The following is a 56,714-nucleotide window of genomic DNA, read 5'->3' as shown; positions in this document are numbered from 1 at the left end:
GCACCCTGATCGACTGACGCCCGAGCCGTTCGTCCGGCGGGGCCGGCTGTCCCAAGGACCGGCATGCCTCGTGATTCCGTTGAACCTGACGAAGGCCAGCACCGGTGGTTGGTGCCGGCCGCGGATGCACCATCTGCGCCACCTTTCCCCCAAACCCGGCGAAGACGAGGCGCCACACGCCCGCCTACCGAGATCTTGGAAGGAAACGGCCCCCAGAGGCGGGTTCAACCGGTGGTTGCAACACCCTTCGGATGATCTTCGTTGGGGTGGTTGTGGCGTCGAGGTTGAGCCCGCTGGAGCGGGAGCAGATTGGGTTGGGTCGGGCGGCTGGTGAGTCGTTGCGGTCGATCGCGCGTCGGTTGGGGCGGGCGGTGTCGACTGTCTCGCGGGAGGTGGGCCGGTTCGAGCGTTACGGGCAGCGGTATCAGCCGTCGATGGCGCAGTGGGCGTCGTTTCTGCGGCATAACCGCGCCAAGCGTGTGCCGCGGCTAGCTGTTGACGGGCTGTTGCGTCAGACGGTGCTGGATATGCTGCGTCGACGTCGTTCGCCGCAGCAGATCGCCGCTCGGCTGCGGCTGGAGTACCCGCTGCGGCCGGAGATGCATGTGTCGCACGAGACGATCTATCAGGCGATCTACCTGCAGGCGCGGGGGAATCTGCGTGCCGAGTTGTCCCGTCAGGTGGCCCTGCGGTCTGGGCGGGCGGCGCGTCGGCGCCGGCCGGTGGCCGCGGCGGCGGTTCGCTCCGTGCGGCCGTGGCTCGGGTTGAACATCAGCGCCCGACCCGCTGAGGTCGCCGATCGGGCGGTGCCCGGGCATTGGGAGGGCGACCTGCTCGAGGGAGTACGTCGGGGTGGACGCGGTGGTTCCGCGATCGCGACCCTGGTGGAACGTGCTACCCGGTTCGTGATCCTGGTCGGGCTGCCCGAGGGCAAGGTGTCCGAACACGTCGTGTCTCAGCTGGCTGCGGCGATGACCTGGCTACCGCAGCGGTTGCGGGCCTCGTTGACCTGGGACCAGGGCACAGAGATGGCCCGGCACCGCGACTTCACCATCGCCACCGACTGCCCGGTCTACTTCTGCGACCCACACAGCCCCTGGCAACGCGGCAGCAACGAGAACACCAACGGCTTACTACGCCAGTACTTCCCCAAAGGCCAGTTCGACTTCACCACCATCGACCAAACCGGCCTCAACGCCATCGCCGACGAACTCAACGACCGCCCCCGCATGACCCTGGGCTGGGCCACCCCCGGTGAGAAGATGACCCAGCTACTAGGTGTTGCAACCACCGATTGAGTCCGCCAGAGGGGCCTCGCACTTCCAAGATCTCCCACGGAAGCGGTCACCCGCACGGATGGGCAGCCAGGTCGGGGAGGTGGCGGCGCCGGGAGGACGCTCGACACCGCCACCTGGCGGCTGTCGTACCCGCCCGGTAGGAAGGTCGGCGGGGGTGGTGCGGGTGACGACGGCGACGGGGCGGGCCGGGGCGGGTGTGCCACGGGTGCCGGCGGTGGCGGTGTTCGTGCACTACCTGGTGAACTACCGGCGCACCTGGCGGGCGGGCGTCTTCTCGTCCTTCCTGCTGCCGGTGCTCACGGTGGTCGGTTTCGGCTTCGGCGTCGGGGCCTACGTCGACCAGGGCGTCGACGGGGTGCCCTACCTGCCGTGGCTGGTGCCCGGCCTGATCGCCTCGACCGTTCTCCAGGTCGCCGTCGCCGAGTCGACCTGGCCGGTGCACAGCAACTTCAAGTGGGTCCGCACCTACCACGCCCAGGTCGCCGCGCCCCTGCGCACCGGTGACATCGTGGCCGGTCACCTGGGCTTCGTGTTGTTCCGGGCGGTCACCAGCGCGCTGGCGTTCCTGCTGGTGGCCGCCGTGTTCGGCGCGCTGCGGTCACCCTGGGCGGTGACGGTGGCGCTGATCGTCCCGCTGCTCGGCCTGGCGGTGGCCGCGCCGGTCTTCGCGTTCAGCGCGTGGGTGCCCAGCGACAGCTACCTCGCGTTGCTGTTCCGGTTCGCGGTGATTCCGATGACGCTCTTCTCCGGGGTGTTCTTCCCGGTCGAGTCGATGCCGGCCGGGCTGCGGCCGATCGCCTGGGCCACGCCGCTCTGGCACGGCGTGGACCTGTGCCGGGCCGCCACCCTGGGCGTCGCGCCACAGTGGTCGGTCGCCGGTCACCTGCTCTACCTCGCCGCCTGGGCCGGCGCCGGCTGGTGGCTGGCGCTGCGGGCGTTCCGTCGTCAACTCGTCGTCTAGGAAGGGGTGTCGTGGTCGGTCTCGTCCTGCCCCGGCTGGCCGGCGTCACCGGAGCCCGCCGCTCCGCCGCGATCGCCGAGCGCAATCTCACCGCGCTGCGCAGCGCCTACTGGCTGGTGCTGGTCTCCGGCTTCCTGGAGCCGGTGCTCTACCTGCTGTCGATCGGCATCGGGGTGGGCGCGCTGGTCGGCGACCTGACGCTGCCCGGCGGTGCGGTGGTGTCCTACGCGGCGTTCGTCGCGCCGGCCATGCTCGCCTCGTCGGCGATGAGCGGCGCGCTGTCCGAGACCACCTTCAACTTCTTCGGCAAGATGAAATACATGAAGCTGTACGACGGGGTCATCGCGACCCCGGTGCAGCCGTTCGAGATCGCCCTCGGCGAGCTGGGCTGGGCGATGGCGCGGGGTGGCCTCTACTCGGCCGCGTTCCTGCTGATCATGGTGGCGCTCGACCTGACCACCGCGTCGCGCGCGGTCGTCGCGTTCCCGGCGGCGGTGCTGGTGGGGTTCGCGTTCGGCGCGCTCGGCATGACGGTCGCCACGCTGCTGCGCAGTTGGCAGGATTTCGACCTGATGGGCTCGGCCCAGTTCACCCTCTTCCTCTTCTCCGGCACGTTCGTGCCCGCCGAGGCCTACCCGGCGGCGCTGCGCTGGCTGGTCGAGTTGACCCCGCTCTACCGGTCGGTGCACCTGATCCGTGGTGTGTGCGTGGGGGAGTCCGGCTGGTCCTGGGCGCTCGACGTGGCCTACCTGGTGGCGCTGACCACGGGGATGCTGGCGTTGGCCTCCCGGCGAATGGGCAGGTTGCTCTACAAGTAGCGGGTTATCCGGCCCGGCCGCGGGGCAAGTCGTGCAGGACGACACGACGACGAGGGAGGTGCGATGGCCACCGACGAGTCTCCCGCCCGCGAGGATCGCGAGCGCACCGGGCCGGTGGGGCCGGACGACGGTCCGGACAGCCCGACCGACCTGCCGGGCCCGGGTTGGGTGGCGACGCTCAAGCGGACCGTCCGGGAGTTCCAGGACGACAGCCTGACCGACTGGGCCGCCGCGCTGACCTACTACGGGGTGCTCTCGATCTTCCCGGGCGTGCTGGTGCTGATCTCGGTGCTCGGCCTGCTCGGCGAGCGGGCGACCCAGGGCGTGCAGGACACGGTCAACCAGGTGGTGCCGGAGCAGAACATCCGCGAGATCATCGAGAGCGCCATCAAGCAGGCCGGCGACTCCGGCGGGCTGGCGAGCGTCGCGGCGGTGATCGGTCTGGTCGCCGCGTTCTGGTCGGCCTCCGGCTACGTGGCCGCGTTCATGCGCGCCTCGAACAGCATCTACGACGTGCCGGAGGGGCGGCCGATCTGGAAGACGCTGCCGATCCGCCTCGGCGTGACCGCGGTGATCGGCGTCATGCTGCTGGCCAGCGCCGTGATCGTGGTGTTCACCGGCGGGCTGGCCGAGCAGGCGGGCGACGCGATCGGGCTGGGCTCGACCGCCGTGACGGTGTGGAACATCGTCAAGTGGCCGGTGCTGCTGGTGCTGGTCAGCCTGATGTTCGCGATCCTCTACTGGGCGTCGCCGAACGCCAAGCACGGCGGGTTCCGCTGGGTCAGCCCCGGCGGTGTGCTCGCGGTGGTGCTCTGGCTGGTGGTGTCCGGCCTCTTCGCGCTCTACGTGAGCAACTTCGGCTCGTACAACGAGACGTACGGCGCGGTGGCCGGCGTGATCATCTTTCTGGTCTGGCTCTGGCTGAGCAACATCGCCATCCTGCTCGGCGCGGAGTTCGACGCCGAGCTGGAGCGCAGCCGCGCCATCGCGGCCGGGCACCCAGCCGACGAGGAGCCCTACGTCGAGCTGCGCGACGATCGCAAGCTGCGGAAGAAGCGCAACGCCCCGACCCCTCGCTGACCACCCTCGTGTCGCCCCGCCCGGAGGACCGGGCGGGGCGACGCGTTTTCATGATCCGGAACACGCTTTTGTTCGTATGGACAAAAGTTTCCATCGGTTGTGCCGAAGCTATGGACACGTGACCCGGAAGGCTCCTACTGTGTCGGACACAACACATCGCCGTCGCGTCGATGTGAACGACTCCGATGCGGAGGTGACTGCCGGTGCGGACGGTCGATCCCCTGCACGTGCGGCTCCTGCGGCTGCTCCGGGACGAGGGCGCGGTCTCCCGCGCCGAGCTCGGCGACCGCCTCCAGATGCCCCGCCCGCGCCTGCTCGCCGAGCTGGAACGCCTGGTCGCCCTCGGCTACGTGGCCGAGGCCGGGCTGGCCGCCTCCCGGGGCGGGCGCCGCTCCACCCTGGTCGAGCTGAGCCCGCGCCTGCGCTTCGCCTCGGTCGACCTGGGCGCCAGCTCGATCGACGTCGAGGTGGTCAACGGGCGGCTGGAGCCGGTGACCGCGTACACCGAACCCGCCGACATCCGCTCCGGGCCCAAGGTGACCCTGCACCGGGTCAACGAGCTGCTGCACAAGGCCCGGGTGGACGGCGCGTACGAGCGGCTGGACGCGATCGGCATCGGCGTGCCCGGCCCGGTGAGCTTCCGCGACGGGGTGCCGGTGTCCCCGCCGATCATGCCCGGTTGGGACCGCTTCCCGGTCCGTGAGCTGCTGACCCGTGAGCACGGCTGCCCGGCGGTGGTCGACAACGACGTCAACATCATGGCGATCGGCGAGCGGCACGGCGGTGTCGCCCACTCGGTCGACGACTTCCTCTTCATCAAGATCGGCACCGGCATCGGCTGCGGCATCTACCTGCACGGCGAGGTCTACCGGGGCACCGACGGGTGCGCCGGCGACATCGGCCACATCCAGGTCGACCCGAACGGCCCGATGTGCTCCTGCGGCAACGTCGGCTGCCTCGAAGCGGTGTTCAGCGGCGCGGCGCTGGCCCGGGAGGCGACCGCCGCGGCCCGCGCCGAGGTCTCGCCGGCCCTGGTCGAACGGCTCGCCGCCCGAGGCGTGGTGACCGCGCTCGACGTGGCACAGGGCGCGGTCGAGGGAGACGTCACCTGCATCCAGCTCATCCGCGACGGGGGCCGGCGGGTCGGCAGCGTGCTGGCCGGCCTGGTCAGCTTCACCAACCCGTCGATGATCGTGATCGGTGGCGGGCTGGCCCAGCTCGGCCACATCCTGCTCGCCGAGATCCGCAGCGTGGTCTACCGCCGCTCGCTGCCGCTGGCCACCGGCAACCTGCCGGTCGTCCTCTCCGAGCTGGGCCCGCGCGCCGGCGTCGCCGGCGCGGCCGTGCTCGCCAGCGACGTCGCGTTCGGGGAAGCCGCATGAGCGAACGCACCGAGCGCAGCGAGGGCGTGCCCAGCCAGCCCCGCATGAACATCGAGGAGGTCGAGGTGAGCACGAAGGAGCCGCTGGTCGAGGTGCCCGCCGACGCCGTCGCGGGCGAGGTGGTGCTGCGTCTCACCGACGTGGTCAAGACGTTCCCCGGCGTACGCGCGCTGGACGGCGTGCAGCTGGAGGTGCGCGCCGGCGAGGTGCACTGCCTGCTCGGGCAGAACGGCGCCGGCAAGTCCACCCTGATCAAGGTGCTGGCCGGGGTGCACCGGCCGGACTCCGGCGAGGTGGTGTGGCGGGGCGAGCCGGCGGCGTTCGCCAACCCGCAGGCCGCGATGCGCGCCGGCATCGCCACGATCTACCAGGAACTCGACCTGGTCGACGACCTGTCGGTGGCGGAGAACGCGTTCCTCGGCCACGAGCCGCGCCGGTTCGGCTTCGTCCGGCGTGGGCTGATGGCCCGGCGTACCCGGCAGATCCTGGCCCGGCTCGGCCACCCGGAGATCCCGCCCGGCCGGTTGGTGCGGCACCTGCCGGCGGCCGGCAAGCAGATCGTCAGCATGGCCCGGGCGCTGTCCCACGAGGCCCGACTGATCATCATGGACGAGCCGAGCGCGGTGCTGGCCCACGACGAGGTGGGCAACCTGTTCCGGATCATCCGGGAACTCACCGCACAGGGCATCGCGGTCATCTACATCTCCCACCGAATGGAGGAGATCCGCGAGATCGGCGACCGGGTCACCGTACTCAAGGACGGCCGGACCACGGCGGCGAGCCTGCCGGCCCGCGAGACCCCGACCGGCGACCTGGTCGCGCGGATGACCGGGCGGACCATCGAGTACGTCTTCCCGCAGCGCCCGGCCGCCGACGGCGCCGGCGCGGAGCTGCTCCGGGTGGACGGGCTGACCCGGCACGGCGAGTTCGCCGACGTGTCGCTCGGTGTCCGCGCCGGGGAGATCGTCGGGATCGCCGGGCTGGTCGGCTCGGGCCGCTCGGAGCTGCTGGAGACCATCTTCGGCGCCCGTCGGGCGCAGGCCGGGACGGTCCGGGTCGGCGGCCGGGCGCTGCGCCCCGGCAGCGTGGGCGCGGCGGTGCGGGCCGGCATGGGGATGGCGCCCGAGGAGCGCAAGAGCCAGGCGCTGCTGCTCGGCGAACCGATCTACCGCAACGTCACGCTGGCCACCTTCGGCCGGTACGCCCGTCTCGGCTTCACCGACGCCGCGCGGGAGCGGGCCGAGGCGGACCGGGTCGCCGCATCGCTGGAGCTGCGGCCCCGGGACGTACGGCGACCGGTACGCACCCTCTCCGGCGGCAACCAGCAGAAGGTCGTGGTCGGCCGGTGGCTGCTCGGGGAGACCCGGCTGCTGCTGCTCGACGAGCCGACCCGGGGCGTGGACGTCGGCGCCCGGGCCGAGCTCTACCAGGTCATCCGGGACCTGGCCGCCCGGGGCGTCGGGGTGCTGCTGGTCTCCAGCGAGGTGCCCGAGGTGCTCGGCCTGGCCGACCGGGTGCTGGTCATGCGGGAGGGCCGGGTGGTCCGCGAGGCCCCGGCCGGCGAACTCGACGAGAACACCGTGCTCGACCTCGTCATGGCGGGGTCCCTCATGGAAGGCGCACCGGCATGAGTGACGTCACTGATACCGCGCTGCCCGCGCAGTCGCCGCCGGTGGACCGGGCGGAGACCGCCAAGGCCGACGCGGCGTCCCGCCTGTCCTGGTGGCGTGGCGACGGCGGGGAGGGCGCGAAGCGCAACCTCGGCCTGCTCGCCACCCTGGTGGTGCTTGTCGTCATCGGCATCCTGACCCGCCCCGACCTCTACGGCGACCCGAACTGGGTGTGGGGCAACACGCTCACCATCCTCAAGCTCGCCTCGGTGGTCGGCGTGGTCACCGTCGGCATGACCTTCGTGATCATCGGCGGTGGCATCGACCTGTCGGTCGGCGCGATCGTGGCGCTGGCCGGGGTCTGGTGCACCACGGTGGCGACCCAGAGCTACGGCGCCGGCGGCATGATCTTCAGCGCGCTGACCGTCGGGTTGGCCGTCGGCGTGGTCAACGGGCTGCTCATCTCGTACGGGCGGCTGGTGCCGTTCATCGCCACGCTGGCCATGCTGGTGGCCGCGCGAGGGCTGGCCGCGGAGATCTCCGACAAGCAGACCCAGGTCTCCACCAGCTCGTTCATCAACGGCATCGCCACCACGAAGATCCTCGGCATCCCGCTGCTGGTCTACATCCTGGTCGCGGTGGTCGCGGCCGGCTGGGTGCTGTTGAACCGGACCACGTTCGGCCGCCGCACGGTGGCGGTCGGCGGCAACCCGGAGGCGGCCCGGCTCGCCGGCATCAACGTCCGCCGGCACACAGTGCTCCTCTACGCGCTCTCCGGCCTCTGCTGCGGCATCGCCGCGGTCATGCTGACCGCGCAGGCCACCTCCGCCCAGGCGGCGATGGCGAACCTCTACGAGCTGGACGCGATCGCCGCCGCGATCATCGGCGGCACGCTGCTCAGCGGCGGGCGGGGCACCATCATCGGTTCCCTGCTCGGGGTGATCATCTTCTCCACGATCACGAACCTCTTCGCCATCAACAACCTGTCCGCCGAGGCCCAGAACATGGTCAAGGGCGGCATCATCGTCGCCGCCGTCCTGGTCCAGCAGGTGCAGTTCCGCAGCCTGACCCAGTTCCTCGCCCGCAACCGGGCCACCACCACCTGATCCCACCGCGTACGCCGGCCGCCGTCGACCCGACGGTGGTCCGACCCACCGCACCCGAAAACACCCCACCACCTCATCCAGGAGGTCGTCATGAGAACACCGCGCCACGACCTGTCCCGCCGCCGGCTGCTCTTCGGCGGAGCCGCGGTCTCTGCCGGAGTGCTGCTCGCCGGCTGCACCAGCAACGAGCAGACCCCGACGGAGGCGCAGACGAAGGCCGCCGCGACCGGTGGCAACACCGAGCCGGGCAAGAAGGTGACCATCGGCTTCTCCGCCCCGGCCGCCGACCACGGCTGGATCGCCGCCATCACCAACAACGCCAAGGCGCAGGCCGGGGCGTACTCGGACGTGGAGCTGAAGTCGGTGGAGGCCGGCGCGGACGCGGCGGCCCAGCGGGCCGCGCTGTCCACGCTGATCTCCCAGAAGCCGGACGTGATCGTGCTGCTGCCGCACGACGGCAAGGAGCTCAACGCGTTCGGCCTGGAGGCGATGAAGGCCGGCATACCGGTGGTCAACCTGGACCGGGCCTTCCCCGACGCGCGGGCCTACCGCCTCCAGATCAAGGGCGACAACTACGGCATGGGGGTGGCCGCCGCCACCTACATCGCCGAGCAGCTCAAGGCCAAGGGCGTGAGCAACCCGGTGATCGGCGAGATCCCCGGCATCGAGTCGCTGGAGCTGACCCAGGAACGCTCCAAGGGCTTCGCCGACACGCTCGCCTCCTACGGGCTGAAGGTCGCCAACCGGCGGCCGGCCGAGTTCACCGTGGACTCCGGCCAGCAGGCCGCCACCGGCCTGTTCCAGGCGCTGCCGAAGATCGACGCGGTCTGGAACCACGACGACGACCAGGGCATCGGCGTGCTCGCCGCGGTCAACCAGGCCAACCGCAAGGAGTTCTTCATGGTCGGCGGCGCCGGCTCGAAGAAGGCCATGGAGGACATCACCGCCGACAACACCGTGCTCAAGGCCACCGTCACCTACAGCCCGTCGATGGCCTCCTCGGCCATCTCCCTGGCCCGGTTGATCGGGCAGGGCAAGGGCATGTCCGACCTGGTCGAACTCCAGGTACCGAAGGAGATCGTGCTCTCCTCCGAGACGATCACCAAGGAGAACGCGGGCGACTACCTGAAGCTCGGGTTCTGACACACGGGGGGAGACCCACCTTGTCCACTCACGACAGGATCCTGCGGGTCGGCATGGTCGGCTACGCGTTCATGGGCGCCGCGCACTCACAGGCGTGGCGCACCGTGAACCGGGTGTTCGACCTGCCGGCGCGGGTGCGGATGTCGCTCGTCTGCGGCCGGGACGAACCGAAGGTGGCCGAGGCCGCCGACCGGCTCGGCTGGGACGGCTACACCACTGACTGGCGACGACTCGTCGAGTCCGACGAGATCGACGTGGTCGACATCTGCACGCCGGGGGACAGCCACGGCGAGATCGCGCTGGCCGCGTTGGCCGCGGGCAAGCACGTGCTGTGCGAGAAGCCGCTGGCAAACACCGTCGCCGAGGCCCGGGAGATGACGGCCGCCGCCGAGCGGGCCCGGGAGTCCGGGGTACGCGCCATGTGCGGCTTCAACTACCGGCGGGTGCCCGCGGTCGCCCTGATGCGGCAGCTGGTCGCCGACGGTCGGCTCGGCGAGATCCGGCACGTCCGGGCGGTCTACCTCCAGGACTGGATCGTCGACCCGCAGTTCCCGCTGGTCTGGCGGTTGCAGAAGGACAGGGCGGGCTCCGGTGCGCTCGGCGACATCGGCGCGCACATCATCGACCTGACCCAGTACGTGACCGGCCAGCTCATCACCGGGGTCAGCGCGCTCACCGAGACGTTCGTCCGCCAGCGGCCCCTGGTCGCCGGGTCGAGCGGTCTGGCCGCGCGGGCCGACGGCAACGGCAGCGCGACGGGCGAGGTCACGGTGGACGACGCGGCGGTCTTCGTGGCCCGGCTCGACGGTGGCGCGCTCGCCACCTACGAGGCCACCCGGTTCGCCACCGGCCGCAAGAACGCCCTGCGGGTCGAGATCAACGGCTCGCGCGGCAGCGTCGTGTTCGACCTGGAACGCCTCAACGAGCTGGAGTTCCTGGACGCCACCCGGCCCGCCGCCGAGCAGGGCTTCAGCCGGATCCTGGTGACCGAGGCGGACCACCCGTACCTGTCGGCGTGGTGGCCGCCGGGCCACATCATCGGCTACGAGCACTCCTTCACCCACCAGATGCGGGACTTCGTCGAGGCGGTCGCCACCGGCGTCGACCCGGCGCCGTCGTTCGCCGACGCGTTGCAGGTCCAGCTCGTGCTCGACGCCGTCACCCGCTCGGCCGAGCGGGCCGCGTGGACGGAGGTGACACCCGCCCTGGCCGAGGTGTGACGCCGGGCCCCCGCTCACCCCAGCCGGGAGAGGCGAGGGCCGGCCGGACACCTCCCGCGCGGCGCGGCAGCGCCGCCGACAGCCTTCCGGCGCCGGCCGGCGAGGGCCCGCCGCGGTTGCGCCCCGCGGCGGGGACGAGGCCGGCTCCGGGGAGCGTGCCGCCGGAAGCCTTCCGCGCGGCACGACCAGCACGGCCCTCCGGTGCGGCCGGACCGGGATTCCCCGGCCGCACCGGTGGACCGGCACCGACCTGGGGAGGTAGCGCGATGCGTACAGGTGTCTGGCTGGTCGGAGCACGCGGCTCGGTCGCGACCACCAGCGTGGTCGGGGCACTCGCCCTGCGGGCCGGGCTGACCGCGCCGACCGGCTGCGTCACCGAACTTCCCGCGCTGCGCGGACCCGCGCTGCCGGGCTTCACCGACCTCGTCTTCGGCGGCCACGACGTGGTCGCCACCCCGCTCACCAAACGCGCCGAGGCGCTCGCCGCCGCCGGGGTGCTGCCCGCCCGGCTGGCCGACGCCGTGGCGCCGGAGCTGGCTGCCGTGGAGGCGGCGCTGCGCCCCGCGCCGACCGACGGTGGCCCGGGCGACCGGATCGCCGCCGTGGTCCGCGACCTCACCGACTTCCGCCGCCGCCACGGGCTGGAGCGGGTGGTGGTGGTCAACGTCGCCGCCACCGAGCCGGCGCCCGCCCCGCACCCGGCCCACCGCGACCCGGCCGCGCTGCGCGCCGCGCTGGCCGGTCCGGTCGACGTGCTGCCGGCCAGCTCCCGCTACGCGTACGCGGCGTTCACCGCCGGCTGCCCGTACGTCGACTTCACCCCGTCCACCGGCGCCCGGCTGCCGGCCCTGGTCGCGCTGGCCGACGAGCGCGGGCTGCCGTACGCCGGGCACGACGGCAAGACCGGCGAGACGCTGCTGAAGTCGGTGCTGGCGCCGATGTTCGCGATGCGGCACCTGGCCGTGCGCTCCTGGTCCGGGACGAACCTGCTCGGCGGCGGCGACGGCGCCACGCTCGCCGAACCCGCCGCCAACGCCGCGAAGGTGGTCAGCAAGCAACGGGTCCTCGCCGAGACGCTCGGCTACCTGCCGCAGGGCAGCACCCGGATCGACTACGTCGAGGAGCTGGGCGACTTCAAGACGGCCTGGGACCTGGTCACGTTCGCCGGTTTCCTGGGCACCGGGATGCGGATGGAGTTCACCTGGCACGGCTGCGACTCGGCGTTGGCCGCCCCGCTGGTGCTCGACCTGGCCCGGCTCACCGCCGCCGCGCACGCGGCCGGCCGCCGGGGCGCGCTGGCCGAGCTGGCGTTCTTCTTCAAGGATCCGCTCGGCGCCACCGGGCACGCGCTCGGCGCGCAGTGGGCGGTGCTGTGCGACTTCGTCGCCGGCCTGCACGCCGGGGTGACCCGGTGACCCGGCTGGCCGACCTGGCCGAGCTGGTCCGGGCGCCGGCCGCGCTCTCGGTGCCCGGGGACGTGGTGGCCGGCGCCGCGGCGGCCGATGCGCTCGACCGGCGTACGCCCGCGCTGGCCGGCGCGTCGGTGCTGCTCTACTGGGCCGGGATGGCCGCCAACGACTGGGCGGACCGGCGGCTGGACGCGGTCGAGCGCCCGGAGCGGCCGATCCCGTCCGGCCGGGTCCGCCCGGCCGTCGCGTTGGGCGTCGCGGCCGGCCTCACCGCCGCCGGCCTCACCGTCGCCACCGCCGCCGGGGGCCGCCGGGCGGCGGCCGTCGCTTTCCCGCTCGCGGCCACCATCTGGGGGTACGACCTGCGGGCCAAGGACACCGCCGCCGGCCCGGCGGTGATGGCCGCCTGTCGGGGCCTGGACGTGCTGCTCGGCGCGACGGGTGGCCGGACGGCGCGGGCGTTGCCGGCCGCGCTGACCGTCGCCGCGCACACCTGGACCGTCACCGCGCTGTCCCGCCGCGAGGTGACCGGGATGGCGGACCGGCGGTTGCCGGGCCTCACGCTGGCCGGCACCGCGTTGATCGCGCTCGCCGCCCCGGGCCGGCCGACCGTGTTAAGCGGGGGCCCCTCCTCTACCGGAGGCGTTAAGAGGGGGCCCTGCCTTCGGGTGCCGGCCGTGCTCGCCGCCGGTTACGCCGTCCGGTACGGCCGGGCGCAGGCCCGGGTGCTCGCCGACCCGGCGCCGGCCCGGGTGCGGGCCGCCGTCGGCGCCGGCATCACCGGGCTGCCCGCGTTGCAGGGCGCGCTGACCGCCCGGGCCGGCGCGCGGCTGCTCGGCCTCGCCGTCGCCGGGGCCGCCCCACTCGGTCGCCGGCTGGCCCGACTCGTCTCCCCGACATGACCGCCGCGCCGGCGGCACCGACCGCCGCGACTCCGCCCGGGCCGGGCCGGCTGCGCTTCGGATACGGCACCAACGGCTTCGCCAACCACCGCCTCGGTGACGCGCTCGCGGTCCTCGCCGACCTCGGGTACGAGGGCGTCGCGCTCACCCTGGACCACGACCACCTGGACCCGTTCGCCCCCGGGCTGGCCCGCCGGGTGGCCGCCGTGCACCGCCGGCTCGACGCCCTGGGGTTGGCCGTGGTGGTCGAGACCGGGGCCCGCTACCTGCTCGACCCCCGGCACAAGCACGCTCCGACGCTGCTGCACGACGACCCCGCCCGCCGGGTGGAGTTCCTCCACCGGGCGGTCCGGGTCGGCGCGGACCTGGGCGCCGAGGCGGTCTCCTTCTGGGCCGGCGTACGCCCGCCGCGGGTGCCGCCGCCCGTCGCCCGGGACCGCCTGGTCGCCGGCTGCGCCACCGTCTGCGCCGAGGCGGAGGCGGCCGGCGTGCCGCTGGGCTTCGAACCCGAGCCGGGCATGCTGGTCGCGGACATCGCCGGCTGGTGGTGGCTGCGCGACGCGCTCGGCGCGCCGCCCGGCTTCGGCATCACCCTCGACATCGGACACTGTCGCTGCCTGGAGCCGCGACCGGTGCCCGAGTGCGTGACGGCGGTCGCCGACCACCTGGTCAACGTGCAGATCGACGACATGCGCCGGGGCGTGCACGAGCACCTGGAGTTCGGCGCCGGGGAGATCGACTTCCCGCCGGTGCTGCGCGCTCTGACCGACGCCGGCTACCCCGGCCTGGTGGCGGTGGAACTGCCCCGCCACTCGCACGCCGCCCCGACCGTCGCCGCCCGCTCGCTGGACTTCCTGCGCGCCGCCGCCCGGCGCGGCGAGGGGCGGTGACCGACCACCTTCCAGCACCCGGCAGAGGGGAGACGGCATGACACCCGACCGACTGCGCGCCGCGCTGCGGGGCGTATCCGATCCGCAGTGGCTGGACGCGGCGCTGCGCCGCGTCGCGACCGAACCCGCCACGATCCCGCGCTTCTTCGCCGCCGCCGCCCGGCGGTGCGGGCGCGGGCCGGTGCCCGACCCGCCCGGCTGGACCGTCGACGAGGCGGCCCGGGCGCTGCTGCTCACCGCGCTGCCGGCCGGCCACGCCGCCGCGGCCGAGGCGCTCTACCGGCGCGGCGACGCCGCCGAGCGGCGCGGGGTGCTGCGCGCGCTGCCGCTGCTGCCGATCGGGGCGGAGTGCGTGCCGCTGCTGCACGACGCGATCCGCACCAACGACACCCGGCTGGTCGCCGCCGCGCTCGGCCCCTACGCCCGGCACCTGGAGCAGCCGGCCTGGCGGCAGGCGGTGCTGAAGTGCGTGTTCGCCGGGGTGCCGCTGGCCGTGGTCGACGACCTGACCGGCCGGGCCGACGGCGAGCTGGCCCAGATGCTGGCCGCGTTCGCCGCCGAGCGGCACGCCGCCGGCCGGACCATGCCCGACGACGCCACCGAGCTGCTGCGTCGGCTGACCATCACCACCACGGAGGCGTGACATGCGCATCTTCGACCCGCACATCCACATGACGTCGCGGACCACCGACGACTACGAGCGGATGGCCGCCGCCGGCGTGCGCGCGGTGGTCGAGCCGGCGTTCTGGCTGGGTCAGCCGCGCACCAGCGTGGACAGCTTCGTCGACTACTTCGACTCGCTGATCGGTTGGGAGCCGTTCCGGGCCGGGCAGTTCGGCGTCCGGCACCACGCCACCGTGGCGTTGAACCCGAAGGAGGCCAACGACCCGCGCTGCCGCCCGGTGCTCGACGTGCTGCCGCGCTACCTGGACAAGGACGGCGTGGTCGCGGTCGGCGAGATCGGCTACGACGCGATGACCCCGGCCGAGGACGCCGCGCTGGCCGGTCAGCTCGCGCTGGCCGTCGGGCACGACCTGCCCGCGCTGGTGCACACCCCGCACCGGGACAAGGCGCGCGGCGTCGAGCGCACCCTCGCCGTGGTCGCCGAGTCGGGCATCGACCCCGGGCGGGTGCTGATCGACCACCTCAACGAGGTCACCGTGAAGCTGGTCCGGGACACCGGCTGCTGGCTGGGCTTCTCCATCTACCCGGAGACCAAGATGTCGCCGCCCCGGATGGTCGAGCTGCTGCGGACGTACGGGACCGAACGGATGCTGGTCAACTCGGCCGCCGACTGGGGGCGCTCCGACCCGCTGCTCACCCGGGCCACCGGGGAGGCGATGCTGGCCGCCGGGTTCGACGACGACGACGTCGACCGGGTGCTGTGGCGCAACCCGGTGGAGTTCTACGGCCAGTCCGGGCGGCTCGACCTCGCCGACCTGGACGCCCCGGCGCCCACCTTCGCCGGCAACTCGATCCTGCGCGGGGGCGAGTGATGCGGCTGCGGCACCCGGACGGCACCACCGTCCACCTCGGCTACTGCACCAACGTCCACCCCGCCGAGGACCTGCCGGGCGTCCTCGCCCAGCTCGACACGTACGCGCTCGCGGTGCGCCGGACGCTCGACACCGACCTGCTCGGGCTGGGGCTCTGGCTGGCCGCGCCGGTGGCCGCCGCGCTCGCCGCCGACCCGCCGGCCCGCCGCCGGCTGCGCCACGAGCTGACCGTACGCGGGCTGGAGGTGGTCACGCTCAACGGCTTCCCGTACGCGGCGTTCCAGGCGCCGGTGGTCAAGGGCGCGGTCTACCACCCGGACTGGACCACGCCGCAGCGGCTGGCGTACACCCTGGACCTGGCCCGGGTCCTCGCGGACCTGCTGCCCGACGACGCGGCCCGGGGCTCGGTCTCGACGCTGCCGCTGGCCTGGCGCACCCCGTGGGACGCGGGGCGGGCGGACACCGCCCGCCGTCGGCTGGACGCGCTCGCCGCCGGGCTGGCCGCCGTGCAGCGGGACACCGGCCGGGTGGTCCGGGTCGGCTTCGAACCGGAACCGGGCTGTCTGGTGGAGTCCACGGGACAGGCACGCGCGGTATTGTCAGCCATGGATACCGACCGGCTCGGGATCTGTCTGGACCTGGCGCACCTCGCATGCGCCTGGGAGGAGCCGGTCGACGCGTTGGCCCGGCTGCGCGACGCCGGGCTGCCGGTGGTCAAGGTGCAGGTCTCCGCCGCCGTCGAGGCGGCCGACCCGGCCGGTTCCACCGACGCGCTGCGCCGCTTCGTCGAGCCGAGGTTCCTGCACCAGACCCGGGCGGCGGGCTGCGCCGGCGCCACCGACCCGGCCGACCCGGCGTACGCCGCCGACGACCTCGACGCGGCGCTCGACGCGCGGCTGCCCGGGGCGTGGCGGGTGCACTACCACGTGCCGCTGCACGCCCCACCCGAGCCGCCGCTGCGCTCCACCGTGCCGGTGCTGCGGTCCGCCCTGGCCGCGCTCCTCGCCGGTCCGGCCGCCGGCTGCGACCACCTCGACGTCGAGACGTACACGTGGGGGGTGCTGCCGGAGGCGCGGCGGCCGCGCGGCGACGCGGAGCTGGCCGCCGGCATCGCCGCCGAGCTGGCCTTCGCCCGCGACGAACTGGTCGCGCTCGGGCTGTCCACGGTGGCCGGGGTTCCCTCATGAGCCGCCGGCTGGTGGTGCTCGACGTGGTCGGGCTGACGCCGCGGCTGCTGGCCCACATGCCGCGGCTGCGCGCGGTGGCCGAGGCCGGCTTCGTGGCCGAGCTGGGCACCGTGCTGCCGGCGGTGACCTGCTCGGCGCAGGCCACGTTCCTCACCGGGGAGCTGCCCGCCGGGCACGGCGTGGTGGGCAACGGCTGGTACTTCCGCGACCTCGGCGAGGTGCTGCTCTGGCGGCAGCACCACGCGCTGGTCGGCGGCGAGAAGGTGTGGCAGGCGGCCCGCCGGGTGGAGCCGGGCTACCGGGTCGCCAACGTCTGCTGGTGGTACGCGATGGGCGCGGACGTGGACTGGACGGTCACGCCGCGCCCGGTCTACCACGCCGACGGGCGCAAGGAGCCGGACTGCTGGACCGACCCGCCCGAGCTGCGGGACACGCTGACCGACGCGCTCGGCACGTTCCCGCTGTTCAGCTACTGGGGGCCGGGCGCCGGGCTGCCGTCGTCGGCCTGGATCAGCCGGGCCGCCCGGCGGATCCTCGCCGACCACGCCCCCGACCTGACCCTGGTCTACCTGCCGCACCTCGACTACGACCTGCAACGGTTCGGGCCCGTCGACCCGCGGGCCGCCGCCGCGGCGACGGAGCTGGACGCGGTGCTCGGCCCGCTGCTGGACGCGGCCCGGGAGCGGGACGCGACGGTCGTCGCGCTCTCCGAGTACGGGATCACCGACGTCTCCCGCCCGGTGGACGTCAACCGGATGCTGCGGGCCGAGGGCCTGCTGCGGGTGTACACCCAGGCCGGGATGGAATACCTGGACCCGTGGACGTCGCGGGCCTTCGCGGTGGCCGACCACCAGGTGGCGCACGTCTACGTGCGGGATCCGGCGGACGTGCCGGCGGTGGCGAAGCGCTGCGCCGCGCTGCCGGGTGTCGCCGAGGTGCTGGACGCGGCCGGGCAGGCCGGTTACGGGCTGGACCACCCGCGCTCCGGCGAGCTGGTGCTGGTGGCCGAGCCGGACGCCTGGTTCACGTACTACTACTGGTTGGACGACGCGCGGGCGCCCGACTTCGCCCGGCTGGTCGAGATCCACCGCAAGCCCGGCTACGACCCGGCCGAGCTGTTCTTCGACCCGGCCGCGCCGGCCGCCGCGAGACGGCGGGCGGCGGTGGCGTTGGCCCGCAAGAAGCTCGGCCTGCGCTACCTGATGAGCGTGGTGGGGCTGGACGCCGGGGCGCGGGCGGTGCGCGGCTCGCACGGCCGGCTGCCCGCCGACCCGGCGGACGCTCCGGTGCTGCTCTGCTCCGACCCGGCCGCGACCCGGACCCGGGTCGCGGCGACCGACGTCAAGGCGTTGCTGCTCCAGCTCGCCGGACTGGCCCGGGAGGCGCCGTGACCGTCACCGTCGTACCGACCGACCCGGCCCTGCTGCGGGGCCGCTTCGACGCCGCGCTCGCCGCGTTCCTGGACGCGCGCGGGCCGGGTCGGCCGGACGACGGCACGGGGGCCGTCCACGCCGAGGTCCGCCGATTCGTGCTGGCCGGCGGCAAGCGGCTGCGGCCGTTGTTCTGCTACTGGGGCTGGCGGGGCTTCGGCGGCCCGGACGGCCGGCCGATCGTGGTCGCCGCGGCGGCGCTGGAGCTGTTCCACGCGTTCGCGCTGATCCACGACGACATCCTGGACCGCAGCGACCGTCGCCGGGGCGAGCCGACGGTGCACCGGCACTTCGCCGACCTGCACGCCCGCTCCGGGTGGCGGGGCGACCCGGCGGCGTACGGCCGGCGGGCGGCGCTGCTCTGCGGTGACCTCTGCGCGACCTGGTCGGCCCAGATGTTCCACGGCTGCGGGCTGCCGGCCGAGCGGCTGCGTCGGGGTCACGCCCTGCTGGCCCGGATGCGGACCGAGGTGATCGCGGGGGAGTACCTGGACGTGACCGCGGCGGCCGGGGACGGCTCGGTGGCGAGCGCGCTGGCGGTGGTGCGGCTGAAGACGGCCCGCTACACCGTCACCCGGCCGGTGCAGGTCGGCGCCGCGCTGGCCGGGGCGGGCCCGGGAGAGGTGGCCGCGCTGGCCGGCTTCGGCGATCCGCTCGGCGACGCGTTCCAGCTTCGCGACGACCTGCTCGGCGTGTTCGGCGACCCGGCGGTGACCGGCAAGTCCGACCTGGACGACCTGCGGGAGGGCAAGCCCACGGTGCTGATGGCGCTGGCCCGGGCGACGGCCGGCCCGGCCGACGCGGCCCGGCTGGACGCGCTGGTCGGCGACCCGGAGCTGGACCCGGCCGGGGCCGCCGAGGTGCGCGCCGTCGTGGAGGCGTGCGGGGCGCGCGACGCGGTGGAGCGGATGATCCGGGTCCGGGCGGACGAGGCGCTGGCCGCGCTGGACGGGTTGGCGCTGGACGAGCCGGCGCGGCGGGCGCTGACCGCGCTCGCGTACCGGGCCGTGGACCGTCGTCAGTGACGCCAACTTTTGACGCGTTCCGACAAAAGTGTTTCCGGAACAAGCAGAAGCTATGGACAGGCCAATCGAAAGCCCTTAATGTCGTGCGCAGCACAGAGCTGTTTCGACGAGGTGAACGCCCGCACCGCCCCGCCTCGTCGAGGTGACCACCGGCCCCCGCCGGAGGTCACGGCCCGCCGTAACCGCACCCCGGTGGGCCGGCGCAGCACCCCCCCCACCCGGCATCCGGCGCGACGCGCGCCCGGTCCTGGCTGCGCGCGTCAGGAAGGGACAGCACAGCATGTCCAGCCACCCGCACCACCCTCCAGCCCGACGACGACTCGCCGCCGGCTCGGCGCTGCTGCTCGCGGCGGCCGCCGGCGCGGTCACCCTGGCCGCGGCGCCCGTCCCGGCGTCCGCCCACCCCATCCCGGCGAGCGACTTCCAGCAGGTCGAACTCGCCCGCGGCGTCGCCGAGACCGGCGAGCCGATGTCCCTCGCGGTGCTGCCCGACCGGTCGGTGCTGCACACCGCCCGCAACGGCACGCTGCGCCGCACCGACGCGGCCGGCGCCACCACGGTCATCGGCACCCTGCCCGTGTACACCCACGACGAGGAGGGGTTGCAGGGCGTCGGCGTCGACCCCGGCTTCACCACCAACCGGCACATCTACCTCTACTACGCGCCGCCGCTGTCCACCCCCGCCGGGGACGCGCCGGCCACCGGCACCGACTTCTCCGCCTGGCAGGGCGTCAACCGGCTGTCCCGGTTCACGCTCAACGCCGACTTCACGCTCAACCAGGCCAGCAAGGTCGACGTGCTCGACGTGCCGGCCGACCGGGGCCTGTGCTGCCACGTCGGCGGCGACATCGACTTCGACGCCGCCGGCAACCTCTACCTGTCCACCGGCGACGACACCAACCCGTTCGACTCCGCCGGCTACGCCCCGATCGACGAGCGCACCAACCGCAACCCCGGGTACGACGCGCAGCGCAGCGCCGGCAACACCAACGACCTGCGCGGCAAGATCCTGCGGATCAAGGTGAACGCCAACGGCACCTACTCGATCCCGAGCGGCAACCTCTTCGCGCCCGGCACCGCGAAGACCCGCCCGGAGATCTACGCCATGGGCTTCCGCAACCCGTTCCGGATGAGCGTCGACAAGGCCACCGGCATCGTCTACGTCGGCGACTACGGGCCGGACGCCGGCACCACCTCGGCCCGCGGCCCGTCCGGGCAGGTCGAGTTCGATCGGGTCACCGGGCCGGGCAACTACGGCTGGCCGTACTGCACCGGCACCAACACCGCCGCCGAGACGTACGCCGAGTGGGACTTCGCCGCCGGCACCGCCGGGGCCAAGTTCACCTGCACCGGTGGCCCGACGAACAACTCGTTCCGCAACACCGGCCTGACCACGCTCCCGGCCGCGAAGTCGGCGTGGATCCGCTACGGCGGCGACGCCGGCACCCCGAGCGAGTTCGGCGGCGGCTCCGAGTCGCCGATGGGCGGCCCGGTCTACCGCTACGACGCGGCCAACCCGTCCACCACCAAGTTCCCGCAGTCCTTCGACGGGCAGTTCTTCGCCACCGAGTTCGGTCGGGGCTGGATCAAGCCGATCCACCTCAACGCCGACGGCTCACCCGGCACCATCGACGCGTTCCCATGGACCGGCAAGCAGGTGATGGACTCCGCGTTCGGCCCGGACGGCGCCTACTACGTGCTCGACTACGGCACCGGCTACTTCAACGGCGACGCCAACTCGGCGCTGTACCGCTTCGACTACCTGGGCGGGGCCAACCGCGCCCCGGTGGCCCGGGCCGCCGCCGACAAGACCTCCGGCGCCGCGCCGCTGACCGTGGCGTTCTCCTCGGCCGGCTCGTCCGACCCGGAGGGCGGCGCGCTGACGTACGCCTGGACGTTCGGTGACGGCGGCACCTCCACCGCGGCCAACCCGTCGCACACCTACACCGCGAACGGGCGCTACACCGCCACGCTGACCGTCCGCGACCCGCAGGGCGCCACCGGTACCGCCAGCGTGACGATCACCGTGGGCAACACCGCGCCGACGGTGGTCATCGAGACGCCCGGCAACGGCAGGCTCTTCTCCTTCGGCGACACGGTGCCGTTCCGGATCACCGTCACCGACCCGGAGGACGCCACCATCGACTGCACCAAGGTCAAGATGACCTACGTGCTCGGCCACGACCAGCACGGCCACCAGATCACCTCGGCGACCGGCTGCACCGGCTCGATCGCGATCCCGGTCGACGGCGAGCACGACGACGCGGCGAACATCTTCGCCATCTTCGACGCCGAGTACACCGACTCCGGCGGCCTCGCCACCCACACCCAGCACACGCTCCAGCCCCGGCACCGGCAGGCGGAGCACTTCAAGACCTCGTCCGGGATCAACACGTTCGACAAGGGCACCGCCGAGGGCGGCAAGACCGTCGGCGACATCCACAACGGGGACTGGATCGCGTTCCAGCCGTACCTGCTCGCCGACGCCACCGGGTTCACCGCTCGGGTCTCCTCGGCCGGCGCGGGCGGCACGCTCCAGGTGCGGGCCGGCTCGGCCACCGGTACCGTGCTCGGCTCGGCCAGCGTCCCGGTCACCGGCGCCTGGGACTCGTTCACCACCGTCACCGGCACGATCAGCAACCCGCCGGCCGGCACCACCACGCTCTATCTCACGTTCGCCGGCGGCTCCGGGGCGCTCTACGACCTGGACGCGTTCACGCTCGCCACCTCGGCCGTCCGCACCGGCCCGGTGACGGGCCTGGCCGGCAAGTGCCTCGACGTGCGCAACGCCGCCACCGCCGACGGCACCCAGATCCAGCTCTACACCTGCAACGGCACCGCCGCGCAGTCGTGGACGGTGACGCCGAACTCGACGGTCAGGGCGTACGGCAAGTGCCTGGACGTGTCCGGTGGTGGCAGTGCGGACGGCACGAAGATCCAGTTGTGGACGTGCAACGGCACGGGCGCGCAGAACTGGTCGGCGCAGGCCGACGGGACGGTGCGTAACCCGCAGTCGGGCAAGTGCCTGGACGTGTCCGGCAACAACTCGGCCGACAGCACGCCGGTGCACCTGTGGACCTGCACCGCTGCCGCCAACCAGCGCTGGACCCTACCCTGAGGAATGGACGGAGAACGCCGATGAGACTCCTCCGCACCGCGCTGGGGGCGGTGACCGCCGTGCTCGCCACCATCGCCTGCACGACCCCCGCCACCCCGGCGAGCGCCGCCGACGCCCCCTACGACGTGCTGGTCTTCTCGAAGACCGCAGGCTTCCGGCACGACTCCATCGCGGTCGGCACACAGACCGTCCGCGACCTCGGCGCGGCGAACAACTTCACCGTCACCGCGACCGAGGACGCCACCCAGTTCACCACCGCCAACCTGGCCCGCTTCGAGGCGGTGATCTTCCTCAACACCACCGGGGACGTACTCAACGCGACCCAGCAGGCCGCGTTCGAGGCGTACATCTCCGCCGGCGGCGGGTACGTCGGCGTGCACTCCGCCGCCGACACCGAGTACGACTGGCCGTTCTACGGCAACCTGGTCGGCGCCTGGTTCGCGTCCCACCCGGCGATCCAGCCGGCCACCGTCAAGGTGGAGGACCGGGCGCACGCCGCCACCGCGCACCTGCCGCAGCAGTGGAACCGCACCGACGAGTGGTACAACTACCGCACCAACGCCCGGTCCAGCGCGCACGTGCTGGCCAGCCTCGACGAGTCCTCGTACTCCGGTGGCTCGATGGGCGGCGACCACCCGCACGCCTGGTGCAAGACGTACAGCGGCGGGCGGTCCTTCTACACCGGCGGCGGGCACACCCAGGCGTCCTACGCCGAGCCGGCGTTCCGGGCCCACCTGCTCGGCGGCATCCGCTACGCCGCCGGGCGCACGAAGGCCGACTGCCGGCCGGAGACCGGCTACACCGCGCTCTACAACGGCGGCACCACCGGCTGGTCCCAGGCCGGCCCGGGCAGCTTCACCAACGCCGACGCCACGCTCACCTCGGTCGGCGGCATGGGGCTCTACTGGTACAGCGCGAAGCAGTTCACCAACTACTCGCTCAAGCTGGACTGGCGGGTGGCCGGGGACGACAACTCCGGCGTCTTCGTCGGCTTCCCGCCGTCGAGCGACCCGAACTCGGCGGTGAACAACGGCTACGAGGTGCAGATCGACCCCACCGACGCCGCCGACCGGACCACCGGCGCGATCTACGGGTTCAAGTCCGCCGACCTGGCGGCCCGGGACGCGGCGCTCAACCCGGCGGGGGAGTGGAACACCTACGAGATCCTGGTCGAGTCCGAGCGGCTCCAGGTCTTCCTCAACGGCGTCCGGATCAACGACTTCACCAACACCGACCCGGTCCGGTCGCTCGCCGGGCACGTCGGCATCCAGAACCACGGCACCGGCGACGACGTGTCGTTCCGCAACATCCGGATCAAGGAGCTGGGCGGCACCCCGCCGCCGACCGGCTCCACCACCGTGCAGGCCGAGTCGTTCAGCGCGGCCAGCGGCGTCAGCGCGTTCACCAAGGCCGGCGCCAACGGCGGGCAGACCCTCGGGTACGTCGACCCGGGCGACTGGGCCGCGTACCAGGGGGTGGACCTGACCGGCGTGACGTCGCTGCGGGCCCGGGTGGTCTCCGGCGGTCCGGGCGGCACCATCCAGATGCGCACCGGCTCGCCCACCGGCCCGGTCCTCGGCCAGGTGGCGGTGCCGAACACCGGCGGCTGGACCACCTTCGCCGACGTCTCCACGGCGTTGAGCGGGGTGCCGTCGGGCACGCAGACGGTCTACCTGACGTTCACCGGCAGCGGGTCCGGGCTGTTCGACGTGGACGACTTCACGCTGGTCCGCTCGACCGGCACCGGCGGCGTCGGCCCGGTGAAGGGCCTGGCCGGCAAGTGCCTGGACGTGCGGGGAGCGGCCAGCGCGGACGGCACCCAGATCCAGCTCTACACGTGCAACTCCTCGGCGGCGCAGTCGTGGACGGTGACGCCGAACGGGCCGGTGAAGGCGCTCGGCAAGTGCCTGGACGTCTCCGGTGGCGGCAGCGCGGACGGCACGAAGATCCAGTTGTGGACGTGCAACGGCACGGGCGCGCAGAACTGGTCGGCGCAGGCCGACGGGACGGTGCGTAACCCGCAGTCGGGCAAGTGCCTGGACGTGTCCGGCAACAACTCGGCCGACAGCACGCCGGTGCACCTGTGGACCTGCACGGGCGCGGCGAACCAGCGCTGGACCCTGCCCTGAGGTAGGTCATAGAGTGGAGGCGGCGACCGCGAGGTGGCCGGTGACCCGGCGGGAGGCGCAACCCGCGGGTTCGCAGACGCGCACGCGTCCACCGGTGCCCTCGGGCCGCCGCCTCCGGTCCCCTCGCCCCGGTCCGCAACGGAATCCCCCATGACGACAGGGGAGAAGGACAATGGCGCGACCCATCACGCTCTTCACCGGCCAGTGGGCCGATCTTCCGTTCGACGAGGTCTGCCGGCTCGCCTCCGAGTGGGGCTACGACGGCCTGGAGATCGCCTGCTGGGGCGACCACTTCGAGGTCGACAAGGCGCTCGCCGACGACTCGTACGTCGAGCGCAAGCGGGCCACGCTGGCCAAGCACAACCTCCAGGTCTTCACCATCTCCAACCACCTGGTCGGGCAGGCCGTCTGCGACCACCCGATCGACGAGCGGCACCAGGACATCCTGCCGGCCCGGATCTGGGGCGACGGCGAGCCGGAGGGCGTGCGCCGCCGGGCCGCCGAGGAGATGAAGGACACCGCGCGGGCGGCGGCGAAGCTCGGCGTGCGGACCGTCGTGGGCTTCACCGGTTCGTCGATCTGGCACACCCTGGCCATGTTCCCGCCGGTGCCGCCGGCCATGATCGAGCGCGGCTACCAGGACTTCGCCGACCGGTGGAACCCGATCCTGGACGTCTTCGACGAGGTGGGGGTGCGGTTCGCGCACGAGGTGCACCCCAGCGAGATCGCCTACGACTACTGGACCACCAGGCGCGCGCTGGAGGCGATCGGCCACCGGCCGGCGTTCGGCCTGAACTGGGACCCGTCGCACTTCGTCTGGCAGGAGCTGGACCCGGTGAACTTCATCTTCGACTTCGCCGACCGGATCTACCACGTGGACTGCAAGGACGCGAAGGTCCGCACCGGGGACGGCCGGCGCGGCCGGCTCTCCTCCCACCTGCCCTGGGCCGACCTGCGGCGCGGCTGGGACTTCGTCTCCACCGGGCACGGCGACGTGCCGTGGGAGGACTGCTTCCGGGCGTTGAACGCGATCGGCTACGACGGCCCGATCTCGATCGAGTGGGAGGACGCCGGCATGGACCGCCTGGTCGGCGCGCCGGAGGCGCTCCAGTTCGTCCGCCGCCTCGCCTTCGACGCCCCCTCCGCCGCCTTCGACGCCGCCTTCAGCAGCACCCGCGACTGACCCCCCCGCTCTCCGCGATCTTGCAGTTGTGGCCCCCCGAAAACGGGGTGTATCCGACATGTCGGGGGCCGCAACTGCAAGATCGGCGGCGGGGTCAGCGGGCGGCGAAGACCTGGTCGCTGACCAGGCGGGCCGCGCCGATCAGGGCGGCCCGGTCGTCCAGGTCGGACAGGACGATCGGCATGCTGCCGGTGGCCAGCGGGGTGGAGCGCCGGTAGACCACGCCCCGGATCTCGGCCAGCAGGACCGGCCCGATGCCGGGCGGCGCCCCGCCGATGATCACGATGGCCGGGTTGACGAAGCTCACCAGCCCGACCAGCACCTGCCCGAGGCGACGGGCGGCGTCGCGGACCAGCGTCTGCGCCGCCGCGTCGCCCTCGGTCGCCGCCGCGGCCACGTCGGCCACCGTCAGCGTGCCGGCCTCCGCGAGCCGGTCCGCCAGCGCCGTCGAGCGCCCCGTCCGCACGGCCGTCACCGCCTCGCGCACGAGGGCGGCGTCCCCGCAGTACGCCTCGACGCAACCGGTGTTGCCGCACCCGCAGAGCGGTCCGTCCTCGGTGAGCTGGAGGTGCCCGATGTCGCCGGCCCCGCTGGCCGCGCCCCGGTAGAGCGCGCCGCCGAGCACCAGCCCGCAGCCGACGGCGTCGCCGAGCTTGACGTAGAGGAAGTCGTCGAACGGTCGGCCGGTGCCGGCGTGCCGCTCGCCCAGGGCCATCGCGTTGGCGTCGTTGTCGACGTGCACCGGGCAGCCCAGTTCGGCGGCGAGCGTGTCGCGTACCGGAAAGCGGTGCCAGCCCGGCAGGGCGGGTGGGGAGACGGGGGTGCCGTCGCGGACGGCGACCGGCGCGGGCAGCGCGACCCCGACCCCGGTCAGCCGGGCCAGCCCGGCCTCGGCCCGCAACTTGCCGAGCAGCTCGACCGCCCGGCCGACCACCGCCTCGGGACCGATCCGGACGTCGACCGGCTCGTCGTGCCGGGCCAGCAGGTTCAGCTCGCCGTCGGCGAGCGCGACCCGCAGCCGGCCGTCGCCGACGAGCACCGCGCCGAAGCGCACCTGCGCGCCGACCCGCAGCAGCGACGAGCGACGGCCACCGCGGGACGCGGCCGGTCCGGCGGTCTCCACCAGGCCCAGCTCGGTCAGCCGGTCGACCTCGGCGGCGAACCGTGCCCGGGGCAGCCCCAGCACGTCGACCAGCTCGACCCGTGACCGCGGGCCGTCGTCGCGCAGCAGACGCAGCAACCGCGCCTGGTCCGCCGTCTCCGGTCCGACCATCGGCATGTGATCACCTCCCCACGGAGAATGTGCCACACCAGCGTCACGGCGGCGTGACGCGTGGGGAGGTGGCGTCCGGGCACACGGGAGCGGGCCGGTCACCCGAAGGTGACCGGCCCGCTGTCCGCGTGCGTCAGAGCGTGTTGGACGGCTTGGTGCTCGTGCCGGTCGTGCTCGTGCCGGTCGTGGTCGAGCCGGTGGCGCTGGTCGAGCCCGTGCCGTTGGCGCTGCTCCGGCTGCCGACGGCGGCCGGCGTGCCGGCGAACGGCTTGTCGGCGTCGGAGAGCCCCTGCTTGCCACCGTTGCCGGTGGCGAGCTTCTCGCCGATCTTGGTCTGTCCCAGCTTGTCCTTGCCCTCCGAGTAGAGCCGGTTGGCCTGGGCCTGCGCGACGCCGGCCGCCTCCTGGACGGTCGGGTGGTCGAGCACCTTGCGCCCGCGGACCACCAGCTCCTCGTACTTCTCCCGGCCGGCACGGGCGCCCAGGACGAAGCCCGCAGCCAGCCCGCCAAGGAACATGATCTTTCCGCGCATGGCGGCTCCTTTCGTACCTGACGCTCTGCCGATCCCCGCCGATACCCGGCGGAAGCGACCCACTCGCGCCTACATTCTCTGTCGGTGCCTTAACTACCCATCCTGCTCCGCGCTCATACCTCCCGGTGCCGAGATGACGATTTGTCCCGTAAACCGCCTCCGGTCAACCGGTCCGGTCGGGTCCGGTACCCCCTGGCGCACCACCCCCCGATGTCCTGTACTCTTGTCCCCGTCGCACGGCGCGGAGAGATCCGGGTCGGGCGGTGTTCGGTCCCCTGTAGCTCAATTGGCAGAGCAGCCGGCTGTTAACCGGCAGGTTATTGGTTCGAGTCCAATCGGGGGAGCTTCGCTCCACGTCACGCCCGTCGGCCCACGCCGGCGGGCGTTCTCCGTTTCCGGGCCCGGGCAGCCGCCCGATTTCCGCCCGCGCGCGACACGTCGGCCGGCAGGATGGTCGATGTCGACTTAGACTCCCGCTGCGTCGATTGTTGCGTCGATTCGAGGGTGGTGGAGATGGCCGCAGGACGCAGCCGCTGGACCGCGACGCTGGTCGCGGTGGCGGTGGTGCTCGGCTGGCTGGTCGTCGGTGGCGTCGCCGGTCCCTACTCCGGGAAGCTCGGCGAGGTCGCCACCAACGACAACGCCTCGTTCCTCCCCGCCGACGCCGAGGCCACCCGGGCACAGGACCTGGCCGCCGGCTTCGTCGACCGGGAGAGCACCCCCGCGCTGGTGGTCTACGAACGCACCGGCGGCATCACCCCCGCCGACCAGCAGCGGATCCAGGCCGACGCGGCGCGCTTCGCCCAGGTGCCGGGCGTCATCGGTCCGCTGCCGCCGCCGATCGTCAGTCAGGACAAGCAGGCCGCCCAGGTGATCGTCCCCATCGACAGCGCCGAGGGCGAACAGATCCGCACCGTCGTCGACGAGCTGCGGAACATCGCCGGCCCGGACCGGGACGGGCTCACCGTCGACGTGGCCGGCCCGGCCGGCCTGCTCGGCGACCTGATCGAGGTGTTCAGCGCGATCGACGGGCCCCTGCTGCTCGTCACCCTGGTCGTGGTGCTGATCATCCTGCTGATCGTCTACCGCAGCCCGGTGCTCTGGATCTTTCCGTTGCTGGCCGCGGGGATGTCGTACTCGCTGGCCGCCGTCGTCGTCTACTTCCTGGCGGACAACGACGTGGTCAAGCTCAACGGGCAGGCGCAGGGCATCCTCACCGTGCTCGTCTTCGGCGCCGGCACCGACTACGCGCTGCTGCTGATCGCCCGCTACCGGGAGGAACTGCACCGGCACGAGCGCCCCTGGGACGCCATGAAGGCCGCCTGGAAGGGTGCCGCCCCGGCCATCATCGCCTCCGGCGCCACGGTCATCGTCAGCCTGCTCTGCCTGCTGCTGTCCAGCCTGAACTCCAACCGGGCGCTCGGCCCGGTCAGCGCCGTCGGCATCGCCGCGACACTGCTCGTCATGCTCACCTTCCTGCCCGCCCTGCTGGTGCTCGGCGGGCGGTGGGCGTTCTGGCCCCGGCGACCCCGGCACGACGACGCGGACCCCCGCACCGAGCACGGCATCTGGGGGCGGATCGCCGGCTTCGTGGCGCGCCGCGCGCGTACCGTCTGGGTCGTCACCGCCGTGGTGCTGGCCGCCCTCGCCATCGGGGTGACCCAGCTCGGCGCCACCACGCTCGGCCAGTCCCAGCTGTTCACCCAGCGCACCGACTCGGTGGCCGGCCAGGAGGTGATCGACAGGCACTTCCCGGCCGGCACCGGCAGCCCGGCCACCGTCTTCACCCAGCAGGCCGCCGCCCAGCGGGTCGCCCAGGTGGCGCAGGGCGTCGAGGGCGTCGCCTCGGTCGCGCCGCTCGGCCAGCGCGGCGAGAACGCGCCGCCCGAGGAGAACGCGCCCCCGAAGGTCGTCGACGGGCGGGTGCAGCTCAACGTCACGCTCGCCGACCCGCCGGACAGCAACGGCGCCGAGCGGACCATCCGCGACCTGCGCGAGGCGGTCCACGCGGTGCCCGGCGCGGACGCCGTGGTCGGCGGCTTCACCGCCATCAACGTGGACACCGCCGACGCCTCCGTCCGGGACCGCAACGTGATCATCCCGGTGGTGCTGCTGGTCATCGCGGTCATCCTGGCGCTGCTGCTGCGCGCCCTGGTCGCCCCGGTGCTGCTGATCGCCACCGTGGTGCTGTCGTTCCTGGCCACGCTCGGCCTCTGCGCCCTGCTCTTCCGGTACGTCTTCGACTTCCCCGGCGTGGACCAGTCGTTCCCGCTGTTCGCGTTCGTCTTCCTGGTCGCGCTCGGCATCGACTACAACATCTTCCTGATGAGCCGGGTCCGCGAGGAGTCGGTCCGGCGCGGCACCCGGGCCGGCGTGCTGGCCGGCCTCGCGGTCACCGGCGGCGTCATCACCTCCGCCGGCATCGTGCTCGCCGCCACGTTCTCCGCGCTCGCCGTACTCCCGCTGGTGGTGCTGGTCGAGCTGGGCGTGGCGGTCGCCGTCGGGGTGCTGCTGGACACCATCGTGGTCCGCTCGCTGCTGGTGCCCGCGCTCGCGTACGACATCGGGCCGAAGGTGTGGTGGCCGAGCCGGTTGTCCCGGTCGCACCGCGAGGGCGACCGGGCCGGGGCGGGGGTGGACCGTGCCTGACACCGACGTGGTGATCGTCGGCGGCGGCCTGGCCGGCCTCGCCGCCGCCCGCCGGCTGCACCGCGCCGGCGTGCCCTGGCGGCTGCTGGAGAGCGGTGACCGGCTCGGCGGTCGGGTCGCCACCGACGAGGTCGACGGGTTCCTGCTGGACCGGGGGTTCCAGGTGCTCAACACCGCCTACCCCCGGCTCGGCGGCCTGGTCGACCTGGACACGCTCGACCTGGGCTGGTTCACCTCCGGGGTGCTGGTCCGCCGGGGCGACCGGCTGGCACGACTGGTCAACCCGCTGCGCGAGCCGACCGGCGCGCCCGGCGCGCTCACCGCCGGCGTCGGCTCGCTGCGCGACCGGCTGCGCCTGGCCGCGCTCGCCGCCGGCTGCGCCGGCCTCCCGGTCGGGCGGCTGCTCACCGCGCCCGAGACCAGCACCGAGACGGCGCTGCGCCGGGCCGGCCTCTCCGACGCGATCATCGAGGAACTGCTCCGGCCGTTCCTCTCCGGCGTTCTGCTCGACCGCGAGCTGGCCACCTCCAGCCACGTCTTCGCGGTCATCCTGCGCTCCTTCGCCCGCGGCCGGATCGGGCTGCCCGCGCGCGGAATGGGCGCGCTGCCCCGCGCCGTCGCCGCCCCGCTGCCCGCCGAGCTGATCGCGCTGCGTACCCCGGTCACCGCTGTCGCGCCCGGCCGGGTCCGCACCGAGGCCGGTCAGATCACCTGCCGCGCCGTCGTGGTCGCCGCCGACCCGCCGGCGGCGACCACGCTGCTGCCCACGATCAGTCGGGTACGCATGCACGCCTACACCACCTACTACCACCGCGCCGACACCCCGCCGCTGGACGAGCCGATCCTGCTGCTCGACGGCGACCGGCGGGAGATGATCGCCAACACGGTGGTGCTCAGCAACGCCGCACCCACCTACGCACCGGCCGGCCAGCACCTGGTCGCCACCTCCGTGGTCGGCCCGCAGCCCCCGCCCGAGCGGGTGATCCGGACCGAGCTGGAACGCCTCTACGGCCGCTCCACCGCGGACTGGACCCACCTCACCACCGTCACGGTGCCCGACGCGCTGCCGGCCGCCCCGCCGCCGCAGGGCCGACTGCGCAAACCGGTCGCGCTCGGCGACGGGCTCTACGTGGCCGGCGACCACCGGGACAGCCCCTCCATCCAGGGCGCGCTGGCCAGCGGGTGGCGTACCGCCGGGGCGGTGCTGGAGGAGTTGCGGCGCTGAACCGACGTGTCGCTGCGCGCTGTTATTCTCGCGTTGCCCATCGTGGGCGTCGCGGTGGCCGCGTCGCCGGGGCGGTGGTGCCCGGAGATCGATCGGCGGGTTACGATCCGGCGCGGTGACGGGGCGGTAGCTCAGCCGGTTAGAGCAGGGGACTCATAATCCCTCGGTCGCGGGTTCGAACCCCGCCCGCCCCACCAGCCGTCTTCCATGGTCAACCATGCTTACGGCTAACGGAACGCACCACATTTCTCTCCGGGACGTACTCGGCCCGCCCTGTGTGCCGGTTCGGTCCTACGCAGTGGTGAACGGCTCAGTGCTGATGTAGAGCACCATCCCGACCAGAGCCAGGACGTCCAACGCCAGGAGGACGAGGTGCACGTAGCGGTACCGGCGCACCATCGTGCCGGCCATGAGTGTCGCCGGCGTGTGGTCCAAGAGCCTCGCGATCCTGTTCAAGCGCGTTTGGTACCCGCCCGGACGCACGCGGTTGTGACCGCCCACACCGGGGGTCAGGGCGGCAATCGGAATGGGCGAGTGCCCGGAGACCCGCAGCTCGATGCTGAACCCATCGATCCGGACGCCGCCGGTCAGTGACCGTGGAACGCTGTATTTGACGAGCGGGTTGCCCACGACGACATGCGTGCGGGTCACCGCCACGAAGGCAGCCGGCCCCGCGAGGTACATGAGCAGCACAGGCGTGCCGATCAGCGGAAGAACCAGCATTGCCGTCCGCGTACCGCCCTCCCACAGCCCCCAGATGCCGGCTGGTGTGAGCATGGCGATCGCCAACAGGGCGAGCGGGTCCATCCGCCGGATCATGGCCTCAACTCCTCATCCGGCACCGTTCACTGCACCACCTGACGGGGCACGCCGGTCGGCGTCGGTGAGCCAGGCTAGCCGCAGTGTTCGACACCGGCAGACAACCGTCTTGATCCTTGCGAGGCAGGGGATAGGAGCCATCCGGGGGGAGCAGGGGAGTGAGGCGGCAAACCACCCATCACCCGCGTCAACAACCCTGTTGGGCATAACACCTAGCCGCTGCCGCATCCCACGGCGACGGCCAGCACCGACAGTCGGCCCGCCCGGAACGCCGTCACCTGCTCGGCGGTCAGTGGGTGGTACGACAGCGGTGGGTCGGCCGTCGTCCAGCGGTCGACGTGCACGAAACAACCGTGCCACCGACCGCGGCCCACCACCCTGACGTCGGGGCCCGGATCACCCGGCGCGGCGGTGAGGACGAGCCCCGGCCCCGACACGCGGGCGAGGACGTCGTCCTCGGGGGGCCCGACGAAGAGCGCGACCGCGGCACGTTCCACGGCGGGAGCCGTGCCCGGGTCGAGGTAGTCCTGCACCCGCTCGTACCCGCGCACGTCGACCCGGGACACGTATCGCTGGGCGGGAGTCTCCACCGGGCCCGTCAGCCTGAGCGCGCCGAGGAGGCCGACGGCGATCAGGACGATCCACAGCGGCCACCACCGTCGGCGTCCCGGATGGGCCGGCACGCGCCGGTCGACGGTGTCGACGGCCTCAGGCACGCGCGCTCCGGGTCCGCTTCCGCCACCGGTGGTGGCGCCACATGGCGACGGCGACCGCGACCGCCACGAGAAGCGCGGTGGCGCCCTTCCAGCCCCGCTCGAACGACGACCTGTCGTCGCCGAACGCCGCGTCACCCGCGGTCATGAGCCACAGCCCGACCCAGGCCCACTGCCAGCCGTGCGGCCGGGAGAACCGCTCGGGCGGCTCGGCGACGGCGACGAACACCGCGGTCACCGCGCCGCCGACGACGATCACCGGCAACCCGACGCCCCCCACCGTCTCCCAGAGCGACACGGGCCGATGATGCCATCCGGCGTCACGGTCGACGGGGCACCTGCCGCAAGACCCAGGTCGGCACGGGCTCCACGAAGCCGTGCAGGACCTCCCAGCCGGCGCGGCGGTACATCTCGACGTTATAGGAGTTGCTCGTCTCCAGGACCGCCGGCAGGCCGTCGGCGGCGGCCCGCTCCAGTCCCACCCGCATCACGGCGTGACCCCACCCGCGGCCGGCGTGGTCCGGGTGCGTACCCAGCACGCCGAGGTACCAGAAGGGCTCGGCGGGCAGGGCGGCGTGCACCGCCCGGTCGTACACGCGGACGCGGCGCAGCGCTTCGGCGGGAAGGCGGGCGGCGAGGTCGTCGTCCGACCGGTCGCCGTCGGCCCCGGGCGGTTCCCAGATGGCGACCGACGCGCCGTGCCCGACCGTCCAGATCGTGCCCCTGGGCAGCCGTTTGTCGAAGAGGTGTCCGAAGAAGGCGCCGGCGTACGGCGGGTAGGTCGGGTCGTCGGGGAACAGGAACCGCAGAACGGGGTCCTTGCCGAAGGCGGCGACCAGCGAGGTGATGACCCGGGCACGGTCTTCCGACGTGGCGACGGCGATCTGAGGTGTGGTCACACCGCACATTGTCCTCGGGCCGGCTGTCGCGGCATGCCCGTCGGGTGCCGGTCACCTGACCGCCGAGCTGGCGACACCCGGCCAACCGGCCCGCTGCACGGCTTCCCGGCACGTCAAGCTCGATCGGCGGCGACCGGGCGCGGATAGGTAGGCTTCGCCCGGTGGACAAGCGCTACGCGGCGGTGGCCCTGTCGCTGCCTCTCGCGGTGCTCCTCGCGTCGTGCGGCAGCAGCGCCACGCCGGAGGAGCAGGCGGACTACCTGCGGAAGATGGCTCAACAGGGTGCCGACGTGCGTGCCGTCAAGCAGAGCCAGGGCCGGGGAACGCCCGGTGATCGGGAGGAGTGCGACGGTGCCTACCAACACCTCTACGGTGGACGGAACAGCCCGGAGGTGCCGCACGTCGGATCCGCAGCGGGGGACGCCGCCCTGGCCGAGGAGGGCGAGGACCTGTTCGTCGAGAGCTGCGTGAGCGGCACCCCGGCGCCGGTGCCGGCGCGCGACTGACCATCTGCCCGCCAATTCCGACGCGGGGCCGCACCTCGCCCCCTCAGGTTGTCGCCGCGTAACACCGGACGGTCACCCGCTGCCCCGAGCTCCACTGCTGGTCGACCGTGCCCAGCAGGTGCCAGCCGAGCCGCTCGTAGAGAGCCACCGCCGCGTTGTCGGACGCCATCACGTCGAGCACCGGCCGTAGGCCGCGATGCCGTGCCGCTTCGACAGCCCGCGCCAGCAGCAGCCCACCGATCCCATGGCCGCGGGTCCACGGAGCGACGAACAGCCGGTTGACCACGGCGATCTCGTCGACACCCACACCCGTGCGAGCGCTCCACAAGCCGGGCGCCACGTCTCCCGTCCCGCTCCGGGACAGGCCGACATGGCCGACCACCCGTCCGTCCCGTTCCGCCACCCACGCGGCGAGGAGCGACGACGGCGTGAGCCAGGCGTGCGGGACGTCGGGCCAGTTCACCGGATAGCCGTCGCGCTGATGAACCTCCGCCAGCACCCGGACACAATCGCAGAGGTCGCGGTCGGTGCGCCGACGGGCGCTCGGGGGCGCGTCCGCGCCGGCTGCGTCTCCGCTCGTCACCCGCCGTATGGAAGCACAGCTCACCGCCTGTGACCAGCGACTTCCACGACCACCTCCGGTTCACGGCGGCGTGTGGCGCCGCCGGTGTCAGGACGGCCAGTGCCACCGGAGGGCCGGCCGAGCGAGCATCGATGCCTCATGCTGTGTGCCATGGCGATCTACGACCCGAAGGCGAACCTGCTCGACTATCTGCGCGGTGCCCGGGAGGCGGTGGTGTGGAAGCTCGACGGGCTGGACGAGTACGACGTCCGGCGTCCGCTGACGCCCACCGGCACGAACTTGCTGGGTCTGGTCAAGCACCTGGCGCGCGGCGAGTTCGGATACTTCGGTGAGACGTTCGGGCGGCCGGGTGACGCCGTCGCCCGATGGTGCGAGGGTGACGCGTCGTGGGACGCCTGGGCTCTGCCGACTGAGTCGCGCGAGTCCGTCGTCGACCTCTACCGGCAGGCCTGGGCACACGCGGACGCGACGATCGAGGCCCTGCCGCTGGACGCCGTCGGCCGGGTGCCGTGGTGGGGCGACGGTGGTGAGGTGACACTGCACCAGGTCCTGGTCCACGTCACCGCCGAGACGCAGCGCCACGCCGGGCACGCCGACATCGTTCGGGAGCTGATCGACGGCACCGTCGGCCTGCTGCGTACGACGACGAACATGCCCACGTCGGACGCGGCGCACTGGGCCGCTCACCGAGACATGGTGGAGCGGAACGCGCGAGAGGCCGCCGGCCGGTGAAACACCGCGGTGACGGGGCGGGACGACCGCCCCGTGGATCTCATTCGCTGTCGCGCCCGCGGCGGTGGCGCGCCGGGGGCGCCGGGACGGGCGAGAACATGCTGCTCGACACCCGCGGGTCCGACGACGAGGGGATCCGCGATACCCGACCTACGACGGCTCGGGCAGCGCCGCGGTGACGTCCAGCTCGACCAACTGCCCGGTGAAACCGAGCTGGGCCACGCCGAGCAGCGTGCTGGCGGTCGTGAACGCGCCCGCCAGTGGCGAGGCGAGGAACCGTCGCCACACCTGGGCCAGCACGGTCTGGTCGGCGCTGACGACGTAGATGACGGTACGCACGACGTGCTCGGGACCGGCGCCGACCGACCGGAGAGCGGTCAGCGCATTCCTGGCGACCTGATCCACCTGGGCCTCCACGTCACCGGGGCCCGCCAGGACACCGTCGGCGTCCAACGGGCACTGGCCGGCGAGGTAGGCGGTGCGACCGGCCGCGACGACCGTGACGTGGTGGTAGCCCGGGGTGGGGTGCACGCCCTCGGGGTTGGAGCTGATGATGGTCATGCGCCGCAGCATCCCGGATCCAGGACCGTGGCGTCACCGGGTTTGCGCGGCGGTGGAGCGAGCGGGAGACCGGATCGAGCGAGTAGCGGCGAACCACTACGCCCACGGCGGCGTGTGCCGGGCCAGGTAGGCGCGGGCGCGAGGAAGTGGATCCCCCCAGTACTGGTGCGGCATGCGGCTGTGGTGCGCCGCGCAGAACTCGGCCAGGTCGGCGGGGAGCGCGACGGCCTCCAGTGGCCGGCTCTCGAAGTCGCGGTTCGCCGCCAGCAGATCCGCCTCCGGATGCCAGCCGGAGTGGTCGAACGCCCACCCCGCCCAGGTCGCGTACACGTGCCAGACCTGCGGGTCGTCGGTGAAGCGCAGTCCGGCGAGCCCGACCGGCCGGTCGGGGTAGGCGTCCCGGCACACCCAGGCCAGGATGTGGCACGCGCCGGCGGCGAAGAACGCCTGATCGGTGCGGTCCCACGCGAGGCGCTGGTCGGACCGTTCGAGAGGAGTCCGACGAAAGACTCCCGCCGCCACCGCTGCCACGCCCCGACGCTACCGGTCCGTCGGGGCGGACCGAGCAGGCGCGCGCGGCGACGCGCTGAGGAACGAGGGTCAGTCGCCGGGCTCGACGTACGAGGCGAGGTTCGCCAACGAGGACGCGATGCCCGCCTCGTGGTCGGCCTGGTCGATGCCGGACGGCACGCCGGTCGCGGTCACCGTCACCTCGGTGCCGTCGCCGGCCGCGGCGAGGTGCCAGGTCATCGTCATGGTGCCGGCGTACGCCGGGTCGTCGGCCCGGAACACCGCGGTCTGCACCACCCGCGCCGGCCGTACCAGGTCGGCGAACCCGACGTCGACGACGTCCGTCGCGTCCGACGTCTTGCCCGGACTGCCGCTGGGGTCGAGGTAGGTGAGCACCATCCGGAACCCGCCGCCGGGGCGCGGATCCCACCGCTCGATCCGCCCGCGCATGCCGTCGGGCGGCAGCCACGCCTCGAGCGCCTCTCGGTCGAGGAGCGCGTCGTAGATCGCCGCGGGCGCTGCGGCGATCGTCCGGCTCGCCCGGTCGATGCGGTTCACCACTCGATTCTAGGAGTCGAACGCGGGCAGGATGGGCGGGTGAGGTTTCCCCTGTCGACACCGCCCGCCATTCCCGCCGGCACGCTCGCGGTCGGTCCGCAGCCGACGCTCACCGCCGGCGGTGACCTCGTCCTGCGGCCCTGGCGGGCGTCCGACGCGGCGGCCTTTCTGGCCGCCTACCAGGATCCGGAGATCCAGCGCTGGCACACCCGCCGACCCGCCTCCGAGGAGCAGGTACGCGAGTGGTTCGCGTTCTACCACCGGGCGTGGCGGCAGGAGATCGCGGCGAGCTGGGCGATGACGTACGGCGGCGGTGACGTGTTGGGACGCATGGTCCTCGGTGGCATGGACCTCGGTGACGGGGTGGCGGTGTGCGCGTACTGGGTGGTTCCGGCCGCCCGTGGCGCGGGTGTGGCCTCCCGGTCGTTGCGGGCGGTGAGCGACTGGGCGCTCGGTGAGGTGGGCTTCCACCGTCTCGAACTCGACCACTCGACCCGCAACCACGCCTCCTGCCGGGTCGCCGTCAAGGCGGGCTTCCGAGCGGAGGGCACCAGGCGCAACGCGGCCGTGCACGCCGACGGACGGCACGACATGGAGGTGCACGCCCGCGTACGCGGCGACGACTGACGCGGTCGGCCGGCGCTCACTCGCCACCTGCGTCGTGACGCCTGACTGCTCGGGCGGTGCACGCGGATGAGAAAGTGGCAGCGTGCGGGTGGGGATCCTCGGGCCGCTTGAGGTCCGCGACGGCGAGCGGTCCGTCGTCGTCGCCGGGGCGCGACTGCGGGCGCTGCTGATCCGCCTCGCCCTGGACGCGGGTCGCCCGGTGAGCCTGTCCGCGCTGGCCGACGCGCTCTGGGCGGACGCGCCGCCCGCCGACACCGCCAACGCGGTGCAGACGCTGGTGTCCCGGCTGCGCCGGGCCGTGCCCGGGCTGGGGGTGCGCAGCGGTCCGGCCGGCTACCGGCTCGACCTCGACCCCGACCACGTGGACGCCGGGTGTTTCGAGCGGCTGGCCCGGCAGGGTCGGGAGGCGCTGCGGGACGGCAACGCGCGGGAGGCGCTCACGACACTGCGTGACGCGCTGGCGCTGTGGCGGGGCCCGGCACTGGCCGAGGTCGCCGACGCCCCGTACGCGGCGACCGCCGCGGCCCGGCTGGCCGAGCTGCGGCTCACCGCGCAGGAGGACCGGATCGAGGCGGAGCTGCGGACCGGGCGGCCGGAGCTGCTGGTCGCCGAGCTGGACGAGCTGACCGCCGCGCATCCGCTGCGGGAGCGGCTGGCCGCGCTGCGCCTGCGCACGCTGGCCGCCGCCGGGCGGCCCGCCGAGGCGCTGGCCGGGTACGAGCGGATCCGCGAGCGGCTCGCCGAGGAGCTGGGCGTCGACCCCTCGCCCGAGCTGCGGGCCGCGCACCTGGCGCTGCTGCGGGGCGAGGCTGCCCCGGCGCCCGGGTCCGTCGGGCGGCGCGGCAACCTGCGGTCGGCGCTCACCACGTTCGTCGGGCGGGACGAGGACCTGCGCCGGCTCACCGGGCTGCTCGCCGGCAACCGGCTGGTCACGCTCATCGGCCCGGGTGGGGCCGGCAAGACCCGGCTGGCGAGCGTCGCGGCGGGCCGGCTGGCCGACGGTGTGCCCGGCGGGGCCTGGCTGGTCGAGCTGGCGCCGATCACCGACCCGGCCGACGTGGCCCGGGCCGTGCTCGACACGGTGGGCCGGCGGGAGCGGACGCGGGAACCGGTCCGACCCACGCTCCGCGACACGCTCGGTCGGCTGGTCGACGCGATCTCCGCCGACGAGACGCTGATCGTGCTGGACAACTGCGAACACGTCGTCGAGGCCGCCGCCCGGCTCGCCGAGGAACTGCTCGGCCGCTGCCCGGGGCTGCGCGTGCTGGCCACCTCCCGGGAGCCGCTGGGCATCGTCGGCGAGGTGCTGGAACCCGTACCGCCGTTGCGCCTGCCGCCGGCCGACGCCACCCCGGGCGACGCGGCCGCGTACCCGTCGGTGCAGTTGCTGCGCGACCGGGCCGCGGCCGTGCGGTCCGGTTTCGCGGTGACCGACGACAACGTCGCGGACGTGGTGGAGATCTGCCGCCGGCTCGACGGCATGCCGCTCGCGATCGAGCTGGCGGCGGCGCGGCTGCGGACGCTGTCGCCCCGGCAGGTCGCGGCCGGCCTGGACGACCGGTTCCGGTTGCTGACCGGCGGCAGCCGCACCGCGCTGCCCCGGCACCGGACGCTGCGGGCGGTGGTGGACTGGAGCTGGGGACTGCTCACCGACGACGAGCGCCGGCTCGCCGAGCGGCTGGCGGTCTTCCCGGCGTCCGTCACCGCCGACTCGGCGGCCGGCGTCGCCGGCCCGGCCGCCGCCGCGCTGCTCGACGCGCTCGTCGACAAGTCGCTGCTCCAGGTGGTCGACGACGGGCGGTTCCGGATGCTGGAGACCATCCGGGAGTACGGGCTGGAGCGGCTCGCCGCGGCCGGGGAGGGGGCCGGGGCGCGGGCCGCGCACGCCGCGTACTTCCGGGATCTGGTCGGCGCCGCCGAGCCGCACCTGCGGACCGCCGGCCAACTGCCCTGGCTGCGGTTGCTCGAGGCGGAGCGGGAGAACATCGTCGGCGCGCTGCACTACGCCTGCGACGCGGGCGACGCGGACACCGCGCTGCGGATCGGCGCGGGGCTGGCGCTGCCGTTGACGATCTGGGGCGACGACGGCGGCATCGGCGGTGACGTGCTGGCCCGTGCGCTCGCGCTGCCCGGGCCGACGCCGCCGGGGGAGCGGGCCGTGGTGCTCGCCATCCGCGTCGTCACGGAGATGTTCCACAACGCCCACGAGCCGACGCCGGAGCGGGTCGCCGAGCTGATCGACGCCGTGCGCGCGGCCAAGGGAAGCGGGCACCCGCTGGTGGCGCTGCTCGAACCGGCCCTGTCGATCTTCACCGACGACACGGCCGCCGGGATCGCGGCGGTCGACCGGGCGCGTGGGCACCCCGACCCGTGGACCGACGGGACGCTGCTGGCGATGCGCGGCCAGATCAGGGAGAACGACGGCGACGCCGAGGGCATGCTGCGCGACCTGACCGGGGCGGTGGAGGAGCTGCGCGCGGTGGGCGAGCGGTGGAGCCTGTCGATGGTGCTGAGCCAGTACGCCGACGCGCTGACCAAACGCGGCGACTTCGCGGCGGCCACGGCCGCGCTGGAGGAGTCGGCGCGCCTGGTCCGCGAACTCGACCCGACCGCCGAGCCGGGCTTCCAGCTGATCTGGCTGGCGGCCATCCGCGCCCGCTCCGGCGACGTGGCCGGCGCCAAGGCGGAGCTACGCCGGTTCGTCGCCGACCGGGTGGCCGACCGGGACGGCCGGGACGCCGCTTTCGGGCTGATGATGCTCGGCGACATCGCCCGGCTGGAGGGCTCGCTCGACGAGGCGCAGGAGTGCCTCGCCGAGGCGATGCGCCGGCAGGACGAGGCGCCGCTCGTCGCGCCGCAGTTCCGCGGCCTGCTGCTGGCCGTGATGGCGCACCTCGCGCTCGCGCGCGGCGACGTGCCGGGTGCCCGCCGTCATCTGGCGGAGGCCACCGTCCGAGGGCTGGCCGCGCGGGACATGCCGGTGGTGGCGATCATCGCGGTCGGCTGGGGCGCGGTCGCCGAGGCGGAGGGCCGGTACGAGCGGGCCGCCGAGCTGCTCGGCACGTCCGACGCGCTGCGCGGCTGGCCGGACCGCTCCAACCCGGACGCGCAGCGGCTCGCCGAACGGCTGCGGACCGAGCTGGGCGAGGACGGCTACGCCGCCGCGTACGCCCGGGGGCACGGCCTGAGCCGGGCCGACGCCCTCGCGTTCGTGGGCGGCGACCCGGCTCGGTGAGGCCGGTCAGGCGCGACGTCGGTAGGCGCGCACCGCGAGCGGCGCGAAGACCGCGATGATCGCCACGGTCCAGAGCAGCGACCGGGTCACCGGCCCGGCCACCGGGCCGCCGATGATCAGGCCGCGGGCCGCCTCCATCACGTCGGCCACCGGGTTGATCCCGACCCACCACCGCAACCACCCGGGCAGCGTGTCGGTCGGCACCATCATGTTGGTGCCGAAGGTGAGCGGGAACAGCACCAGGAACGCGGTGCCCTGCACGGCGCCCGGGCTGCGCATCACCACGCCGAGCAGCACGCCGATCCAACTGACCGCGAACGCGAACGCGATGGTCAGCAGGCAGGCGGCCAGCGTGGACAGCGGGTCGGTGCCGATCCGGAAGCCGATGGCGTAGCCGAACGCGAACAGCACCACGATGGAGACCACGAACCGGACCAGGTCGCCCACGACCGAACCGACCAGCGGCGCGGACCGGGCGATGGGAAGGCTGCGGAACCGGTCGAAGACGCCCTTCTCGACGTCGGTGTTGAGGCTGACGCCGGTCGCGATGGACGCGAAGAGCACCGTCTGCACCATGATCGCCGGGAGCAGGAACTCCAGGTACGCGTGCTGCGAGCCGGAGATCGCGCCGCCGAGCAGGTAGACGAAGATCAGCACGAAGATGATCGGCTGGAGCGTGACGTCCAGCAGCTGCTCCGGTGTGCGGAGCGTCTTGATCAGGCTGCGGCCGGCGAGCGCGAGGCTGTGCCGGGCCAGTCCGAACCGGCGGGCGGCGCCCCGGGGCGCGCGCGTGCGGGGCGGCGTCGCCGCCGCGCGGATGGTCGTGGTCATGCCGCCACCTCCGTGGGCTCGTCGGCGCCGTGGCCGGTCAACGTGAAGAACACCTCGTCGAGGCTGGGCAGCCGCAGCGCCAGCTCGACCACTCCGATGCCGGCTTCGTCGAGCCGGCGGACCACGGCGGTGAACGGGGCGTCGCCCTCGACCGGCACGGTGAGCAGGCCGGGGCGGGGCAGCTCGGGTTCGGCCCCGGTGCTGGCGCGCAGGATCTCGGCGACCTCGCCGATCCGGTCGGGCTCGGTCGGCCGGACCACGATCGTCTGGCTGCCGGCGATCCGCTTCAGCTCGCCCGGCGTGCCGTGGGCGATCACCCGGCCGTGGTCGATCACCGAGATCTCGTCCGCCAGCGCGTCGGCCTCGTCCAGGTACTGCGTGGTCAGCAGCACGGTCGAGCCGTCGTCCACCAGCGAGCGGACCACGCCCCACATCTCCTCGCGTTTGGCCGGGTCCAGGCCGGTCGTCGGCTCGTCCAGGTAGATCACCTCCGGTCGGCCGACCAGGCTCGCGGCCAGGTCCAGCCGGCGGCGCATGCCACCGGAGTACGTCTTGGCCGGCCGTCCGGCCGCCTCGGTCAGGTCGAACCAGGCGAGCAGTTCGGCGGCCCGGGCCCGGACGTCGCGGCGGCTCAGGTCGAGCAGTCGGCCGATCAGGACCAGGTTCTGCGTACCGGTCAGGTCCTCGTCGACCGAGGCGTACTGGCCGGTGAGTCCGATCAACCGGCGTACCTCGGCGGCGTCGGCGACCACGTCGTGGCCGCCGACGGTGGCGCGCCCGGCGTCCGGGCGCAACAGGGTGGCGAGGATCCGCACCGCCGTGGTCTTGCCGGCGCCGTTGGGCCCCAGCACCCCCAGCACGGTCCCCCGTCGTGCGGCGAGGTCGATCCCGGCCAGCGCGGTCGTCGTACCGAACCGCTTGACCAGGCCCTCCGCCTCGAATGCGTACGTCATGGCACCGACCATGGCGGGTGCCGCTGGCAGCGGACGCACGCGACGCTGACACCGGCGCGAACATGCAACAAATGGTTGCGCGTCGCGTCCGTAGCGGCTAACGTCACCTGCAACCAAAGGTTGCAGGAGGTGGCCATGGAGTACGGAACCATCGAGCGGGAGATCTTCGTCGAGGCGTCGCCCGACATCGTCTTCGAGGTGGTGAGCAGCCCCGAGCACCTGTCGAGATGGTGGCCCGACGAGGCCCGCTACACCCCGACCCCCGGCGCACCCGGCGAGATCGTCTTCGGCGACACCGTCGTCCCGTTCACGGTCGTCGACGCGCGCCCGCCCCGGACGTTCTCGTTCCGCTGGACCCACCCCGCCGGCGAGACGCCGGTGGAGGGCAACTCGCTGCTGGTCACGTTCGAGCTGACCCCGTCCGGCGCCGGCACCCTGCTGCGGATGACCGAGACCGGCTTCCGGGAGATGGGCTGGGAGCTCGCCGTGCTGGAGCAGCAGTACCGGGAGCACGTCAGCGGCTGGGACCACTTCCTGCCGCAACTGCCGCCCTACGCCGCGACGCTGGCCGTCCGGCCGTGACCAGCACCCTGGTCGAGCCGGTCGACGACGACCTGTGGTCCGCGATCGGGGACCCGACCCGCCGCCGGATGCTCGACCTGCTGCTCGCCGAGGGCGGCGGCACCGCCACGTCGCTGAGCCGGCAGATGCCGGTGACCCGCCAGGCGGTGGCCAAGCACCTCGGCGTCCTCGACCGGGTCGGTCTGGTCCGGGGCGACGCGGCCGGCCGGGAACGGCGCTACCGCGTCGACGACGCCCAGCTCGCCCGCGCGGTGGCCCAACTCGCGACGGTCGGCTCCGCCTGGGACGCCCGCCTGCGGCGGATCAAGCGGATCGCCGAGGAGATCCAGCGCGCCCGACCCGAATGACGAGACGAGGAGATCGAGATGGTGGACATCCTGCACCGCATCGGGGTGCGGACCCCGGACCCCACGACGGCGTACGAGGCGCTGACGACCGTCGACGGGCTGGCCGGCTGGTGGACCGACGACACGACGGGCAGTCCCGAGGTCGGTGGCGTCCTCGAGTTCCGCTTCCCGCCCGGCGGGTTCGACATGGAGGTCGTCGAGCTGCGGCCGTCCGAGCGGGTGGTCTGGCGGGTGGTGGACGGCCCGCCGGAGTGGGTCGGCACCACCGTCGAGTGGGACCTGCGCCAGGACGGCGACTGGACGATCGTGCTCTTCGCCCACCGGGGCTGGCGTGAGCCGGTCGAGTTCATGCACCACTGCGGCACGAAGTGGGGGTCCTACCTGATGAGCCTGAAGTCGCTGGTGGAGAGCGGCGAGGGCGCGCCGTCGCCGCGCGACGTGCGGATCAGCGACTGGCACTGAGCGGATCGGGCCCGGGGTCGGTGAGCAGGGCCCGGTGCTCGGTCCAGAGCCAGTGCAGATAGTGGCGCAGCCGCTCCGGGGTGGCGATCCAGCCCTCGTCGGGATAGCGGAGCAACCGGCTGACCTCGCCGGCCACCAGGTCGTACCCGCACGCCCCGGTCTCCGGCACCGGGGCGTGCGGGGCGACCGCCACGGGCAGCGGGACCATCGGCACCCGCAGACCGGCGTCGTCGGCGGCCCGCAACACGGTGAGGTAGACCCGGACCAGGTGATACGGGGAGACGACCAGCGCGAGACTGCCGATGCCCAACTCCCGAACCCGGTCGACGATCCACCGGGCCTGCTGGCCGGTGTCGCCGGCCGGCTCGGTCTGGAGCACGACCCCGTCGACCCGGCGCAGCCCGAGCGCCCGCAGGCGGTCCAGCGTGAGCGGGCGGTAGGTCCGCTCGGCCGGGTTGGTGCTCGCCACCAGCAGATGGCGCGGCGCCGGGTCGACCTCCCAGGCACGGATCGCGTCGGTGAGGCGCCAGTCCTCGCCCTGGCCGGTGGGGACCACCAGCGCGTCCACCCGCCCCGCCGCGTCGCCGGGCAGGGTGAGCACCATCGTGACCGCCTCCAGCAACGCCAGGAACCGGTCGGCCGGTACGTCCGCGAGCGCCTCCGCCGGCACGATCCGCGGCAGCGCGCCCGGCGGGCGGGACACACTCGTCACACCTGGAGATCCTGCCAGCACCTCATCGGAAGCGAGTACGCATGCTCATCCGTCCGCCCGCGCGGGGCGGCAGGATGTCCAGGTGTGACGACGAGACGTGCGGTGCTCGGCGGGCTGATCCTCGCGGCGGCCACGGCCGGCGCCTGGTGGGCCTGGCTGAGCTGGGAGTCCGGATGGACAGTGGACCCGGAGACCGGCGCGGCCAGCGGACCGTACGCGGTCCGGCAGGTGGCCGCCGCGGTGCTGACCCTGGTGGCGCTCGCCGTGGCCGGCGGGTGGTGGCTGAACACCTGGCTGGTCGCCTCGGTGATGACGGTGGCGTTCACCGTGCCGTGGGCGGCGCACGCCGCCGCGGGCGACGACAGCGGCCTGTGGGCGATCGGGGCGGCGCTGGTGGCGATCGGCACCGCGATCGGGGCGACGGTGGTCGCCGGCGGCACCGGCTGGCTACGCCGGCGGGCGGCCTGACGGGTCGCCATCGAGATGCCGGGCGACGACCGGGCCGCCGTCTAGGATGGCGGCATGAGCGCTGAGGCTGTCGGCATGCACATGCCTGCCGTCGTGACGCTCGACGACGTGGCGACGATGAACGCCGCCGACCCGAACGGCCACCGCTACGAGACGAGCCCCGAGGGGGTCCTGTCGGTCATGCCGCCGCCCGACTCGGAGCACGCGATCATCGCCAGCCGTCTCTTCGCGTGGCTGATCATGGCAGGGTGGCCGGCCGATCAGGTGCTTCAGGCAGTCGGCGTCCGGGTCCCCGGGCCGAACGGCGACGGCGGCCGGATTCCCGACCTCAGCGTGTGGCGGAAGCCGCCCGGGCGTGGCGTCTGGTCGACCGTGACAGACGTCGTGCTGGTGGTCGAGATCGTGTCGCCCGGCTCGGAGGCGATGGACTCGGTGACAAAGGTCCGGGAGTACGCGTCGGTCGGCATCCCGCGCTACTGGGTGGTGGACCGCGACGGCGCGCAGACCGTCACCCTCCACGAACTCGGCGGCGACGGCCGCTACGCCGAACACGCCCGGATGCCTCTGGCCTGGCTGTTGCAGACCGCGCCCGCGGACCACCTCGACCGGTAGGACGGCCAGGGGCCCCGCCGAACCGGCGGGGCCCCTGGGGTCACGGACGTTCGCTCAGGCGAGCGTCTTCAGGTAGTCGGGGTTGGCCTTCAGCCACTCCTCGACCGCCTTCTTCTCGTCGCCCTTGTGCGTGTTGAACATCAGGTCCTCCAGCGACGCGAGCTGGTCACCGTCCATCTTGAACTTCTTCAGCATCGCGGCGACCTCGGGGAAGTCCTCGCTGAAGCCCTGCCGGCCGAACGTGTTGATCTGCTCGGCCTTGCCCAGGGTGCCCTTCGGGTCGGTCAGGTCCTTCAGCTCGTACTTGGCGTAGGCCCAGTGCGGGTGCCAGAGCGTGACCACGATCGGCTTCTTGTCCGCGATGGCGCCGTCGAGCGCGGCCAGCATGGCCGGGGTGGAGGACGTCTTGAGCTTCATCGAGCCGTCCAGGCCGTACTGCGGGAGCACCTGCTCCTGGGTGGCCTTGGTGAGGCCGGCGCCGGGCTCGATGCCGATCATCTCGCCGCCGAACGTGCTGGCCTTGCCGGCCAGGTCGGCCAGCGAGTCGACGCCCTCGACGTACTTCGGCACCGCGATGCTGAGGCTGGCGTCGTCGTGCCACACGCCCAGCTTCTCCAGCTTGTCGCCGTACTTCTCCACGTAGGAGGCGTGGGTGAGCGGCAGCCAGCCGTCCAGGAACAGGTCGATGTCGCCGTTCGCCAGACCGCCGTAGACCAGCCCGGCCTCCAGGTTCTTGAGCTCGACCCGGTAGCCCTCGTCCTCCAGGATGTGCTGCCACAGGTTCGAGGCGGCGACCGCCTCGTCCCAGGCCATGTAGCCGATGGTGATCTTCTTGTCGCCACCGGACGCGTCGTCCGACCCGTCACCGCAGGCGGCCGCACCGCCCAGGGCCAGGGTGGCGGTCACCGCCAGCGCGAGCACGCGCTTCACTGTCGTGAACACAGAATTGTCCTTCCTTTCGGGGTGCCGGCGGTTCCGCGTACGCGGGAACCAGGGGTGCCGGCGGGGAGGGCGACGGTCAGGCGGCCTCGCGCGCGAGGCGCTGGGCCCGCGCGGAGGGGAACCGGTCGCCCACGGAATCGGTGAGCCGGTCGAGCACGACGGCGAGGACCACGACCGCGATCCCGCCCTCGAAGCCGCTGCCCACCTCGACCTGGGAGAGCGCGAACATGATCACGTCGCCGAGTCCGCCGGCGCCGACCATGCCGGCGATGACCACCATGGACAGGGCCAGCATGATCACCTGGTTCACGCCGGTCATGATCGTCGGCAGCGCCAGCGGGAGCTTCGTCCGCAGCAGCACCATCCACGGCGGCGCGCCGAAGGACTCGGCCGCCTGCACGATCTCCTTGTCGACCTGGCGCAGGCCCAGCTCGGTCAGGCGGACGCCGGGCGGCATGCTGAACACCAGCGTGGCGAGCACGCCCGGCACCGTGCCGATGCCGAAGAAGAAGATCGCCGGGATCAGGTAGACGAACGCCGGCATCGTCTGCATCAGGTCCAGCACCGGCCGAGCCAGCGCGGAGGCCCGCCTGTTCTCGGCCACGAAGACGCCCAGCGGGATCGCCAGCACGAGGGCGAGCCCGCTGGCCACGAGCACCTGCGCGAGCGTGCTCATGGTCTCCTCCCAGTAGGGCATCCCGGCCACCAGACCGAGACCGACCGCGGCGCCGAGGCCGAACTTCCAGCCGCGCAGCCACCAGCCCAGGGCGGCCAGCACCGCGACGACCGCCACTGCGGGTACGCCGTTGAGCAGTTGGTCGAGTGGGCTGACCAGGGCCTCGACCACGGACGCGACGGCGTCGAAGACCGGGCCGAGAGTACGGGTGGCCCAGTCCACCGCGGACTCCGTCCACTCACCCAGCGGAACCCGGGGCAGGGCGGCGTCGAGCGGGGATTCGCGCAGACTCATGCCGACATCTCCTTGTCGCCGACCAGTTCCGCCTCGGCGGGCCCGGTCGCGGGCTCGGCCGGTCGCGGGACCGGCGGGTGCGGGGCCGACGCGGGCGGCGCTTCGTCCGGGGTGGCGCTGGCGAGCGCGCTGAGCAGGGTGATCCGGGGGATCACCCCGGTCAGCCGGCCCCGGTCGTCCAGGACGGCCACCGGGTGCTGGCTCTCCGCGCAGTCGGCGAACAGGTCGGCCACGGCGGTGTCCTCGGTGACGGTGCGGACCCGCTCGCCCGAGACGTACCCGTCGAGGTTGGGCCGGTTCTCCCGCAGCGCGCGCAGCACCTCGTCCTCGGTGACCGTGCCGAGGAACCGCTTCCCCGGCCCGGTCACGTAGACCACCGAGGTCTGGCTCTCCCGCAGTGCCCGGGCGGCGACCCGGGGGCCGGCGTTGACGTCGAGGACGTGATGCGGCTTCTCCATCACGGAGGCGGCGGTCAGGATCCGGGTCCGGTCCACGTCGGCCACGAACTGTGCCACGTAGTCGTTCGCCGGATCGGTGAGGATCTCCTCGGCGGTGCCGATCTGGACGATACGGCCGTCGCGCATCACCGCGATCCGGTCACCGAGGCGCATCGCCTCGTTGAGGTCGTGGGTGATGAAGACGATCGTCTTGCCCAGCTCGGCCTGCAACTCCAGGAGCTGGTCCTGGATCTCGCGCCGGATGAGCGGGTCGAGCGCCGAGAACGCCTCGTCCATGAGCAGGATGTCGGTGCCGGCGGCCAGCGCCCGGGCCAGGCCGACCCGCTGGCGCATGCCGCCGGAGAGGTCGTGCGGGAGGTTGTCCGCCCACTCGGTCAGCCCGACCATGCGCAACGCGTCCATCGCGCGCTCCCGCCGCTGCGCCTTGGGCAGGCCGGCGACCTCCAGCGCGTAACCGGCGTTCTCCAGCACGGTGCGGTGCGGCATGAGCGCGAAGTGCTGGAAGACCATGCTGACCTTGTCCCGGCGCAGCTTGCGCAGCGCGGCCGGCTTGAGCGAGGTCACCTCGACCCCGTCGATCCGGACGCTGCCCGCGGTGGGGCGGAGCAGCCCGTTCAGCATCCGGATGAGGGTCGACTTCCCGGAGCCGGACAGGCCCATGACGACGAAGATCTCGCCGGGGCGTACCTCGAAGGTCGCGTCGATGACGGCCGCCGTGGCCGGTAGGCCGGCCAGCGCCTCGGCGCGCGGTGCGCCGCCCGCCAGGCGTCCCACCGCTTCGTCGGCCCGGTTGCCGAATATTTTGTAGAGCGACTTCACTGCGAGCGCGGACACGATCCCCTCTCCGACGCCGGCCACCGCGGATCGCGCCGGTGGAGGCAGTCTTCGCGTCTCGTCCGTCATATCAACATCGGTCACGTCATCTGGTCCGTGAGGGCCGGCCGAGAAACCTACCGACGTCATCGCCGCAAATCCAGTCGGGACTGCGGGGAATGTGGAACTGCACACAAAAAGCGGCGGTCGAATTCGGTCTTCCGGGTCTTCGGGTGAGCCCGCCCGCACGCTCGGGAGCCGCGTTTTCCCTGATCAGGATGCTTCCTGTTCGATCCGGCCGGGCGGCGTGGACGTCGGTGAGCGGCACTCGCGAATATGAAGGCGCTGATAGCGAATCGTCGCGTGATTGTCATATTCGGAGTTCGGTCGAGCGATCGGCGGGTGGTGCGGGAAAGGGGACGCGCCGGACCGCGTGTCGAATTCCGTCGAAACGATTCACGGGAATGTGGTGAGGTGGGGACCACATCGTGCCGCTCCGTCCGACGCGCGCTGGACGGGCCAAGGCATACATCGCCGGATGTCCGATCAGGTCCGGCCCCGGCGGGCGGTGGTGTCGCCGATGCCGCGGCAGACCTTCGAGTTCGTCGGTCGTACCGCGGCCGTCCGTCCCGCGGACTGACGGCGGCCCGCGCGGCGGGGGTCGTGCCGGTGGCGGCCCCGTCGACCCGGCTCGTCAGCCCGGGCCCAGCTCCCGGGCGACGGTCCGCAGGGCTCGGGTCAGCTCCTTAGCCGAGGGTGCGGCGTCCGGGTCGACCAGCCACTGGGCCGCCACACCGCCGAGCAGCGCCTGGTGGAACGCGCCGAGCCTGAGCGCGGTCGCCTCGTCCGTGTCCGGGTCGAGGCGGTGGAACACCTCGGCCAGCCCGAGTCGCGCCCGGTGGTTGGCGGCGGCGAACGCCGCGCGCAGGTCGGGGGAGCGGTCCATCCGGGCGATCAGCTCGAACTGCACCGCCCACAGGGGACGCAGCCGGGCGAACGACTCGATGATCCGTTCCCAGGCCAGCTCGAACCGCTGTTCGGGATCGGCGTCCGGTCCGGCGTCCCGGGCCAGCGCGCGGTCCAGCTCCTCGCCCCACTCCGCCATCGCGCCGACGAGCGCCTCGTCGAGCAGCGCCCGCGTGGTGCGGAAGTGGTAGCCGATGGCGGCCAGGCTGGTGCCGGCCGCGGTGGCCACGTCCCGGGCGGTCGTGGCCGCGTAGCCCTTCTCGATCAGGCAGCGCTTCGCCCCGGCGAGCAGGTCCTCCCGATTACCCATGCCGGACAGCGTACCGAGGGGTTGGAATTCTGTCTTGCACAAACGTCTGACACGCTTGTACCGTCGGTGGCATGACCGATGTGCTGATCTCCGGCGGCGGTGTCGCCGGCTGCGCCCTCGCCTGGTGGTTGCGTCACCACGGCTTCCGACCCACGGTCGTGGAACGGGCCGCCGCGCCCCGCAACGGCGGCTACAAGGTGGACGTCCGGGGCGCCGCCCTCACCGTGCTGGACCGGATGGGCCTGACCGGTTCGGTCCGGGCGCACGACACCGGCATGCGCCTGGCCCGATTCCTCGACCGGCGCGGCCGGCAACTCGCCACCATGGACGCGGCCCTCTTCGGCGGCCGCACGGGGGGCGACGTCGAGATCATGCGCGGCGACCTGACCCGGATCCTGCGGGCGGCGACCGGAGACGTGGAACACCGCTTCGACGAGTCGGTCACCGCGCTGCGCCCCACCGCCGACGGCGTGGACGTGACGTTCGCGCGGGGTGCGCGCCGCCGCTTCGACCTGGTGATCGGCGCCGACGGACTGCACTCGACGGTACGCCGACTCGCGTTCGGCCCGGAGTCGGCGTACCTGCGCCCACTCGGGCACCACATCGCCATCTGCACCGTGCCCGCCGGGTTCGGCGAGGAGCGGGTCGAGCTGCTGCACCCGGCCCCCGGGCGCACCGTCGGCGTCTACCGGACCGCCGGCGCGCCCGACGCCCGGGCGCTCTTCCTCTTCCGCTCGCCGGCCGACGCCCCCGACCACGGCGACGCCGCCGGGCAGCGGGCGTTGCTGGGGCGGGCGTTCGCCGACTCGGGATGGCGGGTGCCCGAGCTGCTCGCCGCGCTGCCGGACGCGCCGGACCTCTACCTCGACGCCATGAGCCAGGTCCGGATGGAGCGCTGGTCGTCCGGCCGGGTCGGCCTGGTCGGCGACGCCGCCCACGCCGCCTCGCCGGCCTCCGGTCAGGGCACCAGCCTGGGGCTGGTCGGCGCGTACGTGCTGGCCGCCGCGTTGGCCGAGGCGGGCGGGCAGCCGGCGGCCGGGTTCGCCGCGTACGAGCAGCGGATGCGGCCGTTCGTCGCGGCCAACCAGGCCCTGGCCGAGCGCAACCTGAAGGGGATGGTGCTCGGCTCGGCCACGCAGATCCGGTTCCAGACGTCGATGCTGCGCCTCCTGCCGCACCTGCCGGGCCGGGAGCGGATGGTCAGCCGGGTGGCCGAGCCGATCCGGCGGGCCTCGGACGCGATCACGCTGCCGGACCCGCCGGCCCGCGCCGCCTGAGGCTCAGGGGCGGTCCAGGCGCTCGGCGTACGCGTCGCGCAGCTCCGCCCAGCCGAAGTCCTTCGCCTCCGCGCCACGGATCGGGCCGACCGGATCGCCGTCGAGCAGGTGACCGGCGACGTCGAGGCAGAGATGCCAGCCGGCGGCCACCATCGGGGCGAGGTCGGGCCGGTCGATCCGTTGCCGGACGGTGAGCGTGGTGCCGGCGCCGGCCGGGGTCAGCTCCCAACGGAGCAGGGCGTCGCCCCAGGTGTACTCCAGCAGGCGTGGCCGGTCGGCGCGCAGCACCCGGGCCGGCGCCGGGTGGGCCCGGTCGCCGTCGACGGTGTGCAGCGTGGTCTCGCCGGGGCTGCCGAGGTCGTGGTCGGACCGGAACGGCGCCCACTGCGCCAGCTGTGCCGGGTCGGTGAGGGCGGCCCACACCTTCTCCGGCGGATGCCGGAGGTCGCGGACGAGCACCAGGTCCCACCGATCGCCCCCGGAAACCAGCTCGACGTCGGCGAGCGGGCCGGGGCGGAAACTGTCGCGCTGCATGGTCACTCCTGACTGTCGAGGTGGCGCTCCAGGGCGTCGAGGTGCGTGTCCCACATCCGCCGGTAGGGCCCGAGCCAGTCGTCCACCGCCCGCAGCGGCCCGGTGTCGACCCGGTAGATCCGCCGCTGCGCGGCGGTGCGGCAGGTGACCAGGCCGGCCTCGCGCAGCACCCGCAGGTGCTTGGAGACGGCCGGCTGGCTCATCCCCAGCGCGTCCACCAGGTCGCCGACGCTGCTCTCCGCCCGGCGCAGCCGGTCGAGGATGCGGCGGCGGGAGGGTTCGGCCAGTACGGCGAAGGCGTCCACGGACACGCTGGCAATATGCCTCACCGGTTATATGACTGTCAAGGAATGCAGGCGGGCGCTGCCGCGTCTCCGTCGGGTCCATATGCTCGGGGCATGGAACTGCGGATCTTCACCGAACCCCAGCAGGGGGCCAGCTACGACCAGTTGCTCGCCGTGGCGCGCCGCGCGGAGGAGACGGGGTTCGCCGCGTTCTTCCGCTCCGACCACTACCTGAAGATGGGCTCGGTGAGCGGGGACCCCGGTCCGACCGACGCCTGGACCACGCTCGCCGGCCTGGCCCGCGACACCACCCGGATCCGGCTCGGCACGCTGATGAGCGCCGCCACCTTCCGGCTGCCCGGCCCGCTCGCCATCACCGTGGCGCAGGTCGACCAGATGAGCGGCGGCCGGGTCGAGCTGGGCATCGGCACCGGCTGGTATGCCGAGGAGCACAGCGCGTACGGCATTCCGTTCCCGGCGCTGGGGGAGCGGTTCGACCGGCTGGAGGAGCAGCTCGCCGTCATCACCGGGCTCTGGTCCACCCCGCCCGGGTCGACGTTCGACTTCCCCGGCACCTACTACCCGGTGAGCGACTCACCGGCGCTGCCCAAGCCGGTGCAGCGGCCCCACCCGCCGATCCTGCTCGGCGGCATGGGTCCGAAGCGCACGCCCCGCCTGGCGGCCCGCTACGCCGACGAGTTCAACCTGCCGTTCGCCTCCGTCGACGACACGAAGGCGCAGTTCCAGCGGGTACGCGACGCCTGCGCCGCGATCGACCGGGACCCGTCCACCATGACCTGGTCCAACGCGCTGGTGCTGTGTTGCGGGCGCGACGACGCCGAGGTGGCCCGACGCGCCGAGGCGATCGGCCGGGATCCCGACGAGCTGCGCGCGAACGGCGCCGCCGGCACACCCGCCGAGGTGGTCGACACACTCGGCCGGTACGCCGAGACCGGCAGCGACCGCGTCTACCTCCAGGTGCTCGACCTGGCCGACCTGGACCACCTGGAGCTGGTCGCCGCCGAGGTGATGCCGCAGCTCTGAGCCCCGGCTCGGCCTGGCTCGGTTCGGCCTGGCCTGGCCTGGCTCGGTTCCGCCTGGCTCGGTCCGGCTTGGTCCGGTCCGGTCCGGTCCGGCTCGGCTCGGTCCGGCTCGGCTCGGTCCGACTCGGCCCCGAGCTTCCTCAGCCGGCCCAGCACGGTCGGGAGGAGATTTCTCCCCAAGCGCGATATGACTCAGAGTCATAATTATGACTCTGAGTCATAAGGGTTCGAGGTGACACTGCTTCTGACCGAGCGTTGCGGAGGGTGACCGTGCGCTCGGAACAGCGGCTTGTTGTCGGGCGAGCGATTCGCTGAGCCTCCGTGGCCAGGTGAGAGTCGAGCTGGCTGACAGCCGGCGTTGAGACCGGGGCGGCGCGGGACGGCCCTGCGACCGGGGCGGGTGCCTGATGGGACCGACGGACGCCGGCCCGCCGGACGCGCCTGAGGGCGGGGCGGAAGCGGGATGCCGGACGACCCGCGCCGGAACCGATGGCCGGGGACCGGGCCCGGGCCCGGAACCGATGGCCGGAACCGATGGCCGGGACCGAGGGCGGGCCGGGCTGGGGCCGGGCTGGGGTTAGGACCGGACCGGGCAGGACTGGGCAGGACCGGGCAGGGCAGGACCGGGCAGGGCAGGACCGGGCAGGGCAGGACCGGGCCGAGGCAGGACCGGGCATGGCCGGGGCAGGGACCAGGCCATGGCCGGGGCAGGGCGGATCGGGGCGGGTCCGGAGCACGCCGGGACGGCCTGGCGTCGCACCTTGGGCGGGCCGTGGTCGGCCGGGCCGGGTCAGCCGGCCGTCGCCCGCCGCACCGTGTCGAGCCGGCCGTCCCGGTCGCTGTCCAGGTACGTGACGTCCGGGACACCGTCGCCGTCCAGGTCGACCTGCACCACGTCGGCCACGCCGTCGCCGTCGAGGTCGGTCACCACCTCGACGGATCCGTCCAGGTGCCGGGTCACGATCGACCGTCCCTGCCCGGAGCGCGGCGGCGGGCCCGGCCGGGGCACCGGGTCCGGCTCGGGCTCCGGCGTCGGCGCCGGGGCCGGCGCGGTCGCGTCGGGCGCCGCACCGGTGAGGTCGGGGTCCACCCCGGTCGGATCGATCTCCTCCTCCGACGGGTACACGTCGCCGCGGAGGCTCGGGTCGCGGTAGCTGCTCATCCGCCCAGGATTCCCGCTCGGCCCCCGGAGCAACCCTGTCCGCGCCGGATGGCGCATGATGCAGCCCATGACCGACACCAACTGGGCCGGGAACGTCCGCTGGTCGGCGCGGGACCGGCACCGGCCGACCTCGGTGGACGAGGTGCGCCGGCTGGTCGCCGGGGCGGACCGGGTCCGGGCCGTCGGCACCGGCCACTCGTTCAACCGGCTCGGCGACACCGCCGGCACGCAGATCACGCTCGCCGGGCTGCCGCCCACCGTCGCGCTCGACCCCGACCGGCGCACCGTCACGGTCGCCGCCGGCGTGCGCTACGGCGACCTGGCCACCGCGCTCCACGACCAGGGGTACGCGCTGCGCAACCTCGCCTCGCTCCCGCACATCTCGGTGGCCGGCTCGGTCGCCACCGCCACCCACGGATCCGGCCCGGCGAACGGCAACCTGGCCACCGCCGTGGCCGCGCTGGAGCTGGTCACCGCCGACGGTGACCTGCTCACCGTCGACCGTACCGACCCGAGGTTCGCCGGGCTGGTGGTCAACCTGGGCGCGCTGGGCGTGGTCACCCGGCTCACCCTCGACGTGGTGCCCACGTTCGCGGTGCGGCAGTACGTGCGGCTCGGCCTGCCCCGCGCTGCCCTGGACGAGGCGCTCGACGCCGCGTACAGCGTCAGCGTCTTCACCGGGTGGCGGTCGGACCGCTTCGACCAGGTGTGGATCAAGCAGGACGCCGACCAGGCGCCGCCCTCGGCCGACTGGCTGGACACGGTGGCCGCCGGCACGCCCCGGCACCCGGTGCCCGGCATGTCGCCGGAGCACTGCACCGCCCAGCTCGGCGAGGCCGGGCCGTGGCACGAGCGCCTGCCGCACTTCCGGCTCGGCTTCACCCCGAGTAGCGGGGACGAGTTGCAGTCCGAGTGGCACGTGGCCCGCGCCGACGCGGCGGCGGCGCTCGCCGCGCTCGACCCGGTCGCCGGGCGGATCGCCGCCGTGCTCCAGGTCTGCGAGCTGCGGACGGTGGCCCCCGACGAGCTGTGGCTGAGCCCGAACTTCCGGCGGGACACGCTGGCGCTGCACTTCACCTGGGTCGGTGACCCGGTGGCGGTGGCGCCGGTGCTGGCCGAGGTGGAGCAGCGGCTCGCCCCGTACGCGCCGCGCCCGCACTGGGGCAAGCTCTTCGATCGCGATCCGGCGCCCGCGTACCCCCGGCACGGCGACTTCCGGGCCCTGCTGCGCGAGTTCGACCCGGCCGGGAAGTTCCGCACCCCGGAGATGGACGTCTACTTCCCCCGCGACTGACGGCGCTGGCTGGGCATGCGCTCCCGGCCCTCGCTTCGCTCGGTGCGGTCACTCATGCGGTCAGCGCCCGGCGGGCATCTGCTGGCGCAGGCTGCCGCGCTGCACGGCGCGGCTGATGTCGCTGGGCGAGACGATCCCGACCAGCCGGTCGTCGACCACCACCAACGCCCGGCCGTCGGTGCACTCGTTGAGCCGGGGGAGCAGGTCGTTGAGCTGCTCGTCGGGGCGGGAGAGCACCAGCTCGTCGGCCCGGCAGGACACCTCGGCCAGCGTGGTGGAGGCGCGGCGGTCCGCCGCGATGCCGCGTACCCGGTCGAGCGTGACCAGGCCGACCGGCCGGCCGTCGGCGGTCAGCGGGAGCGTCGAGTGCCGGTACGCGAAGAGGTAGTGGTCGACGAAGTCGGCCACGGTCAAATCGCCGGACGCGGTCTGCGGCTGCGGTGTCATCACGTCGCCGACCCGGATGCCGCGCAGCGCGTCGCCCATCCGGGCGGCGCGCTCCTCCTGGCCGGCGGCGCCGATCAGGAACCAACCGATCAGCGCCAGCCAGAGCCCGCCGAACCCGGCGCCTACCAGGAACCGCCACAGCCCGAGGCCGATCAGCAGGATGCCCAGCACCCACCCGGCCCGGGCGGCCACCACCGAGGCCCGGGTCCGGTCGCCGGTGGCCTTCCACACCGCGGCGCGCAGCAGCCGCCCGCCGTCCAGCGGCGCGGCCGGCAGCACGTTGAAGATCGCCAGCAGCACGTTGATGCCGGCCAGCCAGGACAGCGCGCCGAGCAGCAACCCGCCCCCGCCGGCCGCCGCGACGGCCACCGCGATCGTGCCGAACACCACGCCGATGATCAGGCTGACCAGGGGCCCGACGCCGGCGATCCGCAGCTC

Annotated in this window: 56 protein-coding genes and 2 tRNA genes (2 of these 58 cut by a window edge); 37 read left to right on the top strand and 21 right to left on the bottom strand. The window is 73.4% G+C overall.

Features of this window, described 5'->3' with window-relative positions:
- The 21 genes from O7600_RS11370 to O7600_RS11270 form a co-directional block, all read left to right on the top strand.
- Positions 1–17 carry the 3' portion of an ABC transporter ATP-binding protein gene (locus tag O7600_RS11370; protein WP_281593565.1) on the top strand. Its footprint begins 916 nt before the window's first position, so 17 of the gene's 933 nt are visible here — the last part of the coding sequence; the start codon falls outside the window, past its left edge; it ends in the stop codon at positions 15–17.
- A gap of 234 nt (positions 18–251) precedes the next feature.
- Positions 252–1,298, top strand: coding sequence for an IS30 family transposase (locus O7600_RS11365; protein ID WP_281588100.1), 1,047 nt, complete (start codon positions 252–254; stop codon positions 1,296–1,298).
- 163 nt (positions 1,299–1,461) lie between these two features.
- A complete protein-coding gene (locus O7600_RS11360; protein WP_281593564.1) occupies positions 1,462–2,259 on the top strand; it encodes an ABC transporter permease in 798 nt (265 codons plus the stop codon).
- An 11-nt stretch (positions 2,260–2,270) separates the two neighbouring features.
- Positions 2,271–3,077 carry an ABC transporter permease gene (locus O7600_RS11355; RefSeq protein ID WP_281593563.1) on the top strand — a complete coding sequence of 269 codons (807 nt, stop codon included), beginning with the start codon at positions 2,271–2,273 and terminating at the stop codon, positions 3,075–3,077.
- Between the two features lie 63 nt (positions 3,078–3,140).
- Entirely contained in the window at positions 3,141–4,157 is a 1,017-nt protein-coding gene (locus O7600_RS11350; RefSeq protein WP_281593562.1) for a YihY/virulence factor BrkB family protein, read from the top strand.
- A gap of 203 nt (positions 4,158–4,360) precedes the next feature.
- On the top strand, positions 4,361–5,539 hold the full coding sequence (locus O7600_RS11345) for an ROK family protein (protein WP_281593561.1): 1,179 nt from the start codon (positions 4,361–4,363) through the stop codon (positions 5,537–5,539).
- A 44-nt stretch (positions 5,540–5,583) separates the two neighbouring features.
- Positions 5,584–7,170 carry a sugar ABC transporter ATP-binding protein gene (locus O7600_RS11340; RefSeq protein ID WP_281594127.1) on the top strand — a complete coding sequence of 529 codons (1,587 nt, stop codon included), beginning with the start codon at positions 5,584–5,586 and terminating at the stop codon, positions 7,168–7,170.
- Entirely contained in the window at positions 7,167–8,255 is a 1,089-nt protein-coding gene (locus O7600_RS11335; RefSeq protein ID WP_281593560.1) for an ABC transporter permease, read from the top strand. Before O7600_RS11340 ends, O7600_RS11335 begins: the two co-directional genes overlap by 4 nt.
- Before the next feature lie 90 nt (positions 8,256–8,345).
- Positions 8,346–9,398, top strand: coding sequence for a substrate-binding domain-containing protein (locus tag O7600_RS11330; RefSeq protein ID WP_281593559.1), 1,053 nt, complete (start codon positions 8,346–8,348; stop codon positions 9,396–9,398).
- A 20-nt stretch (positions 9,399–9,418) separates the two neighbouring features.
- Entirely contained in the window at positions 9,419–10,618 is a 1,200-nt protein-coding gene (locus O7600_RS11325) for a Gfo/Idh/MocA family oxidoreductase (protein WP_281593558.1), read from the top strand.
- Between the two features lie 266 nt (positions 10,619–10,884).
- Positions 10,885–12,033: an inositol-3-phosphate synthase gene (locus O7600_RS11320; RefSeq protein ID WP_281593557.1), complete on the top strand. Its 1,149-nt coding sequence runs from the start codon at positions 10,885–10,887 to the stop codon at positions 12,031–12,033.
- Positions 12,030–12,929, top strand: a complete 900-nt coding sequence (locus O7600_RS11315) for an SCO3242 family prenyltransferase (protein WP_281593556.1) — start codon at positions 12,030–12,032, stop codon at positions 12,927–12,929. Before O7600_RS11320 ends, O7600_RS11315 begins: the two co-directional genes overlap by 4 nt.
- Positions 12,926–13,819 carry a sugar phosphate isomerase/epimerase family protein gene (locus O7600_RS11310; protein WP_281593555.1) on the top strand — a complete coding sequence of 298 codons (894 nt, stop codon included), beginning with the start codon at positions 12,926–12,928 and terminating at the stop codon, positions 13,817–13,819. Before O7600_RS11315 ends, O7600_RS11310 begins: the two co-directional genes overlap by 4 nt.
- Before the next feature lie 37 nt (positions 13,820–13,856).
- Complete coding sequence (locus tag O7600_RS11305; protein ID WP_281593554.1) at positions 13,857–14,462, top strand: EboA domain-containing protein; 606 nt, start codon at positions 13,857–13,859, stop codon at positions 14,460–14,462.
- A 1-nt stretch (position 14,463) separates the two neighbouring features.
- Positions 14,464–15,315 carry a TatD family hydrolase gene (locus O7600_RS11300; protein ID WP_281593553.1) on the top strand — a complete coding sequence of 284 codons (852 nt, stop codon included), beginning with the start codon at positions 14,464–14,466 and terminating at the stop codon, positions 15,313–15,315.
- The gene (gene eboE / locus O7600_RS11295) at positions 15,315–16,502 is read left to right on the top strand and encodes a metabolite traffic protein EboE (protein ID WP_281593552.1); all 1,188 of its coding nucleotides are present in this window, start codon (positions 15,315–15,317) and stop codon (positions 16,500–16,502) included. Before O7600_RS11300 ends, eboE begins: the two co-directional genes overlap by 1 nt.
- Positions 16,499–17,893, top strand: a complete 1,395-nt coding sequence (locus O7600_RS11290) for a nucleotide pyrophosphatase/phosphodiesterase family protein (protein WP_281593551.1) — start codon at positions 16,499–16,501, stop codon at positions 17,891–17,893. Before eboE ends, O7600_RS11290 begins: the two co-directional genes overlap by 4 nt.
- The gene (locus tag O7600_RS11285; protein WP_281593550.1) at positions 17,890–18,957 is read left to right on the top strand and encodes a polyprenyl synthetase family protein; all 1,068 of its coding nucleotides are present in this window, start codon (positions 17,890–17,892) and stop codon (positions 18,955–18,957) included. Before O7600_RS11290 ends, O7600_RS11285 begins: the two co-directional genes overlap by 4 nt.
- A gap of 280 nt (positions 18,958–19,237) precedes the next feature.
- Entirely contained in the window at positions 19,238–22,075 is a 2,838-nt protein-coding gene (locus tag O7600_RS11280) for an RICIN domain-containing protein (RefSeq protein ID WP_281593549.1), read from the top strand.
- 20 nt (positions 22,076–22,095) lie between these two features.
- Positions 22,096–24,204: a ThuA domain-containing protein gene (locus O7600_RS11275; RefSeq protein ID WP_281593548.1), complete on the top strand. Its 2,109-nt coding sequence runs from the start codon at positions 22,096–22,098 to the stop codon at positions 24,202–24,204.
- Between the two features lie 172 nt (positions 24,205–24,376).
- On the top strand, positions 24,377–25,387 hold the full coding sequence (locus O7600_RS11270; protein WP_281593547.1) for a sugar phosphate isomerase/epimerase family protein: 1,011 nt from the start codon (positions 24,377–24,379) through the stop codon (positions 25,385–25,387).
- A gap of 94 nt (positions 25,388–25,481) precedes the next feature.
- On the opposite strand, the gene O7600_RS11265 is transcribed toward O7600_RS11270, so the two are convergent.
- Complete coding sequence (locus tag O7600_RS11265) at positions 25,482–26,666, bottom strand: ROK family transcriptional regulator (RefSeq protein WP_281593546.1); 1,185 nt, start codon at positions 26,664–26,666, stop codon at positions 25,482–25,484.
- A 127-nt stretch (positions 26,667–26,793) separates the two neighbouring features.
- The gene (locus O7600_RS11260; protein ID WP_281593545.1) at positions 26,794–27,192 is read right to left on the bottom strand and encodes a hypothetical protein; all 399 of its coding nucleotides are present in this window, start codon (positions 27,190–27,192) and stop codon (positions 26,794–26,796) included.
- A gap of 271 nt (positions 27,193–27,463) precedes the next feature.
- On the opposite strand from O7600_RS11260, the gene O7600_RS11255 reads away from it, so the two are divergent.
- The 4 genes from O7600_RS11255 (at position 27,464) to O7600_RS11240 (ending at position 31,263) form a co-directional block, all read left to right on the top strand.
- Positions 27,464–27,536 (top strand) — tRNA-Asn (locus O7600_RS11255).
- Between the two features lie 169 nt (positions 27,537–27,705).
- Complete coding sequence (locus O7600_RS11250) at positions 27,706–29,841, top strand: MMPL family transporter (RefSeq protein ID WP_281593544.1); 2,136 nt, start codon at positions 27,706–27,708, stop codon at positions 29,839–29,841.
- Positions 29,834–31,066 carry an NAD(P)/FAD-dependent oxidoreductase gene (locus O7600_RS11245; RefSeq protein ID WP_281593543.1) on the top strand — a complete coding sequence of 411 codons (1,233 nt, stop codon included), beginning with the start codon at positions 29,834–29,836 and terminating at the stop codon, positions 31,064–31,066. The genes O7600_RS11250 and O7600_RS11245 overlap by 8 nt, the downstream gene beginning before the upstream one ends.
- A 120-nt stretch (positions 31,067–31,186) precedes the next feature.
- A tRNA-Ile gene (locus O7600_RS11240) sits at positions 31,187–31,263 on the top strand.
- A gap of 94 nt (positions 31,264–31,357) precedes the next feature.
- On the opposite strand, the gene O7600_RS11235 is transcribed toward O7600_RS11240, so the two are convergent.
- The 4 genes from O7600_RS11235 to O7600_RS11220 form a co-directional block, all read right to left on the bottom strand.
- Positions 31,358–31,873, bottom strand: coding sequence for a hypothetical protein (locus O7600_RS11235; protein WP_281593542.1), 516 nt, complete (start codon positions 31,871–31,873; stop codon positions 31,358–31,360).
- A 224-nt stretch (positions 31,874–32,097) separates the two neighbouring features.
- A complete protein-coding gene (locus O7600_RS11230) occupies positions 32,098–32,601 on the bottom strand; it encodes a hypothetical protein (protein WP_281593541.1) in 504 nt (167 codons plus the stop codon).
- A complete protein-coding gene (locus O7600_RS11225) occupies positions 32,594–32,896 on the bottom strand; it encodes a hypothetical protein (protein WP_281593540.1) in 303 nt (100 codons plus the stop codon). Before O7600_RS11225 ends, O7600_RS11230 begins: the two co-directional genes overlap by 8 nt.
- Before the next feature lie 22 nt (positions 32,897–32,918).
- Positions 32,919–33,497 (bottom strand): GNAT family N-acetyltransferase, encoded by a 579-nt coding sequence (locus O7600_RS11220; protein ID WP_281593539.1) that lies wholly within the window; start codon positions 33,495–33,497, stop codon positions 32,919–32,921.
- A 161-nt stretch (positions 33,498–33,658) separates the two neighbouring features.
- Between O7600_RS11220 and O7600_RS11215 the strand changes: the two genes are divergently transcribed.
- Positions 33,659–34,003: a hypothetical protein gene (locus O7600_RS11215; RefSeq protein WP_281593538.1), complete on the top strand. Its 345-nt coding sequence runs from the start codon at positions 33,659–33,661 to the stop codon at positions 34,001–34,003.
- A 43-nt stretch (positions 34,004–34,046) separates the two neighbouring features.
- Here the strand turns inward: O7600_RS11215 and O7600_RS11210 are convergent, their stop codons facing one another.
- On the bottom strand, positions 34,047–34,502 hold the full coding sequence (locus O7600_RS11210) for a GNAT family N-acetyltransferase (protein ID WP_281593537.1): 456 nt from the start codon (positions 34,500–34,502) through the stop codon (positions 34,047–34,049).
- A 234-nt stretch (positions 34,503–34,736) separates the two neighbouring features.
- Here O7600_RS11210 and O7600_RS11205 point away from each other — a divergent pair, with 234 nt between their 5' ends.
- Complete coding sequence (locus O7600_RS11205; protein WP_281593536.1) at positions 34,737–35,318, top strand: DinB family protein; 582 nt, start codon at positions 34,737–34,739, stop codon at positions 35,316–35,318.
- Positions 35,319–35,468: 150 nt separating this feature from the next.
- Here the strand turns inward: O7600_RS11205 and O7600_RS11200 are convergent, their stop codons facing one another.
- The 3 genes from O7600_RS11200 to O7600_RS11190 form a co-directional block, all read right to left on the bottom strand.
- Positions 35,469–35,879 (bottom strand): RidA family protein, encoded by a 411-nt coding sequence (locus tag O7600_RS11200; protein ID WP_281593535.1) that lies wholly within the window; start codon positions 35,877–35,879, stop codon positions 35,469–35,471.
- Between the two features lie 96 nt (positions 35,880–35,975).
- A complete protein-coding gene (locus tag O7600_RS11195) occupies positions 35,976–36,410 on the bottom strand; it encodes a hypothetical protein (RefSeq protein ID WP_281593534.1) in 435 nt (144 codons plus the stop codon).
- Positions 36,411–36,479: 69 nt separating this feature from the next.
- Positions 36,480–36,947, bottom strand: a complete 468-nt coding sequence (locus O7600_RS11190) for an SRPBCC family protein (RefSeq protein WP_281593533.1) — start codon at positions 36,945–36,947, stop codon at positions 36,480–36,482.
- Positions 36,948–36,986: 39 nt separating this feature from the next.
- Between O7600_RS11190 and O7600_RS11185 the strand changes: the two genes are divergently transcribed.
- Positions 36,987–37,574: a GNAT family N-acetyltransferase gene (locus O7600_RS11185; RefSeq protein ID WP_281593532.1), complete on the top strand. Its 588-nt coding sequence runs from the start codon at positions 36,987–36,989 to the stop codon at positions 37,572–37,574.
- Between the two features lie 82 nt (positions 37,575–37,656).
- Entirely contained in the window at positions 37,657–40,809 is a 3,153-nt protein-coding gene (locus O7600_RS11180; protein WP_281593531.1) for a BTAD domain-containing putative transcriptional regulator, read from the top strand.
- A 6-nt stretch (positions 40,810–40,815) separates the two neighbouring features.
- Here the strand turns inward: O7600_RS11180 and O7600_RS11175 are convergent, their stop codons facing one another.
- Together O7600_RS11175 and O7600_RS11170 are read right to left on the bottom strand one after the other, a co-directional pair.
- Positions 40,816–41,640, bottom strand: coding sequence for an ABC transporter permease (locus O7600_RS11175; RefSeq protein WP_281593530.1), 825 nt, complete (start codon positions 41,638–41,640; stop codon positions 40,816–40,818).
- Complete coding sequence (locus O7600_RS11170; RefSeq protein ID WP_281593529.1) at positions 41,637–42,593, bottom strand: ATP-binding cassette domain-containing protein; 957 nt, start codon at positions 42,591–42,593, stop codon at positions 41,637–41,639. The genes O7600_RS11175 and O7600_RS11170 overlap by 4 nt, the downstream gene beginning before the upstream one ends.
- A 135-nt stretch (positions 42,594–42,728) precedes the next feature.
- Between O7600_RS11170 and O7600_RS11165 the strand changes: the two genes are divergently transcribed.
- The 3 genes from O7600_RS11165 to O7600_RS11155 are packed head-to-tail and all read left to right on the top strand — an operon-like array spanning position 42,729 to position 43,984.
- Positions 42,729–43,175 carry an SRPBCC family protein gene (locus tag O7600_RS11165; protein WP_281593528.1) on the top strand — a complete coding sequence of 149 codons (447 nt, stop codon included), beginning with the start codon at positions 42,729–42,731 and terminating at the stop codon, positions 43,173–43,175.
- A complete protein-coding gene (locus tag O7600_RS11160; protein ID WP_281593527.1) occupies positions 43,172–43,522 on the top strand; it encodes a metalloregulator ArsR/SmtB family transcription factor in 351 nt (116 codons plus the stop codon). The genes O7600_RS11165 and O7600_RS11160 overlap by 4 nt, the downstream gene beginning before the upstream one ends.
- A gap of 18 nt (positions 43,523–43,540) precedes the next feature.
- Positions 43,541–43,984: an SRPBCC domain-containing protein gene (locus tag O7600_RS11155; protein WP_281593526.1), complete on the top strand. Its 444-nt coding sequence runs from the start codon at positions 43,541–43,543 to the stop codon at positions 43,982–43,984.
- On the opposite strand, the gene O7600_RS11150 is transcribed toward O7600_RS11155, so the two are convergent.
- Positions 43,968–44,696 (bottom strand): hypothetical protein, encoded by a 729-nt coding sequence (locus O7600_RS11150; protein ID WP_281593525.1) that lies wholly within the window; start codon positions 44,694–44,696, stop codon positions 43,968–43,970. The genes O7600_RS11155 and O7600_RS11150 overlap by 17 nt on opposite strands.
- Before the next feature lie 84 nt (positions 44,697–44,780).
- Here O7600_RS11150 and O7600_RS11145 point away from each other — a divergent pair, with 84 nt between their 5' ends.
- Complete coding sequence (locus O7600_RS11145) at positions 44,781–45,164, top strand: hypothetical protein (RefSeq protein WP_281593524.1); 384 nt, start codon at positions 44,781–44,783, stop codon at positions 45,162–45,164.
- Positions 45,165–45,218: 54 nt separating this feature from the next.
- Positions 45,219–45,776 (top strand): Uma2 family endonuclease, encoded by a 558-nt coding sequence (locus O7600_RS11140; RefSeq protein WP_281593523.1) that lies wholly within the window; start codon positions 45,219–45,221, stop codon positions 45,774–45,776.
- 54 nt (positions 45,777–45,830) lie between these two features.
- Here O7600_RS11140 and O7600_RS11135 read toward each other — a convergent pair whose 3' ends face one another.
- From O7600_RS11135 to O7600_RS11120, 4 genes are all read right to left on the bottom strand, one after another.
- Complete coding sequence (locus O7600_RS11135; RefSeq protein ID WP_281593522.1) at positions 45,831–46,718, bottom strand: glycine betaine ABC transporter substrate-binding protein; 888 nt, start codon at positions 46,716–46,718, stop codon at positions 45,831–45,833.
- Positions 46,719–46,794: 76 nt separating this feature from the next.
- On the bottom strand, positions 46,795–47,688 hold the full coding sequence (locus tag O7600_RS11130) for an ABC transporter permease subunit (RefSeq protein ID WP_281593521.1): 894 nt from the start codon (positions 47,686–47,688) through the stop codon (positions 46,795–46,797).
- A complete protein-coding gene (locus tag O7600_RS11125) occupies positions 47,685–48,980 on the bottom strand; it encodes a glycine betaine/L-proline ABC transporter ATP-binding protein (RefSeq protein WP_281593520.1) in 1,296 nt (431 codons plus the stop codon). The genes O7600_RS11130 and O7600_RS11125 overlap by 4 nt, the downstream gene beginning before the upstream one ends.
- A gap of 673 nt (positions 48,981–49,653) precedes the next feature.
- Positions 49,654–50,235, bottom strand: a complete 582-nt coding sequence (locus O7600_RS11120) for a TetR/AcrR family transcriptional regulator (protein WP_281593519.1) — start codon at positions 50,233–50,235, stop codon at positions 49,654–49,656.
- A 71-nt stretch (positions 50,236–50,306) separates the two neighbouring features.
- On the opposite strand from O7600_RS11120, the gene O7600_RS11115 reads away from it, so the two are divergent.
- Positions 50,307–51,512: an FAD-dependent monooxygenase gene (locus O7600_RS11115; RefSeq protein WP_281593518.1), complete on the top strand. Its 1,206-nt coding sequence runs from the start codon at positions 50,307–50,309 to the stop codon at positions 51,510–51,512.
- 3 nt (positions 51,513–51,515) lie between these two features.
- Here the strand turns inward: O7600_RS11115 and O7600_RS11110 are convergent, their stop codons facing one another.
- Both O7600_RS11110 and O7600_RS11105 read right to left on the bottom strand, forming a co-directional pair.
- Positions 51,516–52,046 (bottom strand): SRPBCC family protein, encoded by a 531-nt coding sequence (locus tag O7600_RS11110; protein ID WP_281593517.1) that lies wholly within the window; start codon positions 52,044–52,046, stop codon positions 51,516–51,518.
- Between the two features lie 2 nt (positions 52,047–52,048).
- Entirely contained in the window at positions 52,049–52,357 is a 309-nt protein-coding gene (locus O7600_RS11105) for a metalloregulator ArsR/SmtB family transcription factor (RefSeq protein ID WP_172967944.1), read from the bottom strand.
- Positions 52,358–52,444: 87 nt separating this feature from the next.
- On the opposite strand from O7600_RS11105, the gene O7600_RS11100 reads away from it, so the two are divergent.
- A complete protein-coding gene (locus O7600_RS11100) occupies positions 52,445–53,374 on the top strand; it encodes an LLM class F420-dependent oxidoreductase (RefSeq protein ID WP_281593516.1) in 930 nt (309 codons plus the stop codon).
- Positions 53,375–54,163: 789 nt separating this feature from the next.
- On the opposite strand, the gene O7600_RS11095 is transcribed toward O7600_RS11100, so the two are convergent.
- Positions 54,164–54,535, bottom strand: coding sequence for a hypothetical protein (locus tag O7600_RS11095; RefSeq protein ID WP_281593515.1), 372 nt, complete (start codon positions 54,533–54,535; stop codon positions 54,164–54,166).
- A gap of 67 nt (positions 54,536–54,602) precedes the next feature.
- Between O7600_RS11095 and O7600_RS11090 the strand changes: the two genes are divergently transcribed.
- The gene (locus O7600_RS11090) at positions 54,603–55,829 is read left to right on the top strand and encodes an FAD-binding protein (RefSeq protein WP_281593514.1); all 1,227 of its coding nucleotides are present in this window, start codon (positions 54,603–54,605) and stop codon (positions 55,827–55,829) included.
- A 60-nt stretch (positions 55,830–55,889) separates the two neighbouring features.
- Here O7600_RS11090 and O7600_RS11085 read toward each other — a convergent pair whose 3' ends face one another.
- Positions 55,890–56,714: the 3' portion of a site-2 protease family protein gene (locus O7600_RS11085; protein WP_281593513.1), read on the bottom strand. The gene runs 315 nt beyond the window's last position; 825 of the gene's 1,140 nt are visible here — the last part of the coding sequence; its start codon lies beyond the right edge, outside the window; it ends in the stop codon at positions 55,890–55,892.

This window comes from Micromonospora sp. WMMA1998 (assembly GCF_027497375.1).
In the GTDB taxonomy this organism is placed as follows: Bacteria; Actinomycetota; Actinomycetes; order Mycobacteriales; family Micromonosporaceae; genus Micromonospora; species Micromonospora sediminicola.
This window is presented reverse-complemented; position numbering and strand designations above follow the sequence as displayed.

Bases quoted from the DNA above. Each gene is read 5' to 3' on its own strand.
- O7600_RS11270 (WP_281593547.1), top strand. From the start codon at position 24,377: ATGGCGCGACCCATCACGCTCTTCACCGGCCAGTGGGCCGATCTTCCG.
- O7600_RS11095 (WP_281593515.1), bottom strand. From the start codon at position 54,535: ATGAGCAGCTACCGCGACCCGAGCCTCCGCGGCGACGTGTACCCGTCG.
- O7600_RS11335 (WP_281593560.1), top strand. From the start codon at position 7,167: ATGAGTGACGTCACTGATACCGCGCTGCCCGCGCAGTCGCCGCCGGTG.
- O7600_RS11265 (WP_281593546.1), bottom strand. From the start codon at position 26,666: ATGCCGATGGTCGGACCGGAGACGGCGGACCAGGCGCGGTTGCTGCGT.
- O7600_RS11310 (WP_281593555.1), top strand. From the start codon at position 12,926: ATGACCGCCGCGCCGGCGGCACCGACCGCCGCGACTCCGCCCGGGCCG.
- O7600_RS11235 (WP_281593542.1), bottom strand. From the start codon at position 31,873: ATGGACCCGCTCGCCCTGTTGGCGATCGCCATGCTCACACCAGCCGGC.
- O7600_RS11275 (WP_281593548.1), top strand. From the start codon at position 22,096: ATGAGACTCCTCCGCACCGCGCTGGGGGCGGTGACCGCCGTGCTCGCC.
- O7600_RS11155 (WP_281593526.1), top strand. From the start codon at position 43,541: ATGGTGGACATCCTGCACCGCATCGGGGTGCGGACCCCGGACCCCACG.
- O7600_RS11170 (WP_281593529.1), bottom strand. From the start codon at position 42,593: ATGACGTACGCATTCGAGGCGGAGGGCCTGGTCAAGCGGTTCGGTACG.
- O7600_RS11340 (WP_281594127.1), top strand. From the start codon at position 5,584: ATGAACATCGAGGAGGTCGAGGTGAGCACGAAGGAGCCGCTGGTCGAG.
- O7600_RS11250 (WP_281593544.1), top strand. From the start codon at position 27,706: ATGGCCGCAGGACGCAGCCGCTGGACCGCGACGCTGGTCGCGGTGGCG.
- O7600_RS11100 (WP_281593516.1), top strand. From the start codon at position 52,445: ATGGAACTGCGGATCTTCACCGAACCCCAGCAGGGGGCCAGCTACGAC.
- O7600_RS11140 (WP_281593523.1), top strand. From the start codon at position 45,219: ATGAGCGCTGAGGCTGTCGGCATGCACATGCCTGCCGTCGTGACGCTC.
- O7600_RS11330 (WP_281593559.1), top strand. From the start codon at position 8,346: ATGAGAACACCGCGCCACGACCTGTCCCGCCGCCGGCTGCTCTTCGGC.
- O7600_RS11280 (WP_281593549.1), top strand. From the start codon at position 19,238: ATGTCCAGCCACCCGCACCACCCTCCAGCCCGACGACGACTCGCCGCC.
- O7600_RS11260 (WP_281593545.1), bottom strand. From the start codon at position 27,192: ATGCGCGGAAAGATCATGTTCCTTGGCGGGCTGGCTGCGGGCTTCGTC.
- O7600_RS11200 (WP_281593535.1), bottom strand. From the start codon at position 35,879: ATGACCATCATCAGCTCCAACCCCGAGGGCGTGCACCCCACCCCGGGC.
- eboE (WP_281593552.1), top strand. From the start codon at position 15,315: ATGCGGCTGCGGCACCCGGACGGCACCACCGTCCACCTCGGCTACTGC.
- O7600_RS11090 (WP_281593514.1), top strand. From the start codon at position 54,603: ATGACCGACACCAACTGGGCCGGGAACGTCCGCTGGTCGGCGCGGGAC.
- O7600_RS11305 (WP_281593554.1), top strand. From the start codon at position 13,857: ATGACACCCGACCGACTGCGCGCCGCGCTGCGGGGCGTATCCGATCCG.
- O7600_RS11175 (WP_281593530.1), bottom strand. From the start codon at position 41,640: ATGACCACGACCATCCGCGCGGCGGCGACGCCGCCCCGCACGCGCGCG.
- O7600_RS11350 (WP_281593562.1), top strand. From the start codon at position 3,141: ATGGCCACCGACGAGTCTCCCGCCCGCGAGGATCGCGAGCGCACCGGG.
- O7600_RS11130 (WP_281593521.1), bottom strand. From the start codon at position 47,688: ATGAGTCTGCGCGAATCCCCGCTCGACGCCGCCCTGCCCCGGGTTCCG.
- O7600_RS11320 (WP_281593557.1), top strand. From the start codon at position 10,885: ATGCGTACAGGTGTCTGGCTGGTCGGAGCACGCGGCTCGGTCGCGACC.
- O7600_RS11165 (WP_281593528.1), top strand. From the start codon at position 42,729: ATGGAGTACGGAACCATCGAGCGGGAGATCTTCGTCGAGGCGTCGCCC.
- O7600_RS11290 (WP_281593551.1), top strand. From the start codon at position 16,499: ATGAGCCGCCGGCTGGTGGTGCTCGACGTGGTCGGGCTGACGCCGCGG.
- O7600_RS11300 (WP_281593553.1), top strand. From the start codon at position 14,464: ATGCGCATCTTCGACCCGCACATCCACATGACGTCGCGGACCACCGAC.
- O7600_RS11115 (WP_281593518.1), top strand. From the start codon at position 50,307: ATGACCGATGTGCTGATCTCCGGCGGCGGTGTCGCCGGCTGCGCCCTC.
- O7600_RS11110 (WP_281593517.1), bottom strand. From the start codon at position 52,046: ATGCAGCGCGACAGTTTCCGCCCCGGCCCGCTCGCCGACGTCGAGCTG.
- O7600_RS11120 (WP_281593519.1), bottom strand. From the start codon at position 50,235: ATGGGTAATCGGGAGGACCTGCTCGCCGGGGCGAAGCGCTGCCTGATC.
- O7600_RS11365 (WP_281588100.1), top strand. From the start codon at position 252: ATGATCTTCGTTGGGGTGGTTGTGGCGTCGAGGTTGAGCCCGCTGGAG.
- O7600_RS11205 (WP_281593536.1), top strand. From the start codon at position 34,737: ATGGCGATCTACGACCCGAAGGCGAACCTGCTCGACTATCTGCGCGGT.